General features: G+C 70.2%; 58 protein-coding genes (2 of these 58 only partly in view). 29 read left to right on the plus strand and 29 right to left on the minus strand.

What is annotated here, in order from left to right; translation table 11 throughout:
* Positions 1-926, minus strand: partial view of an o-succinylbenzoate synthase gene (locus tag JHE00_RS13525; RefSeq protein ID WP_200318419.1) — the 5' portion only. The gene continues 40 nt to the left of window position 1, outside the view; the window shows 926 of its 966 coding nt (coding positions 1-926); its start codon is at positions 924-926; its stop codon lies off the left edge, out of view.
* Between the two features lie 85 nt (positions 927-1,011).
* Here JHE00_RS13525 and JHE00_RS13530 point away from each other — a divergent pair, with 85 nt between their 5' ends.
* The gene (locus JHE00_RS13530; RefSeq protein WP_200318420.1) at positions 1,012-1,590 is read left to right on the plus strand and encodes a type 1 glutamine amidotransferase domain-containing protein; all 579 of its coding nucleotides are present in this window, start codon (positions 1,012-1,014) and stop codon (positions 1,588-1,590) included.
* Between the two features lie 18 nt (positions 1,591-1,608).
* Here JHE00_RS13530 and JHE00_RS13535 read toward each other — a convergent pair whose 3' ends face one another.
* On the minus strand, positions 1,609-2,532 hold the full coding sequence (locus JHE00_RS13535) for a DUF72 domain-containing protein (RefSeq protein WP_372440446.1): 924 nt from the start codon (positions 2,530-2,532) through the stop codon (positions 1,609-1,611).
* Positions 2,533-2,586: 54 nt separating this feature from the next.
* The gene (locus JHE00_RS13540) at positions 2,587-3,357 is read right to left on the minus strand and encodes a DUF4253 domain-containing protein (protein WP_200318421.1); all 771 of its coding nucleotides are present in this window, start codon (positions 3,355-3,357) and stop codon (positions 2,587-2,589) included.
* 189 nt (positions 3,358-3,546) lie between these two features.
* Here JHE00_RS13540 and JHE00_RS13545 point away from each other — a divergent pair, with 189 nt between their 5' ends.
* On the plus strand, positions 3,547-4,425 hold the full coding sequence (locus JHE00_RS13545; protein WP_200318422.1) for an SGNH/GDSL hydrolase family protein: 879 nt from the start codon (positions 3,547-3,549) through the stop codon (positions 4,423-4,425).
* Between the two features lie 6 nt (positions 4,426-4,431).
* Here JHE00_RS13545 and JHE00_RS13550 read toward each other — a convergent pair whose 3' ends face one another.
* Complete coding sequence (locus JHE00_RS13550) at positions 4,432-6,078, minus strand: DNA repair helicase XPB (protein WP_200318423.1); 1,647 nt, start codon at positions 6,076-6,078, stop codon at positions 4,432-4,434.
* A gap of 230 nt (positions 6,079-6,308) precedes the next feature.
* Between JHE00_RS13550 and JHE00_RS13555 the strand changes: the two genes are divergently transcribed.
* Positions 6,309-9,065 carry a sensor histidine kinase gene (locus JHE00_RS13555; protein ID WP_200318424.1) on the plus strand — a complete coding sequence of 919 codons (2,757 nt, stop codon included), beginning with the start codon at positions 6,309-6,311 and terminating at the stop codon, positions 9,063-9,065.
* On the opposite strand, the gene JHE00_RS13560 is transcribed toward JHE00_RS13555, so the two are convergent.
* The 5 genes from JHE00_RS13560 to JHE00_RS13580 form a co-directional block, all read right to left on the minus strand.
* On the minus strand, positions 9,066-9,593 hold the full coding sequence (locus tag JHE00_RS13560) for a TetR/AcrR family transcriptional regulator (RefSeq protein ID WP_200318425.1): 528 nt from the start codon (positions 9,591-9,593) through the stop codon (positions 9,066-9,068).
* A gap of 176 nt (positions 9,594-9,769) precedes the next feature.
* A complete protein-coding gene (locus tag JHE00_RS13565) occupies positions 9,770-10,663 on the minus strand; it encodes an ABC transporter ATP-binding protein (protein ID WP_200318426.1) in 894 nt (297 codons plus the stop codon).
* Between the two features lie 39 nt (positions 10,664-10,702).
* The gene (locus tag JHE00_RS13570) at positions 10,703-11,461 is read right to left on the minus strand and encodes an ABC transporter permease (protein ID WP_230424289.1); all 759 of its coding nucleotides are present in this window, start codon (positions 11,459-11,461) and stop codon (positions 10,703-10,705) included.
* Between the two features lie 74 nt (positions 11,462-11,535).
* Entirely contained in the window at positions 11,536-12,306 is a 771-nt protein-coding gene (locus JHE00_RS13575; protein WP_200318427.1) for an ABC transporter permease, read from the minus strand.
* The gene (locus JHE00_RS13580; protein WP_372440448.1) at positions 12,306-13,331 is read right to left on the minus strand and encodes an ABC transporter substrate-binding protein; all 1,026 of its coding nucleotides are present in this window, start codon (positions 13,329-13,331) and stop codon (positions 12,306-12,308) included. Before JHE00_RS13580 ends, JHE00_RS13575 begins: the two co-directional genes overlap by 1 nt.
* A 616-nt stretch (positions 13,332-13,947) precedes the next feature.
* Here JHE00_RS13580 and JHE00_RS13585 point away from each other — a divergent pair.
* The 6 genes from JHE00_RS13585 to JHE00_RS35860 all read left to right on the plus strand — a co-directional run bounded on the left by JHE00_RS13585 (position 13,948) and on the right by JHE00_RS35860 (position 20,079).
* On the plus strand, positions 13,948-17,031 hold the full coding sequence (locus tag JHE00_RS13585; RefSeq protein ID WP_200318428.1) for a sensor histidine kinase: 3,084 nt from the start codon (positions 13,948-13,950) through the stop codon (positions 17,029-17,031).
* A 3-nt stretch (positions 17,032-17,034) separates the two neighbouring features.
* Positions 17,035-17,493, plus strand: a complete 459-nt coding sequence (locus JHE00_RS13590; protein ID WP_200318429.1) for a roadblock/LC7 domain-containing protein — start codon at positions 17,035-17,037, stop codon at positions 17,491-17,493.
* 71 nt (positions 17,494-17,564) lie between these two features.
* Complete coding sequence (locus JHE00_RS13595) at positions 17,565-18,338, plus strand: DUF742 domain-containing protein (RefSeq protein WP_200318430.1); 774 nt, start codon at positions 17,565-17,567, stop codon at positions 18,336-18,338.
* Positions 18,319-18,927: a GTP-binding protein gene (locus JHE00_RS13600; protein ID WP_200318431.1), complete on the plus strand. Its 609-nt coding sequence runs from the start codon at positions 18,319-18,321 to the stop codon at positions 18,925-18,927. Before JHE00_RS13595 ends, JHE00_RS13600 begins: the two co-directional genes overlap by 20 nt.
* 126 nt (positions 18,928-19,053) lie before the next feature.
* Positions 19,054-19,473 carry a roadblock/LC7 domain-containing protein gene (locus JHE00_RS13605; RefSeq protein ID WP_200318432.1) on the plus strand — a complete coding sequence of 140 codons (420 nt, stop codon included), beginning with the start codon at positions 19,054-19,056 and terminating at the stop codon, positions 19,471-19,473.
* A gap of 279 nt (positions 19,474-19,752) precedes the next feature.
* Positions 19,753-20,079 (plus strand): DUF742 domain-containing protein, encoded by a 327-nt coding sequence (locus tag JHE00_RS35860; RefSeq protein WP_307831930.1) that lies wholly within the window; start codon positions 19,753-19,755, stop codon positions 20,077-20,079.
* 11 nt (positions 20,080-20,090) lie between these two features.
* On the opposite strand, the gene JHE00_RS13615 is transcribed toward JHE00_RS35860, so the two are convergent.
* Positions 20,091-22,325 carry a helicase-associated domain-containing protein gene (locus tag JHE00_RS13615; protein ID WP_200318434.1) on the minus strand — a complete coding sequence of 745 codons (2,235 nt, stop codon included), beginning with the start codon at positions 22,323-22,325 and terminating at the stop codon, positions 20,091-20,093.
* 75 nt (positions 22,326-22,400) lie between these two features.
* Between JHE00_RS13615 and JHE00_RS13620 the strand changes: the two genes are divergently transcribed.
* The 4 genes from JHE00_RS13620 to JHE00_RS13635 all read left to right on the plus strand — a co-directional run bounded on the left by JHE00_RS13620 (position 22,401) and on the right by JHE00_RS13635 (position 25,561).
* On the plus strand, positions 22,401-22,592 hold the full coding sequence (locus tag JHE00_RS13620) for a hypothetical protein (protein WP_200318435.1): 192 nt from the start codon (positions 22,401-22,403) through the stop codon (positions 22,590-22,592).
* A 121-nt stretch (positions 22,593-22,713) separates the two neighbouring features.
* The gene (locus JHE00_RS13625; RefSeq protein WP_200318436.1) at positions 22,714-24,114 is read left to right on the plus strand and encodes an NAD-dependent malic enzyme; all 1,401 of its coding nucleotides are present in this window, start codon (positions 22,714-22,716) and stop codon (positions 24,112-24,114) included.
* Positions 24,111-24,590, plus strand: coding sequence for a cyclic pyranopterin monophosphate synthase MoaC (moaC, locus tag JHE00_RS13630; RefSeq protein ID WP_200318437.1), 480 nt, complete (start codon positions 24,111-24,113; stop codon positions 24,588-24,590). The genes JHE00_RS13625 and moaC overlap by 4 nt, the downstream gene beginning before the upstream one ends.
* Positions 24,587-25,561, plus strand: coding sequence for a molybdenum cofactor biosynthesis protein MoaE (locus JHE00_RS13635; protein ID WP_200318438.1), 975 nt, complete (start codon positions 24,587-24,589; stop codon positions 25,559-25,561). Before moaC ends, JHE00_RS13635 begins: the two co-directional genes overlap by 4 nt.
* Positions 25,562-25,749: 188 nt before the next feature.
* On the opposite strand, the gene JHE00_RS13640 is transcribed toward JHE00_RS13635, so the two are convergent.
* From JHE00_RS13640 to moaA, 4 genes are all read right to left on the minus strand, one after another.
* Complete coding sequence (locus JHE00_RS13640) at positions 25,750-26,397, minus strand: LysM peptidoglycan-binding domain-containing protein (protein WP_200318439.1); 648 nt, start codon at positions 26,395-26,397, stop codon at positions 25,750-25,752.
* 418 nt (positions 26,398-26,815) lie between these two features.
* Positions 26,816-27,676, minus strand: coding sequence for a phosphatidylinositol-specific phospholipase C/glycerophosphodiester phosphodiesterase family protein (locus JHE00_RS13645; protein WP_200318440.1), 861 nt, complete (start codon positions 27,674-27,676; stop codon positions 26,816-26,818).
* Between the two features lie 81 nt (positions 27,677-27,757).
* On the minus strand, positions 27,758-28,006 hold the full coding sequence (locus JHE00_RS13650) for a MoaD/ThiS family protein (RefSeq protein ID WP_200319203.1): 249 nt from the start codon (positions 28,004-28,006) through the stop codon (positions 27,758-27,760).
* 61 nt (positions 28,007-28,067) lie between these two features.
* Entirely contained in the window at positions 28,068-29,132 is a 1,065-nt protein-coding gene (moaA, locus tag JHE00_RS13655) for a GTP 3',8-cyclase MoaA (protein ID WP_200318441.1), read from the minus strand.
* 104 nt (positions 29,133-29,236) lie between these two features.
* On the opposite strand from moaA, the gene JHE00_RS13660 reads away from it, so the two are divergent.
* Genes JHE00_RS13660 through JHE00_RS13685 form a run of 6 tightly spaced genes read left to right on the plus strand, consistent with a single transcriptional unit; the run spans position 29,237 to position 33,928 of the window.
* A complete protein-coding gene (locus JHE00_RS13660; RefSeq protein ID WP_200318442.1) occupies positions 29,237-29,641 on the plus strand; it encodes a TOBE domain-containing protein in 405 nt (134 codons plus the stop codon).
* A complete protein-coding gene (gene modA / locus JHE00_RS13665) occupies positions 29,638-30,414 on the plus strand; it encodes a molybdate ABC transporter substrate-binding protein (protein ID WP_200318443.1) in 777 nt (258 codons plus the stop codon). Before JHE00_RS13660 ends, modA begins: the two co-directional genes overlap by 4 nt.
* Before the next feature lie 7 nt (positions 30,415-30,421).
* Positions 30,422-31,195, plus strand: a complete 774-nt coding sequence (locus JHE00_RS13670; RefSeq protein WP_200319213.1) for an ABC transporter permease — start codon at positions 30,422-30,424, stop codon at positions 31,193-31,195.
* Positions 31,192-32,283: a sulfate/molybdate ABC transporter ATP-binding protein gene (locus JHE00_RS13675; protein ID WP_200318444.1), complete on the plus strand. Its 1,092-nt coding sequence runs from the start codon at positions 31,192-31,194 to the stop codon at positions 32,281-32,283. Before JHE00_RS13670 ends, JHE00_RS13675 begins: the two co-directional genes overlap by 4 nt.
* Before the next feature lie 9 nt (positions 32,284-32,292).
* Positions 32,293-33,087 carry an HAD-IIA family hydrolase gene (locus JHE00_RS13680; RefSeq protein WP_200318445.1) on the plus strand — a complete coding sequence of 265 codons (795 nt, stop codon included), beginning with the start codon at positions 32,293-32,295 and terminating at the stop codon, positions 33,085-33,087.
* 37 nt (positions 33,088-33,124) lie between these two features.
* Positions 33,125-33,928 (plus strand): metallophosphoesterase, encoded by an 804-nt coding sequence (locus JHE00_RS13685; protein WP_200318446.1) that lies wholly within the window; start codon positions 33,125-33,127, stop codon positions 33,926-33,928.
* 6 nt (positions 33,929-33,934) lie between these two features.
* Here JHE00_RS13685 and JHE00_RS13690 read toward each other — a convergent pair whose 3' ends face one another.
* The gene (locus JHE00_RS13690) at positions 33,935-34,777 is read right to left on the minus strand and encodes an SDR family oxidoreductase (RefSeq protein WP_200318447.1); all 843 of its coding nucleotides are present in this window, start codon (positions 34,775-34,777) and stop codon (positions 33,935-33,937) included.
* Positions 34,778-34,873: 96 nt separating this feature from the next.
* Here JHE00_RS13690 and JHE00_RS13695 point away from each other — a divergent pair, with 96 nt between their 5' ends.
* Positions 34,874-35,290: a winged helix-turn-helix transcriptional regulator gene (locus tag JHE00_RS13695; protein WP_200318448.1), complete on the plus strand. Its 417-nt coding sequence runs from the start codon at positions 34,874-34,876 to the stop codon at positions 35,288-35,290.
* On the opposite strand, the gene JHE00_RS13700 is transcribed toward JHE00_RS13695, so the two are convergent.
* A complete protein-coding gene (locus JHE00_RS13700) occupies positions 35,249-35,623 on the minus strand; it encodes a YccF domain-containing protein (RefSeq protein ID WP_200318449.1) in 375 nt (124 codons plus the stop codon). The genes JHE00_RS13695 and JHE00_RS13700 overlap by 42 nt on opposite strands.
* A gap of 62 nt (positions 35,624-35,685) precedes the next feature.
* Positions 35,686-36,444 carry a PhzF family phenazine biosynthesis protein gene (locus JHE00_RS13705; RefSeq protein ID WP_200318450.1) on the minus strand — a complete coding sequence of 253 codons (759 nt, stop codon included), beginning with the start codon at positions 36,442-36,444 and terminating at the stop codon, positions 35,686-35,688.
* A 116-nt stretch (positions 36,445-36,560) separates the two neighbouring features.
* On the opposite strand from JHE00_RS13705, the gene JHE00_RS13710 reads away from it, so the two are divergent.
* Positions 36,561-38,219: an AMP-binding protein gene (locus tag JHE00_RS13710; RefSeq protein WP_200318451.1), complete on the plus strand. Its 1,659-nt coding sequence runs from the start codon at positions 36,561-36,563 to the stop codon at positions 38,217-38,219.
* A 46-nt stretch (positions 38,220-38,265) separates the two neighbouring features.
* Here JHE00_RS13710 and JHE00_RS13715 read toward each other — a convergent pair whose 3' ends face one another.
* Positions 38,266-39,228, minus strand: a complete 963-nt coding sequence (locus JHE00_RS13715; protein WP_200318452.1) for a R2-like ligand-binding oxidase — start codon at positions 39,226-39,228, stop codon at positions 38,266-38,268.
* Between the two features lie 16 nt (positions 39,229-39,244).
* Positions 39,245-39,835 (minus strand): TetR/AcrR family transcriptional regulator, encoded by a 591-nt coding sequence (locus JHE00_RS13720; RefSeq protein ID WP_200318453.1) that lies wholly within the window; start codon positions 39,833-39,835, stop codon positions 39,245-39,247.
* Positions 39,836-39,967: 132 nt separating this feature from the next.
* Here JHE00_RS13720 and JHE00_RS13725 point away from each other — a divergent pair, with 132 nt between their 5' ends.
* Positions 39,968-40,567: an HAD family hydrolase gene (locus tag JHE00_RS13725; RefSeq protein ID WP_230424333.1), complete on the plus strand. Its 600-nt coding sequence runs from the start codon at positions 39,968-39,970 to the stop codon at positions 40,565-40,567.
* Here the strand turns inward: JHE00_RS13725 and JHE00_RS13730 are convergent.
* Complete coding sequence (locus JHE00_RS13730; RefSeq protein ID WP_200318454.1) at positions 40,533-40,766, minus strand: hypothetical protein; 234 nt, start codon at positions 40,764-40,766, stop codon at positions 40,533-40,535. The two genes, JHE00_RS13725 and JHE00_RS13730, sit on opposite strands and share 35 nt — an antisense overlap.
* Positions 40,767-40,928: 162 nt before the next feature.
* Here JHE00_RS13730 and JHE00_RS13735 point away from each other — a divergent pair, with 162 nt between their 5' ends.
* Positions 40,929-41,315, plus strand: coding sequence for a cold-shock protein (locus tag JHE00_RS13735; RefSeq protein ID WP_200319217.1), 387 nt, complete (start codon positions 40,929-40,931; stop codon positions 41,313-41,315).
* A gap of 88 nt (positions 41,316-41,403) precedes the next feature.
* Here JHE00_RS13735 and JHE00_RS13740 read toward each other — a convergent pair whose 3' ends face one another.
* The 3 genes from JHE00_RS13740 to JHE00_RS13750 are packed head-to-tail and all read right to left on the minus strand — an operon-like array spanning position 41,404 to position 44,555.
* Positions 41,404-41,901: a DUF2771 family protein gene (locus JHE00_RS13740; RefSeq protein ID WP_200318455.1), complete on the minus strand. Its 498-nt coding sequence runs from the start codon at positions 41,899-41,901 to the stop codon at positions 41,404-41,406.
* A 10-nt stretch (positions 41,902-41,911) separates the two neighbouring features.
* Entirely contained in the window at positions 41,912-43,726 is a 1,815-nt protein-coding gene (locus JHE00_RS13745; protein WP_200318456.1) for an MFS transporter, read from the minus strand.
* A 43-nt stretch (positions 43,727-43,769) separates the two neighbouring features.
* Positions 43,770-44,555, minus strand: a complete 786-nt coding sequence (locus tag JHE00_RS13750) for a glutaminyl-peptide cyclotransferase (RefSeq protein WP_200319219.1) — start codon at positions 44,553-44,555, stop codon at positions 43,770-43,772.
* 64 nt (positions 44,556-44,619) lie between these two features.
* Between JHE00_RS13750 and JHE00_RS13755 the strand changes: the two genes are divergently transcribed.
* Together JHE00_RS13755 and JHE00_RS13760 are read left to right on the plus strand one after the other, a co-directional pair.
* Entirely contained in the window at positions 44,620-45,402 is a 783-nt protein-coding gene (locus JHE00_RS13755; protein WP_200318457.1) for a DUF3027 domain-containing protein, read from the plus strand.
* Positions 45,380-48,202, plus strand: a complete 2,823-nt coding sequence (locus JHE00_RS13760; protein WP_200318458.1) for a sacsin N-terminal ATP-binding-like domain-containing protein — start codon at positions 45,380-45,382, stop codon at positions 48,200-48,202. The genes JHE00_RS13755 and JHE00_RS13760 overlap by 23 nt, the downstream gene beginning before the upstream one ends.
* Positions 48,203-48,209: 7 nt before the next feature.
* On the opposite strand, the gene JHE00_RS13765 is transcribed toward JHE00_RS13760, so the two are convergent.
* On the minus strand, positions 48,210-48,482 hold the full coding sequence (locus JHE00_RS13765) for a DUF2530 domain-containing protein (RefSeq protein WP_307831931.1): 273 nt from the start codon (positions 48,480-48,482) through the stop codon (positions 48,210-48,212).
* Between the two features lie 45 nt (positions 48,483-48,527).
* Here JHE00_RS13765 and JHE00_RS13770 point away from each other — a divergent pair, with 45 nt between their 5' ends.
* Positions 48,528-49,982 (plus strand): NCS2 family permease, encoded by a 1,455-nt coding sequence (locus JHE00_RS13770; RefSeq protein WP_200318459.1) that lies wholly within the window; start codon positions 48,528-48,530, stop codon positions 49,980-49,982.
* Here the strand turns inward: JHE00_RS13770 and JHE00_RS13775 are convergent.
* On the minus strand, positions 49,975-50,676 hold the full coding sequence (locus JHE00_RS13775) for a helix-turn-helix domain-containing protein (RefSeq protein WP_200318460.1): 702 nt from the start codon (positions 50,674-50,676) through the stop codon (positions 49,975-49,977). The genes JHE00_RS13770 and JHE00_RS13775 overlap by 8 nt on opposite strands.
* Before the next feature lie 65 nt (positions 50,677-50,741).
* On the opposite strand from JHE00_RS13775, the gene JHE00_RS13780 reads away from it, so the two are divergent.
* The 3 genes from JHE00_RS13780 to JHE00_RS13790 all read left to right on the plus strand — a co-directional run bounded on the left by JHE00_RS13780 (position 50,742) and on the right by JHE00_RS13790 (position 53,374).
* A complete protein-coding gene (locus JHE00_RS13780; protein ID WP_200318461.1) occupies positions 50,742-51,518 on the plus strand; it encodes an isocitrate lyase/PEP mutase family protein in 777 nt (258 codons plus the stop codon).
* A 61-nt stretch (positions 51,519-51,579) separates the two neighbouring features.
* Positions 51,580-52,014 (plus strand): MarR family winged helix-turn-helix transcriptional regulator, encoded by a 435-nt coding sequence (locus JHE00_RS13785; RefSeq protein WP_200318462.1) that lies wholly within the window; start codon positions 51,580-51,582, stop codon positions 52,012-52,014.
* A 37-nt stretch (positions 52,015-52,051) separates the two neighbouring features.
* Entirely contained in the window at positions 52,052-53,374 is a 1,323-nt protein-coding gene (locus JHE00_RS13790; RefSeq protein WP_200318463.1) for an MFS transporter, read from the plus strand.
* A 175-nt stretch (positions 53,375-53,549) separates the two neighbouring features.
* Here JHE00_RS13790 and JHE00_RS13795 read toward each other — a convergent pair whose 3' ends face one another.
* The 4 genes from JHE00_RS13795 to JHE00_RS13810 all read right to left on the minus strand — a co-directional run.
* Positions 53,550-54,173, minus strand: a complete 624-nt coding sequence (locus JHE00_RS13795) for a superoxide dismutase (RefSeq protein ID WP_200318464.1) — start codon at positions 54,171-54,173, stop codon at positions 53,550-53,552.
* Between the two features lie 154 nt (positions 54,174-54,327).
* The gene (locus JHE00_RS13800; RefSeq protein ID WP_200318465.1) at positions 54,328-54,981 is read right to left on the minus strand and encodes a biliverdin-producing heme oxygenase; all 654 of its coding nucleotides are present in this window, start codon (positions 54,979-54,981) and stop codon (positions 54,328-54,330) included.
* A 66-nt stretch (positions 54,982-55,047) separates the two neighbouring features.
* The gene (locus tag JHE00_RS13805) at positions 55,048-55,659 is read right to left on the minus strand and encodes a TetR/AcrR family transcriptional regulator (RefSeq protein WP_200318466.1); all 612 of its coding nucleotides are present in this window, start codon (positions 55,657-55,659) and stop codon (positions 55,048-55,050) included.
* A 21-nt stretch (positions 55,660-55,680) separates the two neighbouring features.
* Positions 55,681-55,796: the final stretch of a glutamate-cysteine ligase family protein gene (locus tag JHE00_RS13810; protein WP_200318467.1), read on the minus strand. Its footprint extends 1,381 nt past the window's final position; 116 of the gene's 1,497 nt are visible here — the last part of the coding sequence; its start codon lies beyond the right edge, outside the window; the stop codon is at positions 55,681-55,683.

A 55,796-nucleotide genomic window follows, 5' to 3' on the forward strand; every position in this document is an offset into this window, starting at 1 on the left:
CTGGCGAGGCGGGCGAGCCACCGTTGCCGGGTCTCGTCGTCGGCGGCCACGTCGGCGACGAGGTCCGGTTCCGGCGCGCGGGCCGGCACCGGGAGAGAGCCGTCCACAGCGGACAGTGAGCCGGTCGTGACGTCCCCGGTCAGCAGCGACATCGTGCCCAGTCCGCACGCGAACTCGAGCGACGGCAGGGCCCCGGCGAGTGCCAGCTCGGCGGCGAGGCCGACGCTGCTCTCCACCGCGGACGACACCACACACGGCAATCCGCACGCTTCGGCCACGCGCAGCGCACGTCGCACCCCACCCAGCGGCGCCACCTTGAGCACGGCGACGTCGGCCGCCTCCGCGACCGCGATCCGCAGCGGATCCTCGGCCCGCCGGATCGACTCGTCGGCCGCGACGCGCACGTCGACCTTGCGCCGCACCCTGGCCAGCTCGTCGATAGACGGGCACGGCTGCTCGACGTACTCCAGCCCGCCCGCGGCGCGGCCCAGCTCGCCGATGGCCGCGACGGCCATGTCCACGTCCCAGGCGGCGTTGGCGTCAACGCGGATCGCCCCGCCCGGACCCAGCGCCTCGCGCACGGCGGCCACGCGTTCACAATCGTCCACAAGCGACGATCGTGGATCGGCGACCTTCACCTTCGCCGTGCGGCAGCCAGACGCCGCGACGAGTTCATGTGCCCGCTCCGGCGACACCACCGGCACGGTGGCGTTCACCTCGACGCGATCGCGCACCGGCTCGGGCCAGCCCCGCTCGCTCGCCTCGACGGCGGCCGCGAGCCACGGCACGCACTCGGCGTCCGAATAGTCCAGGAACGGGCAGAACTCTCCCCACCCTGCGGGGCCGCGAAGCAACACGCCCTCGCGGACGGTGATGCCCCGGAACCGCGTTCGCAGTGGGATGGCGTAGACGTGCTCGGCTGTCACACCTTCATAGTCTCGTCCTTCCTTCGGGTTTCGGCACGGACGGGGCAGGGGTAGCCCTGAACCAGAGCGACGTGCGAGAGGAGTGATGAACGTGGCCGACACGCTGACCGGCCGGAGGGTCGCCTTCGTGGTGGCCCCGGAAGGTACCGAGCAGGTCGAGCTGACCGAGCCCTGGAAGGCCGTCAAGGACGCAGGCGGACAGCCGGAGTTGATCTCCTACCAGCCGGGAAGCATCCAGGCGTTCCATCACCTGGACAAGGCTGACACCTTCCCCGTCGACAAGATCGTCGGCGAGGCATCGGTGGACGACTACGACGGGCTCGTCCTCCCCGGCGGTGTCGCCAATCCCGACCAGCTCCGCACCAATCCTGACACCGTGCGCTTCATCCGCGAGTTCTTCGTCGAACAGAAGCCGGTCGCGGTGATCTGCCACGGTCCGTGGACGCTCGTCGAGGCCGACGTCGTACGCGGCCGTCGGATCACCTCGTGGCCCAGTCTGCAGACCGATCTGCGCAACGCCGGCGCCGAGTGGGTCGACGAGGAGGTCGTGGTGGACCAGGGCCTCGTCTCGAGCCGCAACCCCGACGACCTGCCCGCCTTCTGCGACAAGCTCGTGGAGGAGATCTCGGAGGGCGCCCACGCGGGCCAGTCCCGCAGTGCCTGAGCGGCGGTCCTCGCGAACCTAACGTCCGCGCCCGCCATTCGAGTCGCCCGGCGACGCCTCGCGCGCACGTGTCTTCCCGGCCAGCGCGATGGCGTCGCCGGGCGCTTTCACTTTCATGTCGTTGTCGAAGTAGACGAAGACGTCCCGTGCCTTCCGGTCGGCCGGCGCCGCGACCGTGTGTTCGGTACGCGGCGTCCTGCCCTCGTGCCAGCTTCTGACCTTGCTCGCCCAGTCGTCCAGCGCGGTGTCGGTGTAGCCGCTGGCGTACAGCTCCTGGTCGCCGTGCAACCGCACGTACACGAAGTCGGACGTGAGGTCCTCCAGGTGCGGCCAGGTGTCCGCGGTGTCGGCCACGACCAGCGCGATGTCGTGCTCCCGCAACAACTCCACGGCCTCGGCATCGGCGAAACTCGGATGCCGTACCTCGAGCGCGTGCCGTAGCGGCCGGTCCCGGGGCACTCGCAGATAAGGGTCGGACTTCAGTTTGTCGTCGTGCCGCCTGCCCAGTTCGGCGGCCTCCGCCGTGCCACGCGGCAGCAGCTCGAAGAAGCTCGCGAGCCTGTGGGGATCGAAACGCAGCCGTGGCGGCAGTTGCCACAGCACCGGGCCCAGCTTGTGTTCCAGCGCCAGAACACCGGAAGCGAAGAAGTTCGCCAGCGCGGACTCCACGTCGCGCAGCTGCTTCATGTGCGTGATGAAACGGCCGCCCTTGACGGAAAAGCAGAAATCGTCCGGCGTCTGCTCGAACCAGCCGCGATAGCGCTCGGGCCGCTGCAGCGAGTAGAAGGAACCGTTGATCTCCACGGAGTTCACTTGCCGGGACAGGTACTCCAGTTCCCGCCGCTGAGCCAGGCCCTTCGGATAGAAGGCCCCGCGCCACGGCGGATACAGCCAGCCCGACGTGCCGATGCGGATCTGCTTGCCCTGGACCGGAATCGCCACCTCCCGGCTTGCGGAGACCTTTCAACCAGCGTGGCACGGCGCCGAGAGCCTCGCTCAGTCCCACCAGAACGACCAGAGTCGGCGGCCGGTGAGCCCGGCGGCGAACTCGCGCAGGCTACCTGGCTGTTCGGTGAAGTTGCCGATACAGAAGGCGCGGTGCTCGGCGGCGACGGTGAGCGCCCTGTCCTTGCTCTTGGGCGGCGCGGCGACGGACAGGTCGATCGTGTCGAAACCGAGCGAGATCAGCACTGCTCCGAACCGGTCCTCCCAGCTGCGCAGTACCGCCGAGATCGCGGCCACCTGGTCGGTCATGGTGGCCATGCCCTGCCAGCCGAGTACCGCGGGAACGTCGGAGGGCCTCGGCGACTCGACGATGCCGAGCCTGTAGTCGCCGCGCGCCGCGAGGATCGAGCCCGTGTTGCCGGCCTCGGCGATCGGATCCGCGCGCCTAGGCGACTTGCGGGCGAGCCCGGGAAAGACACCGTCGTCGAACGGATGCAGGCACGCGCCCTCGCAGCACGGTTCGGCCCACCAGCCCGTGAGCGCCTGCTCCACGTCGACGTCGTCGATCCCGTCGGCCGCAGGCGGGAGCCAGCCCCGGTCGTCGATCCAGTCCTCGCCCGTCAGTTCGAAGCGTGGATCGCGGGGGATGAGCACCGGCCAGCGGCCAGTTCGCGGATACGCCGCCACGCAGGCCAGGTAGAGAGTGGCGTCGGCGATCGGTTCGTCCGACACCCAGAGGTCGTTGTGCATCCGGCCTGCGGGCAAGGTCAGGTCGGGCGTGGGGTGGATCGGTCGGCGTGAGCGGAACTGGACGACGGTCATGGCAACCCCTCCGAACTGGCGGTCTTCAACTTCTTCGAACACTAGTTCGAGGGTCTGACATTTTCGGCGGGAGAGCGCGTGCTCGCGCCGGGTTCACTCGCGTGGGGGAATGACGGATCCGAGTGCGGTCTGGTTACTTGTCAGTAGGCTACTCAAAAGTAGTCGGCCGCTCACCGTCGAGGAGGCCCCATGCGCCGGGTCGTGGCTGCTGTCCTGTCCGCGCTCATCGCCGTACTGCTCGCCACGCCTGTCGTCAACGCCGAAACCACGGTTTCACGGGACTCGCAGGCCGCGTACTCATCCTACGTCGCACTCGGCGACTCCTACACCTCGGGCACGCTCATTCCGAACCAGGTCAACCTCCCCTGCACGCGCTCGGACCGCAACTACCCGTCGCTGGTCACGCAGGCCATCCAGCCCGCCGAGTTCACCGACGCCAGTTGCGGAGGCGCGACCACCGACGACATGACCCGTCCGCAATGGGGTATCGCCAACCGGCCCCAGTTCGACGCGCTGCGACCCGACACCGACCTCGTGACCGTGGGCATCGGCGGCAACGACGTCCCGTTCATCGAGGTGGTCGCCACCTGCGCGGCGTTGAGCGTCACCAACCCGAAGGCCGCGCCCTGTCAGGACCACTACAACGCGTCGGGCACCGACGGCCTCGTGGAGAAGGTGCGCGCGGTCGGGCCCAAGGTCGCCGGGGTGCTCGAAGGGATCAAGCAGCGCTCACCCGAGGCGCACGTCGCGCTGGTCGGCTACCCCAGCCTGCTGCCCGAGTCGGGAGACAGCTGCTGGCCGATCGTGCCGATCGCCGCCGGCGACGCGCCGTACCTGCGCGACATCACCAAGCTGCTCAACCAGGTGCTCGCTGAGCAGGCGGCCGCGCACGGCGTCACCTACGTCGACACCTACACCAGCAGCGTCGGCCACGACATGTGCGCGCCACGGGGCGAGCGGTGGGTCGAGGGCATCCTGCTGGGCTCGCCCGCGGCGCCGGTGCACCCCAACGCCCTCGGTGCCGAGAACCAGGCCGAGCAGGTGCTGGCGACGCTCGGCGCCCAATGAGCCGGGCTACAGCGGACGCAGCAGGTCGTCGGCGTCGATGATCCGGTAGGCGTAGCCCTGCTCAGCCAGGAACCGCTGCCGGTGCGCGGCGTACTCGGTGTCGAGGGTGTCGCGCGAGACCACCGAGTAGAAGTGCGCCTGACGGCCGTCCTCCTTGGGGCGGAGCAACCTGCCGAGCCGCTGGGCCTCCTCCTGACGGGAGCCGAACGTGCCCGACACCTGGATCGCGACGGAGGCCTCGGGGAGATCGATCGAGAAGTTGGCGACCTTGGACACGACGAGCTTGTCGATCTCGCCCTTGCGGAAGGCGTCGAAGAGTGCTTCGCGCTCCTTGTTCTTGGTGGAGCCCTGGATGACGGGCGCGTCGAGTTCGGCGCCGAGCTCCTCCAGCTGATCGAGGTAGGCGCCGATCACCAGCGTCGGCTCACCGGCATGCTTGTCCACAATGGACTTGATGACCCCGATCTTGGTGTGGGCCGTGGACGCGAGCTTGTAGCGCTCGTCGCTGTCCGCGGTGGCGTAGGTCAGACGCTCCGAGTCGGTCAGCGTCACGCGCACCTCGACACAGTCGGCCGGCGCGATCCAGCCCTGCGCCTCGATGTCGCGCCACGGCACGTCGTAGCGCTTCGGCCCGATCAGCGAGAAGACGTCGCCCTCGCGGCCGTCCTCGCGCACGAGCGTCGCCGTGAGCCCCAGCCTGCGGCGGGACTGCAGGTCCGCCGTCATGCGGAACACCGGAGCGGGCAGCAGATGCACCTCGTCGTACACGACCAGGCCCCAGTCCCGGGAGTCGAACAGCTCCAGGTGCCGGTACTCGCCCTTGCTCTTGCGCGTGATCACCTGGTAGGTGGCGATGGTGACCGGCCGAATCTCCTTCTTCTCCCCGGAGTACTCGCCGATCTCCTCCTCCGTGAGCGACGTCCTGGCGATGAGCTCACGCTTCCATTGCCTGCCCGCGACCGTGTTGGTCACCAGGATCAGTGTGGTCGCCTCTGCGCGCGCCATCGCCGCCGCACCCACGAGCGTCTTGCCCGCGCCACACGGCAGCACGACCACGCCGGAACCACCCGCCCAGAACGCCTCCGCGGCCTGGCGCTGGTACTGCCGCAGCGACCAGCCGTCCTCCCGCATCGAGATCGGGTGGGCCTCGCCGTCGACGTAGCCCGCGACGTCCTCAGCGGGCCAGCCGACCTTGAGCAGGACCTGCTTGAGCCTGCCCCGCTCGGACGGGTGCACGACCACGGTGTCGTCGTCGACCCGCGCACCCAGCATCGGGTTGATCTTCTTGTTGCGCAGCACCTCTTCCAGCACCGCCCGGTCGGTCGTCGCCATCACGAGACCGTGCGCGGGGTGGTTCTGGATCTGCAGCCTGCCGAAGCGACCCATCGTGTCGACGACGTCGATCAGCAGCGGCTGAGGCACCGGGAAGCGGGAGTAGGACGTGAGGGCGTCCACCACCTGCTCGGCGTCGTGCCCCGCGGCGCGCGCGTTCCACAGCGCCAGCGGCGTGACCCGGTAGGTGTGGACGTGCTCGGGCGCGCGCTCCAGTTCGGCGAACGGCGCGATCGCGATGCGGGCGTCGTTCGCGCGCTCGTGGTCGACCTCGAGCAGCACGGTCTTGTCCGACTGGACGATCAAGGGGCCATCACTCACGCCCTCCTTTATACGTTCCTCCTCCGACGAAACTCACGGCCCTGTGCGAGCGTGGTCCCTCTCACCTGGCGAGAGAGATTTTCCGGCGTGCTGGTGATCGGGGCGGGCGAACCAATACCATCGCCGGGCGGCCCCTGTCGGGGCTGCGGGCCGTCTGCGGCCGGCGAGAGTGCCGCTACCCTCCAGTGGTTTCTCGGGGACCAGCCCCACAGGTGTGCAAAGGAAGCCAGGTGACCCGTCGCAGCCAGCGTCCCCACCGGGATGACGCGACGGATCCAGGCCGTTCCGGAGGTCGTTGGCGGCTTCGCAACTGGCGGGTGCGCACACGTTTGCTCGCCGTTCTGCTCATTCCCGCGGTGGCCGTCGTCGTGCTGGTCGGCTTGCGCATCTTCGCCGATCTCGACCGCGCCGACGAGTTCGCCGACGGCGCCGAGCGCGTCCGCGTCGACACCACCGTCGCCGACCTCGTGCACGAGCTGCAGCGCGAACGCGCGGTGACCGTGGGTTACATCGCGTCGGGTAGAGAGGGTGACCTCGGAGACCTGCGCGCGCAACGCGAGAGCGTCGACGCCTCGGCGGGGGAGTTCGAGCGCACCCTGAACGCCACGACGCCCGACCTGTCGACCGAGGCCACCGACGGCTTCCGGCAACTGGCGGAGCGGCTCGACGCGCTGACCGACCTCCGCTACGCGGGGGAGAACTCGGAGCAGTCCGCCGACCAGGTGCTGGGTTCCTACAACGAGCTGATCGCCGGTCTGCTCGACATCGGCGACCAGGCCGTGTCCAACACCAGCGACCAGGAGCTGGCGCGCACGCGCCTCGCCGCCAACGCGGTCGCCAGGGTCAAGGACCAGCTGTCGTTGCGCGGGGCGATCGTCTCCGAGGCGCTCGTGCTCGGCGAACTCCCCGACGACCGCATCCGCGCGCTGCTCGGAGCCGAGGCCGAGCTGGCCGCCGCGCGCAAGGACTTCGCGAAGTTCGCCACCCCGGCCCAGCAGCAGGACTACGACGCCACCGTGACCGGCCCCGCCGTCACCTCCGGCGACCAGCTGACCGCCTCGGTGCTCGACCGGGCCGAGGCGGGCGAGGCCTTCACCGACATCGACCCGCAGGCGTGGGCCGGCTCCGCCACGGAGACCGTGGACCTCGTCGAGCAGGTGCAGGACGCCCTGCTGCTGCAGATCCAGCAGCGGTCCGACTCGCTGGCCGCCGACGCGCGCCGGTCCGCGCTCACCGACGGCGGGGTGATCCTCGCCGTCTTGCTGGTGGCGTCGGTGCTGACGATCGTGATCGCGCGGTCGCTGCTGCGGCCGCTGCGGGTGCTGCGCAGCAGTGCGCTCGACGTCGCGCAACACCGGCTGCCAGAGGCGGTCAAGGGCATCCTGGCCGACCCTGACCCGCGTCCCGAGGACGCGCATCGCCGCGCGGTCGAGCCCGTCCCCGTCTACAGCCGGGAGGAGCTCGGGCAGGTCGCGAGGGCCTTCGACGCCGTGCACGGCGAGGCGGTGCGGCTCGCGGGCGAGCAGGCGATGCTGCGGGAGAACGTCAACTCGATGTTCGTCAACCTCTCCCGGCGCAGCCAGGACCTCGTCGAGCGGCAGCTCTCGGTGCTCGACCGCATGGAGGAGCACGAGCAGGACCCCGACATCCTCGGTGGACTGTTCGAACTGGACCACCTGGCCACGCGTATGCGGCGCAACAGCGAGAACCTGCTCGTGCTCGCCGGGCAGGACGCGGGCAGGCCGCTGCCCGGCTCCGTATCGGCCGACGAGATCGTCGGGGCCGCGCTCTCCGAGGTCGAGCACTACCAGCGCATCAACATCGCCGCGACGCCTCGGCTCGCGGTGCTCGGCGAGGCGGTCGGCGACCTCGTGCACGTGATCTCCGAGCTCTTCGAGAACGCGACCGACTACTCCGGCGACGACTCCCCGGTGTCGGTCGTCAGTTCCGTCACCGAGCACGGCGAATGGCGGATCGACATCACCGACCGCGGCGCTGGCATGCCCGAGACCGAGATCCGCAGAGCCAACCAGCGACTCGCCGAGCCGCCGCAGGTCGACGTCGAGGTGTCGCGCCGCATGGGTCTCTACGTGGTGTCGCGGCTGGCGGGACGGCACCAGATCCGGGTGCGGCTCTCGGCCGCCGACATCAGGGGGCTGACCGCGACGGTGATCGTCCCGGTCTCGCTCATCCGGCCCGGCGACGCCGTGGCGCCCCGGCCGCCCGTCGAGCCGGTCGCGCCCGCTCCACCTGAGCCCGAGCCACTCGCTCCCGAGCCCGCGCACGTGCCGCTCTCGATCGACGCGCCGCAGCCCGACCCGGTCGAGCCGGAACCCCTGCCTGCCCCCAGCGGGTTCGCGGTACTGGATCCGGACTCGTTCGAGGAGCAGCGGGTGCGCGGCCAGTTCGAGGAGCCGGCGCGTGCCGCGGCGGAGCCCGTCGAGGAGCCCGAGCCGTTCGGCGCGGAGTACGTGCCCGTGCGTGGCCGGTTCGAGGAGCAGGCGAACACCAGGGCGGAAGCGTTTGCGGAGCCGGAGCCGGAGCCGGAGCCGGAGCCGGAGCCGGAGGGCTGGCCGCTGCCCGAGAACGACTGGCCCCAGGCCGAGCCCTCCGGCTGGCCACAGGCCGAACCCGCGAACCACACCGATCCGTGGCGGGAGCCGCCGTTGCCCGCTCCTCGTCGCGCGGAGGTGCGGTGGCCGCCGACGCCGGAGTGGCCCGTCGAGGACGACGAACCGACGCGCGAGGAGACGACCGAGCCCCAGCCCGTGCTCGCGCTGGACACGCCGACCGACCGGCTGCCCGCCTACCAGGAAGTGCTCACGCAGTGGTTCCAGACGACTGGGGAGCCGCAGGCCGACCAGGTGGAGTGGCCGACGGAGGACGACGAGAGCCCGACGGTGAGCCGTGCGCCCGAAGCGGTGCGGACCAGGATGGCCAGTCTGCAGAACGGGGTCCGGCGAGGGCGGCACGCTCGCGCCGAGTGATCAGTGCGGCCGGAGCCCGTCGAGGATGATGTTGAGCGTGCGGCCCCGCAGCGAGACGTCGGCGGTCCACGTTGTCGCCTGTGTGGCGCCGATGAGCAGCGCGATCACCTCGTCGACGCCGACGTCGGAGCGCACGGCTCCGGCGCGTTGAGCCCGGTCGAGCAGCACGCCCAGTGACCCGCGCACGTCCTGGTCGTCCGTGGCCGACGCCGCGAGAGCCTCGGTGAGCGCCTGGTTCGGCCCCGATGTTCCGGCGAGCAGCTCGAAGAACTCGTGGAACGCGGCGCCGGCGTCGGTGTTGTCCGCCAGCCGGGAGGCTTCCTCCCCGACCCGGCGCAGTCGTTCCGCGTAGACGGCGTCCCGCAGCGCCTCCTTGGTGGGGAAGTGGCGGAACACCGTGCCGACGCCGACGCCCGCCCTGCGTGCGACCTCTTCGGTGGAGGCGGTGCTGCCGTGCTCGACGAAGACCTCGTCGGCGGCGGCGAGCACCCTGGCGCGGTTGCGGAGGGCGTCCGCGCGCGGGCTCATCGCGGCACCTCGTTGACAAGCGGAGTGATCACTCCGTATTCTCTAAGCGGAGTCATGACTCCGATACTAGGGGGAGATCGACGATGATCGGGATCAGGGACAGCAAAAGAGCTCGCGACCGCGTCAGGCGCAGTGCCTGGACGAGCGGTCGCGAGCTCTCCGCGAGGGAACTGATCTCAGTGGCTGGTCTCCTTGGCGGAGCCGGCGTTCTCGGTCGCGGCCTCCTCGGTCGCCGTCCACTCGGCGGCGTCCGCCGTGGCGACGTCCTCGTCGGCCTGCTGCTCCGGTGCGGCCTGCTTGGCGGGAACGGTCTGCAGCAGCCGGGCGACCTCTCCGCGCAGCGCCACGAACTTCGCGGACTCCCTCGTGGCGATCTGGTCCCGGTCGGCGGGCAGGTCCACGGGCAGGTCGGCGACGATCGTGGCAGGCGACTTCGACAGCACCAGCACGCGGTCGCCGAGGTAGACGCTCTCGTCGATATCGTGCGTGACGAGCAGGATGGTGGTCCGCTGCTCGCGCTGGACCCTGCGCAGCAGGTCCTCCAGCTCGAACCGCGTCTGCGCGTCCACCGAGGCGAACGGCTCGTCCATGATCAGCAGGGCAGGCTTGCTCGCCAGCGCACGCGCGATCGAGACCCGCTGCTGCATACCGCCCGACAGCTGCCACGGAAACTTCCTGCCCACGCCAGAAAGGCCCACCGCGTCGAGGGCCTCCTGCGCGCGCTCCGCCCGCTCCTGCTTGCCCAGCTTGCGCCAGCGCAGAGGGAACTCCACATTGCGCGCCACCGTGAGCCACGGGAAGAGCGAGCGGCTGTAGTCCTGGAACACCACCGCGAGGTCGTCGGGAACGCCGTTGACCGCGTCGCCGTGCAGGCTCACCGAACCATCGGTCGGCGGGATCAGCCCGGCGATGCACCGCAGCAGCGTCGACTTCCCGCAGCCGGACGGGCCGACGATGCAGGCGAGCTGACCCGCGTCGACGGAGAACGACAGATCCTTCACGGCCACGTGAGCGCCGTCGCCCGAGCCGTAGCGGTGGTTGAGGCCGGTCACCTCGAGCATGGTCGGCACGTCAGCCTCCTGTGGGTTGCGACGAAACGGAACAGGCGCTCAGCCATCGTTGTTCCGGTTGGGTTGCCAGCGAAGCACGCGGCGCTCAGCGGCGAGCAGCAACGAGTTCAGTCCGAATCCGAGAATTCCCAGCAGCACGATCCATGTCCACATCAGCGGGAACTCGAACGCGCGCTGGGCCGAGATCAGCTCGTGCCCGATTCCGTTCAGCGAACCGATCAGTTCGGACACAACCATCAGGATCAGCGAGATCGACAGGCTCAGCCGCAACCCGGCGAAGATCTTCGGCAGCGCCGCGGGCAGCACCACCATGCCGATCCAGTAGGGAGTTGGCGTGCGGAACGAGCGGGCCGTGTCGACCTTCACCGAGTCCACCGCTCGCACACCGTCGACGGTGTTGAGCAGCACCGGCCAGATGGCACCGAAGATGATGGTCGCCACCTGCATGCCGGGGCCGAGGCCGAAGAGCACCATGAACACCGGGACGAGGGTCGGCGGCGGAATGGCGCGGAAGAACGCGAACAGCGGGCCGACGTAGTCCATGCCCGTGCGCGAACGGCCGAGTGCCGTTCCGAGGCCGACGCCCAGGATCACGGCGATGGCCCAGCCTGCGAGACACCTGCCCAGGCTCGGCAGGATGTGATCGAAGACGACGTCGGAAAGGAAGAGCTGCGAGGCCGGCCCCGAGAACCACAGCTGCAGTGCCGTGGACACGATCTCGGTGGGCGGCGGGAAGAAGACGCTCTCGGCGAGCCGGGTCGCCACCTCCCACACCACGACCGCCCCAATGAACACCAGCCAGGTGCGGGCGAAGCCGGAGAGGCCGGCGACGGCCTGGCTACGGAGGCGCGTGGCGCGCTCGGTCACCTGGGTCACTTCGCAGCCTCCCCCGCGACCTCGTTCCAGCGGAACGCGCGCTTGCCGATCCGCTCGAGGCCGTCATTGATGAGGTATCCGATCAAACCGGCCACCACGGTTCCCGCCAGAACCTCGTCCATATTGGACCCACCGGAACTGGCTTCGAGGATGAAGTTGCCGAGTCCGCTCGCCGCTCCGGCGACGTACTCGGTACTCACCACCAGGATCAGGGCGATGGCCGCGGACATCCGGACTCCGGTGAACACGAACGGCGCCGCGTGGGGAAGCGCGACGGACGTGAGCATGCGACCGCGGCTCGTACCGCAGGCGCGTGCCGTGTCCATCAGCACCGGATCGATCTCGGAGAGGGCGTAGATCGTGTTGAACAGAATCGGCCACACCGCGGCGTACACGGCCAGCGTGATCTTGGCTTCCGGGCCGCCTCCGACGACCAGCAGCACCAACGGAATCAGCGCGACCGAAGGGATCGGACGCAGGAACTCCACGATGACACGGGTCGCGTTGCGGAGCCACGGCACGCTGCCGAGCAGCAGTCCCGCGGGCACCGCGATGGCGACCGAGATCAGCAGTGCGATGGCCCACGCCAGCACCGTGGCGATGACGTCGCGGATGAACGGCTCCTGGCCGAGCAGGCCGACGGTGGTCGCCAGCACCTCGGAAGGCGGTGGCACGAACAGTTCTGGCACCAGGCCGACCCTCACGGCTCCTTCCCAGAGAAGGAAGAAACCGATCAGGCCGACCAGGTTCCGGTACAGGGAACGCACTAACTATCAGTCGCCGGCTGGGCGACCATCTTCGAGACGTCCAGGCGCTCCGGGATACCACCGAACTCGAGGAGCAGGTCCGGGACGCGCTGCAGACGCTGGGTGTCCAGCTTGGACTGGAAGGTCAGGAGGTTCGTCATCGACGCGATCTCCTTGTCCACCTTGGCGAACTCGACCATCAGCGGCTCGATCGTGCTGCGGTCGGCGGCCTCGCGCGTCGCCTTGTCGAGCGCACGCTGGAAGGCGGCGACGGCCTTGGGGTTCTCGTCGGCCCACTGGGCCTGGGAACCGTAGCCCGCCGTCGGGAAGTCCTTCGTCGGGCCGGTCGCGGTGTCGAACACCGGCACGGCGCCGACGGTCTTCGCCGCGGAGGTGATGAACGGCTCGGTCATGAAGGCCGCGTCCACGTCACCACGCTGGAGCGCGGCAGCCATGTCCGGGAAGGGAATCGAAACCCACTGCACGCCGGAGAAGTCGGCGCCGTTGGTCTTCATGACGGACTTGGTGAGCGTGTCACAAATGGTGTTCTCGCTCGTGATGGCAACGCGCTTGCCCTCGAGGGACTTCGCGTCCTTCACGTCCGAGTCCGGCATGGCGACGATCATCGTGCTGTCGGGTCCGGCGGACGACGCGTCGGCCACGAACTTCAGTTCTGCCGCGCCCTTGCTCTGGGCGATGAAGAACGGCGTATAGCTGCCGTAGGCGACGTTCACTTCACCATTGATCAGTTTTGTCAGCGAAGCCTGGCCGCTCGGGGCGTTGACGACCTCGACATCGAGACCCTCGTCTTTGAAATAACCGTTCTGCATAGCGAGGTGGAACGGTGCGAGGTCGATCGTCGGCATGATGGACACCGAGATCTTGGAGGTCTCCAGATCGCCGTTGCCGCCCTCCGACGATTCATCGGATCCGCCCAGCATTCCGCAGCCACCGGTAGCGGCCAGCATCACGAACGCAGTGGCGAAGATGCCGGCTCTGGCGCGGCGTCTGGAGCCTCGTGCCAAGCGCAGGGTGTGTCGAAGCAAGGCCAACTCCTAAGTAGCCAATGAGGTCACTGTTGTTGTGTACCGACAGGGATTGAGATGGTCCAAACCTGAACCGTCCGCGTACGCGGTCACTCTAGAGAACTGACCGAACACATCACAATGGGTGTTCGCTGCCCTGGGTCAAGTGGCGCATGTCACTAAGTTGTTAGAGCCAATGGGTTAGAACTGCTACTTAGCGTGTTCGTCCAGCTCGACGTGAAGAAAATTGAGCCGGATGGCGGTAGGCCTGTTGGTGCTTCTGCCCAGCTCTCGCCTGTAAGGGTTACATGTTCACGAGGTCTTCGCTACTCTCTGCCCCTGCGAACTCGGTACGGACCACCACTTTAGTGAGAGAGTGCCTGTAATGGCTGAGCGGACGGGACGATTCCCGCAGGTCGGGGACACCGCAGGAAGTCGACGGCGAGCTACTGGCCGACCGGCCAGGTAGTCCGGTGAGCGGAACTGGGACAAGGCCCGACACGATGCTTGCGCTGAATCGAATCCCGTCGCCCTTTCCCTGTGGTGCGGTCCCGCCGATGACAGGCCTTTCCACTGGTGGACGACGTCCGTACGAGCCGCGGATGTCCGAGGATCTGCTGGCTCGAGTCTTGGGAGTGTGCTCGTAGTGCTCGACCAGAACGCGGAGGAAGAACGCGCTGCGGCAGGCGCCGGCGCGGCCGCCGCGCCGGATACTCCCCAACCGGCCCCGGATGGTTCCGCAGAGCAGGAACGTGCCCGGCGCGGGTTGCGGAACTGGCGGGTGCGCTCGAAGCTCGCGCTGATCCTGATCATCCCGACGGTGACCGCACTGGTGCTCGGTGGTCTGCGCGGGTGGGACGCGCTCGACCGGGCCGACGAGTTCCAGCAGACGGCCGACCAGGTGGACCTTGCGATCAGCATCACCAGCGTCGTGCACGAGCTGCAGGCCGAACGAGCGCTGGCCGTGGCCACGATCGCCTCCAACGGCGACTCTCAGCGCCGGGGCGCGCTCGACGCCCAGATCCAAGAGGTCGACCGTGCGGTGAACGAGCTGCGAGGTGTCGCAGACGAGGTCGACACCGACGACGCGGCTGCACAGAGTCGATACGACCAGGGCATCCAGCGGCTCGACGCGCTGGCCCCCCTGCGCAACTCGATCAGCTCGTCGCCGTATTCGGATGTTTCCGCGTTGGCCACCTATTCGTCGATTTTGGACGAACTCGTGCGGCTGGGTCGCGAGGTGACCACCGCGGTCACCGACCGGGACCTGCTCCGCGAGGGCACCACGATCCAGGCGGCCAGCGAGGCCAAGGAGTTCATCGCCCGTCAGGACGCCGTGCTGCAGATCGCGGGCCTGCGCAACGGGTTCCCCGCCGACCTGCTCAACGAGGCTCGCTCTGCGTTCGCCGGTGGTGAGGCGGCGGTCGAGACCTTCAACGCGTTCTCCACTCCAGAACAGCGGCAGCTCTTCTCCGACACGGTCAGCGGTCCCGAGGTCGACGGCCGCGAGCGGATCAGGGAGCAGTCGTTCGTCCGCGCCGAACTGGGCGAGCCGTTGTTCATCAACGGCAACGAGCTCTCCGGGAACTCGACCGCGACGCTGGACCGGTACCGCACGGTCGAGTCGCAGTTGCTGGACGAGCTGCGGGCCCACGCGGGCGCCCTCGCCGACTCGGCGACCACGGCCGCGTGGCGTGACTCCGGCATCGTGCTCGCCGCACTGGCCGCGGCGCTGCTCCTGATGCTCGTCATCGCCCGGCTGATGCTGAGGCCGCTGCGTGTGCTGCGCAGCAGCGCGCTCGAGGTGGCCTACGTGCGGCTGCCGGAGACGGTGCGGCGCATCCTCGCCGACCCGAACCCGATCGAGGCGTCCCGCAATGCGATCGCCCCGGTGCCGGTCTACACCCGCGAGGAGATCGGCGAGGTCGCGCGTTCGTTCGACGTCGTGCACGAGCGGGCGATCCGGATGGCGGCCGAGCAGGCGCTCCTGCGCGAGAACGTCAACGGCATCTTCGTGAACCTCTCGCGGCGCAGCCAGCGGCTGGTGGAGCGCCAGCTGGGCGTGATCGACCAGCTGGAGGCCGACGAGCAGGACCCGGACCAGCTCGCGAGTCTGTTCGAGCTCGACCACCTGGCCACCCGGTTGCGGCGCAACGGTGAGAGCCTGCTGGTGCTCTCGGGCGCCGGACTGGCGAAGTCGGTGTCCCGGCCCGTTCCGGCCGCCGACGTCGTGGGTGCCGCGGTGTCGGAGATCGAGCAGTACGCCCGCGTCGAGGTGGGCACGATCCCGGAGGTCGCGGTTCAGGGCCGTGCCATCCACGACCTCGTGCACCTGCTCGCGGAACTGCTCGACAACGCCACGTACTTCTCGGAGCCCGACACCAAGATCAGCGTCAGGGCCGTGGTGACGAGGCGGCACGCGCTGGCGGTCCAGATCACCGACCGCGGTGTCGGCATGACCGAGCAGCAGCTGAACGAGGCCAACGAGCGGCTAGCCGACCCGCCGGACCTGGACGTGTCGGTGACCAGGCGAATGGGTCTGTACGTGGTCGCCCGCCTGGCGAAGCGTCACGGCATCGAGGTCCGGCTGCGCGAGAACGAGGACATCGAGGGCGGTGTGATCGCGCGCGTCGTCGTGCCGACCGAACTGCTCACCAGCCCGCCGCAGGTGGAGGAGCCGGCTCCGGCGCCGCGGATCAGCAGCCAGCGCAACGGTTCGCACGAGGACATCTCGTCGCCGTCGCTGCCGCCGATCACGAGCCTCGCGGACATGGGTGAGACGACTCAGTTCTCCTCCTCGGCGCAGGAGCAGGCGAGCCCGCAGTACACCCAGGACCAGCCGAGCTCGCAGTTCTCGCCCGCGCCGTCGGCGCCGTCGGCGAGCGAGCCTCAGCGCGACGCGAACGGACTGGTCCCTCTCGACCAGCCGATCAGCCTCGACGACCTGGTCGGCGGCGCGAACAAGGCCGCGGGCCCGTTCGTCAGCCCGGCCCGGCCGGAGCCTCGCGCCCCCGAACCGGAGCGGGAGCCCGAGCCGGAGTGGCCCGTCGAGCAGCCGGAGGCGGAGACGGGCAACGGCAGCGGTTCGGGTGAGCCCGACTACACGCTGGCGCTGCCGAAGCGGGAACCGCGCTACGTTCCGGTGACGCCGGAGCAGCCGGCCCACGCCGAAGCGGCAGGGGGTGACGGCAGCGCACTGGAGGACGATGTGCCGACCAGGAGGTTGCCGATCTATCAGTCCGTACTCTCCCGCTGGTTCAGTGAGGAAACAGAGCCGGAGCAGGAGCGATCCGAACCGGAGCAGCAAGTGGAGCCGGACAGCCACGTCGAGGAACCGCCGGCCGAGGTCGAGCAGGAAGAGACCTGGCACAGTGTCTCCGACACCGGCTGGCAGGCGGCTCACGCCCTGCTGGACTCGAAAGACGAGGAGATCACAACCGCTGGGCTGCCCAAGAGAGTGCCCAACGCATACTTGGTGCCGGGCTCGATCCGGTCCGCCGACGAGGGCGACGCGTTCAGGGACACCACGGTGGGCAAGCCTGGGCAGGGAGCGATCGCCAGGTCTGCGGATGCGGCGCGAAACCGCATGATGAGCTTCCAGCGCGGGTTCCAGAGCGGCCGACATGCGCTCAAGGAGCCGGAGGCCGAAGAGACGCAGTTCGATTCTGTGACGTCGAGCGGCTCGGGCGACCGATCCACCGACAACGGGGCGAAGGAGTAAGAGTTGACACGGGCTGGTGCAGCGCAGCCGGGGGCGCCGAAGCAGGGCGGCTCCGGCCAGAAGGGGAGCTTCGCTTGGCTCATCACGGACTTCGTGCACCGTGTGCCGGGCGCGGCCCACGCGGTCGTGGTCTCCGCGGACGGTCTGCTGCTCGCGTCGTCGCGGGGGCTGCCGAAGGACCGGGCCGACCAGCTCGCCGCCGTCGCCTCGGGGCTGACGAGCCTCGCGCGTGGTGCCGCGCAGGTGTTCGAGGGTGGCGCGGTCGCGCAGACCGTGGTCGAGATGGCCAACGGCTTCCTGTTCCTCATGTCGGTGTCCGACGGTTCGTGCCTCGCGGTGCTGGGCTCGCCGGACAGTGACATCGGACTGGTGGTGTACGAGATGACCTTGCTGGTCGACCGGGTCGGCCAGCAGATGACGCCGGAGCTCCGGGCCCAGCTTCAGGGTTCGGTGCGGCGGTGAGCCGGTGCACAGAGAGCGCGCGGCGACGACGTATCCGACAGGCAACGTGAGAGAGCGCTGAGGAGATCGCCGTGGATTCCGGGCACGCGCGAGGTGACCGTCGACTCGACAGAGGCAAGCCGTCCGGCCGTTGGGCGGACGACTCGGACAGCGACGTCCCCTATCGCGATCAGGACGAGTGGCATGACCGCGATTGGCGCTCGTCGCGTTTCGACGGTCCGGTGACCGGAAGGTCGGATGACTCGGGGGAATGGCTGAGCCCCCTCGACACCGGCTCGCAGGGGCCTGCCGACTTCAGCGTGACCGACTACCGGCAGCGGCTGATGAGCGGTCCGGGGTCCGAGCTCTACGGCATGGGCGGCGGTGGCCTGGGCCAGCCCGACGAGTCGGCGGCGTTCTCGGCGTTCGCTGAGCGGTCGCTCGACGGCGGTCCGTCCTCACAGGACCTGGTGCCTTCGCCGGTGCCGAGGCAGGCGAGCCTCGAACCGGAGCAGCCCGCCGAGACGACTTCCGGCCTGGTGAGGCCATACTTCAGGACCAGGGGCAGGACCAAGCCCGACTACGACCTCGCGATCGAGGCGCTGGTCTCCACCAGCGACCGCGGCCGCAAGCTCGACCGCGTTCGTGTGCCGGAACACCGCTCCATCTGCGGGCTTTGCCTGGACACGAGGTCGGTGGCGGAGGTGGCCGCGCACCTGCGGCTCCCGCTCGGCGTCGTGCGAGTCCTGGTTGGTGACGTTGCCGGTCTCGGACTGGTGCTCGTGCACTCCGCGACCGCCATGGTCGGGGACCGACCCAGTATCGAGTTCATGGAAAGGGTTCTCAGTGGCCTTCGGAGAATTTGACTCCGACGCGAGCGCGCCCGCTGCGGCGGGCCCGACCTCGTCGGCCAAGATCGTGGTGGCCGGTGGCTTCGGCGTCGGCAAGACCACCCTGGTCGGTGCGGTGTCCGAGATCGCTCCGCTGACGACGGAAGCGGCGATGACCGAGGCGAGCGTCGCGGTCGACGACCTCTCCTCCACGCCGAACAAGATGACCACGACGGTCGCGATGGACTTCGGCCGGATCTCGCTCGACTCGGACCTGGTGCTCTACGTCTTCGGTACGCCGGGGCAGCACCGGTTCTGGTTCATGTGGGACGACCTCGCTCTCGGTGCGATCGGCGCGGTGGTGCTCGTGGACACGCGGCGGCTGGCCGACGCGTTCCCGTCCATCGACTTCTTCGAGAACCGGAAGCTGCCTTACGTCGTGGCGATCAACTGCTTCGACCGGTTGCTCCACCACCAGATCGAGGACGTGCGGCACGCGCTGACGATCTCGCCTTCGGTGCCGATCATGGCCTGCGACTGCAGGGACCGGGACTCGGCGAAGCAGGTGTTGATCTCCGTGGTCCAGCACGCGATCGCGCACGACAGCGCTCTGCAGGCCGGGTAGATGCTCCCCGCGGTCGTGCCGCCGCCTGTGTGAACGGCACACGCGTACGGGGGACTTGTCCCCGGTGGGTTTGACCTGGCTAATAGTCTGACCGCTTAGACGCGCGTGCGCAGGCGAGGAGGGGCAGTGACGGCTTCGGCCCAGCAGGGCAGCTTCGGCTGGCTCATCACCGACTTCGTGCGCAGGGTTCCGGGAGCCGCGCACGCGGTGGTCGTCTCGGCGGACGGGTTGCAGCTGGCCGCGTCGGAAGGCCTGCCGAGAGATAGGGCAGACCAGCTGTCCGCGGTGGCGTCGGGCCTGGTCTCGCTGACCATGGGCGCGGCGCGCTGCTTCGAAGCCGGCGCGGTGAACCAGACGGTGGTCGAGATGGAACGGGGCTACCTGTTCCTGATGTCGATCAGCGACGGCTCCTGCCTGGCGGTGCTCGCCGCGCCGACCGCCGACATCGGCACGGTCGCCTACGAGATGACGCTGCTCGTCGACCGGGTCGGCGAGCAGCTCACGCCCGAACTGCGGGCGCAGCTCCAGGGCGGGGTGCGTGGGTAGCGCGTGAACGACTGGGACGCTTTGAACCAGGGAACCGGCCGCGAGGGTTTCGACTCGCCCGGCCGGTTCGATCTCACGGGCCTGCGGAAGCTGAGCCGCAGGGAGGCCGTTCGCCGCGAGCCCGCCCGACGGGAGCCTGCTAGGCGGGAGCCCGCCCTGCGCGAGCCTGCCCGGCGGGAAGCCGCTCGCCGGGAGCCGCCGCGTCGGGAGCAACCCCGTCGTGAGCCCGCTCGCCGGGAGTCCGCGCGCGGGCCCGCCCGGTTCGAGCACCGCTCGCTCGTGCGCCCGTACGCGCGCACAGGCGGCCGCACCCACCCCGGGCAGGACCTGCAACTCGAGTCTCTGGTGCAGACCAGCGAGGGCGGCAGGCGTTATCTGGGGGCCGGCACGACCGTGCAGCGGTTCATCTGCGACTTGTGCGTCGACGTGCGGTCGGTGGCCGAGGTCGCCGCGTACGCGAGGTTGCCGCTGAACGTGGTGAAGGTGATCGTGGACGATCTCGCCGCGGCAGGCGCGGTGGAGATCCAGCAGCGGGGCATGCTGCTGACCGACCGCAGCTCGCAGGACTTCATGACCCGAATCCTCGACGGACTCCGCGCGCTCTGACCGCGGCCTGCTCAGTCCTCGACGAGGGCGGCCGACGTGATCCGGTGCAGCGGGTAGCGCTCGTTCTCCGAGCTCTCCAGGATTCCGCCGCCGACGCGCACCGGAGTCACGACCCGCTGGCTCGCCGTGCCGTGGGAGTCGACGAAGCCGATCCACACCTCTCGCTGCTCGCGGGTGGCCTGTGCCAGTAGCGCCAGGGTCGCCGAGGTGTCCGATCCGCCGCCCGCGGGCAGCCGCACCGTGGCGCCGCGCCGAGTGGTCGCGGCCCGGTCGCCCGCGCGGATGTGCGTCAGCACCGCGCTCAGCTGTTCGGAGCTGATCGGACTCGGCTGTGGCGGCGTGCTCCGCGTGCCGCGGCCGCGCGCGGGAATCCTGCGTCCACTCGGGCGCAGGTCGAGGATCCGGCCCGCCGCGTCCTCGGCCGCTGGTGCGAACCCGGCCGCACGCAGGCCGTCGAGCATCAACGCCAGCGGATGCGGGCTCACCAGTACCGTCGGGGCGATCTTGCGCAGCTCGTACTCGCGGGCGACCTCGTGGCCGAGCACTTCCGCGAGCAGCACCTCGTCGTCGCAGCGCAGGAAGGCCGCGGCCGCCCCGCCGCGCAGCCTGCCGTGCCTGCGGGCGACGTCGTCGATCAGGTATGTCAGTGACTGCGGGACCGGAGTCGCCGAGCGAGTGCGGAACAGCTCCTGCAGCTCGTCGGCCGTCCGTCCACTGTCGAGTGCCCTGCGCACCGAGCCCTCGGTGACGCGATACACCGTCGCGTGTCCCGCCGACTCCACGTCGGCCACGGCGTTGATCGCCGTGGCCAGGTCGGGTTCGAGCGGACCGGGCGCGACCACGGTGAGATCGGCCTGCACCAGCACGTGGTCGACGGGCCGGGGCAGTGCGTCCGCCATCGCGCTCGCCGCACCGTGCGGATCGTCCTCGAGCAGCGCGCCCGCCGCCGACGTCAGCGCGCCCAGTGCCACGACGCCCAGCGCCGAACCCTCGGCCATCGTCCAGCGCACCAGCTCGTCGCGCAGGCGCCCGCCCCGCCGGGGAGCCCGCCACGACAACGCGGCCACGAGCTCGTCGACGCCCTTCACACCCGCGCCGGCGGGCAGCTCGGCGAGGACGCCCAGCACCCGGCGTCGCGCGCTCGGTGCCACCGGGCGGCGCAGCTCCTCCGACAGTGGCGCCAGCGCCTTGTCCTTCGCGTCCCGCGAGCCCGCGAGACCGGGCAGCCTCGGCAGGTCCAGCCACGCCTGCGCGATGGTGAGCCAGCGCAAGGCGGGTGGTGAGGCCAGCCACGAGTCGGCGAGCGTGGTCGGTACCCATTCCGGTGTGGAGTCGTCGCTGGCCGCGACCAGTCCCGAGCCGAGCGCTAGCTCGGCCAGCAGCGTGGCGCGGGTGTCGTCGACGTCGAGCTCCTTGCCGATGCGGCGCAGCTCACGCACCCCGAGCCCACCGGACTTGAGCACCGGCGACGGCTGCGCCGACCACAGGTGCAGTAACGACTCCAGGTGGCGCAGGAACTCCATCGACTCGCCCGCCGCCGCCTGATCCACAGTGGATTGCTGATGCGGGTTCAGCGGGAGCTCGGGCTCGGTGAGCGCGTCTTCCGGATACACGAGCCCGCCGCGCAGTGCGAGCCCCACCTCACGCGGCAGCTCCACGGTCTGGTCGTCACGCCGGATCAGCAGCCCGCGCGCGAGCAGGCGCTGCACGGGCGTCTCCGCCTCGGCCAGCGTGACGTCGGTGGCTGCGTCGCGGGTGCGTCCGATCGGCGGCCCGACGGAGAGCTTGGTGACCAGCGCGCGCTCGTCGTCGCCGATCTCGGAGAGCAGCCCGTCCAGGTCGGGCACCGAACCGGCGGGAGCGCCCAGGCCGGCTGGGAACGGTCCGAACACCTCCCTGGCGGCGGGTGCGACGGAGAGCGCGTCGTCGTCGCCCCACACGAGGGCGAGCCCGCGAAGCTGGTCGAGCATTGTCTCGAGGTCACCGCGCAGCAGTGAGCCAAGGTGAGCGCGGCTCACGGGTTCGGCGTCGGCTCCGGCGGCCACGAGCGACTCCAGCACCGCGAGGGTGGCCGTGTCGAGGTGTTCGCAGGCGCGCGCGATCGACCCCGCCGTTCCGGCGCGCGTCGCGAGCACGCCCGAGTCGGCGGGGGGCGGCGTCGCGAGATCGCGCCGGGCGCGCAGGAGGTCTGCCACCGTGTCGTCGGACACCGAGCGCAGCCAGTCCGCGAGAGAGATGGCGGCCATCGCGGCCCACAATATCTCCTGCATCCGGGCATCGGGCACACTGAGGGCACCGTTGGTCGAGTTGTGGAGGACGACGTGGCGAAGGCCGACAGCCGGAAGAGCAAGCGGATCGACCCGAGCTGGCCCGAGGCGCCGGATGGTGAGCACCCCGTTTCAGAGCTGGCCGCAGACCGGCAGGGCGCCCTCTCCCCGTACGGCGAGGTGACGTTCCCGCTCGAGGCGGTGCCCTACGAGCACCCCGAGACCGAGATCAACCGGAGCGCCTGAGGTCGTCCGCGACCTCGCCGTTTGTTACTCGCGGGTCACCGGTCCTGGCCGCTGGTGGCGCCCGTCACGGGGCTAGTGTTTCCTCCCGTACCCAGCTGAATTTCTCTACGGGGGTTGCGCGATGCCCGTTCCCGGTCCTGGCTATTCGATCACCGTGCGCCTCGAGGCGCCGCCGTCCGCGAGTGCCGCCGGCGATCTGACCACCGCGGTCGGCCAGGCGGGAGGCGTGCTCACGGCGTTCGACGTGGTCGAGTCGCACTCCGACGCCATCGTCGTCGACATCACGGCGAACGTCTCGTCGGCCGACCACGCCGAGGACCTCACGAAGGCGCTCAACGCGCTGCCGGGTGTCCAGGTGCGCAAGGTCTCCGACCGCACGTTCCTCATGCACCTCGGTGGCAAGCTCGAGGTCAGCCCCAAGGTCGCGCTCCGCAACCGTGACGATCTGTCCCGCGCCTACACGCCGGGTGTCGCCAGGGTGTGCCAGGCCATCGCCGCGAACCCCGAGGACGCGCGCAGGCTGACGATCAAGCGCAACACGGTCGCCGTGGTCACCGACGGCTCCGCCGTGCTCGGCCTCGGCAACATCGGGCCGTCGGCCGCGCTGCCCGTGATGGAGGGCAAAGCGGCGCTGTTCAAGAAGTTCGCGGGCGTCGACGCCTGGCCGGTGTGCCTGGACACCCAGGACACCGAGGAGATCATCCGGATCGTGCGGGCGCTCGCGCCCGTGTACGCGGGCATCAACCTCGAGGACATCGCCGCGCCCCGCTGCTTCGAGATCGAGGCGCGCCTGCGTGAGCAGCTCGACATCCCCGTCTTCCACGACGACCAGCACGGCACCGCGATCGTCGTGGTCGCCGCGCTGCGCAACGCGCTGCGGGTGGTCGGCAAGCCGATCGAGAAGTGCAAGATCGTGGTCAGCGGCGTCGGCGCGGCGGGCTCCGCGATCATCCGCCTGCTGCTGCGCAAGGCTCCCGCCGACATCGTCGCGGCCGACATCGACGGCATCGTGCACAGCGGCAGGGGCAACCTGGACGACAACCTGAGCTGGGTCGCGAAGAACACCAACAAGGACAACGCCACCGGCACGCTGCACGACGCGCTCGTCGACGCCGACGTGTTCATCGGTGTCTCGGCACCCAACCTCTTCGGCGCCGAGCAGGTGGCGACCATGGCCGACAACGCCGTGGTGTTCGCCCTGGCCAACCCCGACCCCGAGATCGACCCGCTCGAGGCGCAGAAGCACGCGGCGGTCGTGGCCACGGGCCGCAGCGACTACCCGAACCAGATCAACAACGTGCTCGCGTTCCCCGGCGTCTTCCGCGGGCTGCTCGACGCGCAGGCTCACCACATCGACGACGAGATGCTCCTGGCGGCGGCCGACGCCATCGCCGACGTGGTGGACGACCGCCTCAACGCGTCGTTCATCGTCCCGAGCGTGTTCGACGCGGCCGTGGCGCCCGCCGTTGCCGAGGCCGTGAGGGCGGCGGCGAGGAAGGAAGAAGTAGCCTCGACGTCGTGAGTGAACTGAGCCACGTCGATGAGGCGGGCGCGGCCCGCATGGTCGACGTCTCCGGCAAAGCCGTCACCGCGCGCACGGCGGTCGCCAGCGGGCAGGTCCGCACCACGGCAGAGGTGATCGGTCTCCTCTCCGAGGGCGGACTGCCCAAGGGCGACGCGCTCGCCACAGCCCGCATCGCGGGCGTCATGGGCGCCAAGCGCACGTCCGAGCTCATTCCGCTGTGCCACCCGATCGCGCTGACGAAGGTGGACGTGAGCTTCGAGCTCGGCGCCGACAGCGTTCGCATCGAGGCGCTGGCTCGCACGAGCGACCGCACCGGTGTGGAGATGGAGGCATTGACGGCCGTCGCCGTCGCCGGCCTCACCCTGCACGACATGATCAAGGCGGTCGATCCGGCCGCCACCCTCGACGGGGTACGGGTGGAGACCAAGGACGGCGGCAAGACCGGGAGCTGGCGCCGGGAGGAGAACCGATGACACGCACGGCGAGGGTGATTGTCGCGTCGAACCGGGCCGCGACCGGGGTCTACGCGGACCAGACGGGCCCGATCATCGCCAAGTGGCTCTCCGAGCGGTCGTACGAGGTGCCCGAGCCGTTCGTCGTCGAGGACGGCGAGCCGGTGGCGCAGGCGCTGCGCGACTGCCTCGCCGACGGCGTCGACGTGGTGATCACCACCGGCGGCACGGGCATCACGCCCACCGACCGGACGCCGGAGGCGACGGCGCCGCTGCTCGACTTCGAACTGCCTGGCCTCGCCGACGCCGTGCGGGCCGCTGGGCAGGACAAGGTGCCCACCGCGGTCCTGTCGCGGGGACTCGCCGGGGTCGCGGGAGGCACGCTCGTGGTGAACCTGCCGGGTTCGCGCGGCGGCGTCAACGACGGGCTCGACGTGCTCGACGCGGTGCTGGACCACGCGGTGGACCAGGTGGGCGGCGGCGACCACCCCAGGCACGGGAGCGGCCACGTGGACGGCCACGTCCAGCAGGCGCCCGCACAGATTCTGGACGCCGACGCCGACGCACCGGCCCGCGTGGCGCTTGCGCAGGTGACCGAGACGGAGCTGTCCGTCGAGGAGCACGCCCAGCTCGTCCGGGACGCGGCCGCGGGTGCCGTGGTGACCTTCGGCGGCGTGGTGCGCGACCACGACGGCGGCCGTTCGGTGACCTCGCTCTTCTACGAGGGCCACCCGACGGCGGGCGACGTGCTCGCGCGGGTCGTCGCCGAGGTGGCGGGCCGCCGGCCCGGACTGCGGGCCGTCGCGGTGAGCCACCGGCTCGGCGCGCTGGAGATCGGAGACGTGGCGCTCGCGTGCGCGGTCGCCGCCGACCACCGGGCAGAGGCCTTCGCCGCCTGCGCGGAGCTGGTGGACGAGGTCAAGGCCCGCCTGCCGGTCTGGAAGTACCAGAAGTTCACCGACGGTACCGACGAGTGGGTGAACTCGCCGTAGCGCTCGCCGCTACCGCCGAGGCGGTCCCTGGTCAGGGACACCTCGCGCCTGCCTGATCCCGAACGCACGAGAGCCCCACCATCCGGGGGACACGGTGGGGCTCTGTGTGCTGGGTCCGGGCACCTTCGGGTAGGCACCCGGACCCAGCATCCGCGCCGATTCGGGCGGACAGTGATCCTGCTAGCGGATCACTTGGTGGCGATCTTCTGGCCGACCACGATGTAGTCGGGGTTCGAGATGAAGTCCTGGTTGAGGTCGGCCAGCTTGGCGTAGCCGCCCTCGACGTTCTTCTTCTCGGCGATCTTGGTCAGGGTGTCGCCGGCGACGATGGTGTAGTCGCCGTCGGGGTTGGACTTGGCGACACCTGCGACGGGAGCGGGAGCCGGGGCCGGAGCGGGAGCCGACTCCTCGGCCGGGGCGCTCTCGTACGACGTGCTCGTCTCAGCGGAGCCCGCCGTGTTGCTGCCCTGGTAGCTGCCGCTCGAGCCGGCCTGAGCGCCACACACCGGCCACGCGCCGATGCCCTGGCCCTCCAGGACCCGCTCCGCCACCGCGATCTGCTGGTCGCGGGAAGCGTTGTGGGCCGAGCCGGTGCCGCCGTACGCCTGCCACGTGCTCGGGGCGAACTGCAGACCGCCGGAGTAGCCGTTGCCGGTGTTGATGCTCCAGTCGCCACCGCTCTCGCACTGCGCGATGGCGTCCCAGTTGACGCTGTCGGCCTGCGCGGGGGTCGCAGCGATCGCCAGCGGCGCGCCGACAGCCAGGCCCGCGACAGCGACGCGAGCGAAGGTGCGGGACGCAGCGGAGGTCTTCCGGTGCTTGCCTCGATAAGCCATTTTTGACTCGGTCTCGCTTCAGCGCCTCCGTGCAACGAGGCAGGCCGCATGGGCCTGGCCGACTCTCCGTGCCGGCTCACTTCGCCGTCTGGCTCCGTTCCCTCTCGTCCCAGTCCGGAAGTCTCTTTCGCTCGGGGTTTGTGGTCCGGGACTCCCGCCGGACTGGGTGCGGCGCTACGGGAGTCCCGGTCGTGCTTGTGGTCGGTCGGGGCCAACCGAGTAGCGACGGTACGTAACGACACGCGTGATCGGAAATTATGAGAGGCGTGACCTAGGTCACAGTAACAACAAGCAACCTCGAGCGATTCCGGCGTTATCGCTGGTCAGGTTGCCGTTACCTGGCCGTTTCCATCTCGAGATATTTCACCGTAAGTGAGGTCTGTGTCACGTGGATTGCGCGCGAATGCTCCGTTTGTGACTACCACTTGGTGCGCAGGAACCGGGCCAAACCAGACAGGTCGTCGGTGTTGACGTGATCCACTCCGGCGTCCACCAGAGCCTTCCACAGCGCGGTCCGCGCAGGCCCCTCGGTGTCGGGCGTCGCCCAGAACCGGACCCGCTGACCGGCGCCGTGTGCTTTGTTCACCAGGCTCTCGAGCAGCTCCCGCTCGGCGGCGGGGAACTTGCCCTCGCCTGCCCACGTGAACAGCTTCGTCCAGTTCTCGGAGACCAGCGGCGTCAGGCGCGCGTCCGAGCCGGGGCCGAGGTCCGTCGGGTCGGCGATGCGGCCGTCGTAGAAGGCGAGCCGGTGGCGCTGGGCGCTCATCGTCGCCCTGGGCCGGTTGCCCGACACCACGACCGTCACCGGGCCGCGCCGGACCCTCGCGCGCGCGTACGCGGAAAAGAGGGGTGTGTAGCGCTGGTGACGCAGGAGCCGGTCCAGTGCGGCGTAAGTGCTCTCGCCCTCGGTCTTGATGTCGACGAGCAGCTGGAAGTCCGCTCTGCGCCCGTAGACGTGGCCGTGGTTGTCCAGCACTCGCCTGCGCAGCGGCTCCAGGTACAGCGATTCCAGCGTGCGAGACGGTGTCAGGTCCTCGGGGTCGTGCCCGACGAGCAACCGGCCTTCCACCAGGTGGATGTCGGCCTCGACGCTCGTGAAGCCCTCGGCGAGCGCGTCGAACAGCGGGCGCGGGTGCTCGTAGTCGTTGTGCGCGTGAGCCTGGGCCAGCGGGCGGACACGAGGCCGTGGCCGGGCCTGAGCGACCGTGGGGGCACCGAGCAGGCCCGCGGTGGCCAGAGAGGCGGTCAGGACGCTGAACGAGCGGCGCGAGAGCGGCATGGCGGCCAGCCTGTGCCGTCGCGGCTGCCGGGGAGTGAACGAACCGGCACCAGCCGGTCAAGAACGGGCGAAGTCCGAGCCTCAGCCGCCCGCGAACGGCGGCAGGACGTCCAGTTCGGCGCCGTCGGGCAGCTCCCGGGTGACGTCGCGGACGGCGATGCCGTCGAGCAGGAAGCTCGCGGCGTCGAGGATCCGCGGCAACTCGGCCGGATGCAGCTTGCGAAGCTCGTCGACGGCCTCGCTCACCGAGGCGCCCGCCCGCAGTCGGAGCACTTCCTCCTCGACGCCGCTGGCGGCCTTGGCCGAGGCGAAGTAGCGCACCAGCACCATCGTTGCGTGCCGGTGCCCTTCAGCGTCGGCGACCTGTTCCTGCGACACCGATCCCACTGCGTCAGCCTCCGATGGCGCTCATCGGCCGGATCGGCTGGGCGAAACCGGCCTCGTTGATCTCGTGACCTGCGAGCTTGCCCCACATCGTCGCGCGCCAGACGTCGGCGATCTGCTCGTCGCTCGCCTCGCCGCGCAGCAGGGCCCGCAGATCGGTCTCCTCGGTGCTGAACAGGCAGGAGCGGATCGCGCCGTCGGCGGTGAGCCGGGTGCGCTCGCACGCGGCACAGAACGGCCTGCTCACCGATGGGATCACGCCGACCTCGGCCGGCCCGCCGTCGACGAGCCAGCGCTCGGCGGGGGCTCCGCCTCGCTCGGCCGGGCTCGGCGTGAGCGTGAACTCGGCGCCGAGCAGCTCGAGGATCTCGTCGGCCGTGATCATCTCCTTGCGGTTCCAGCCGTGCTGGGCGTCGAGCGGCATCTGCTCGATGAACCGGAGGTGGTAGCCGTTGTCCAGCGCGAAGCGCAGCAGCGAGGTCGCCTCGTGCTCGTTGATCCCGCGCATCAGCACCGTGTTGATCTTCACGGGCTCGAGGCCCGCGTCGCGCGCCGCGGCCAGCGCGTCGAGCACATGCTTGAGCCGGTCGCGCCGGGTGATCCGCTCGAACGTCTCGGCGTCGACGGAGTCGAGCGAGACGTTGATGCGGTCGAGGCCCGCTTCGGCGAACGCGGCGGCGCGCTTGGCGAAGCCGATGCCGTTGGTGGTCATGGACAACCGCGGCGCGGGGTCGAGGTCCTTGATCCTCGCGACGAGGTGCTCGAGTCGCGGCCGCAGCAGTGGTTCGCCGCCGGTCAGCCGGATGTCGGTGACGCCGAGCGGCCCGACGGCGATGCCCATGAGCCGCACCAGCTCGTCGTCGGTGAGCAGCTGCCCGCCCGGCATCCACTCCAGGCCCTCCGCGGGCATGCAGTACGTGCACCGGAGATTGCACTTGTCGGTCAGCGACACCCGGAGGTCGGTCGCGACCCGGCCGAACGTGTCGATCAGGGCGGGATCGTCCGGGCGCGGTGCACCGGACGTCGGGCGTGCGCCGGGCACCCGTGGGGTGCCGAGATCCACTGCTGTCATCCACACCAGCGTAATGCCGGAATCGGGGCGGTTGTGAGCTTGCTTGCATACCGAATCGGCAGCGCCATAGCTATTTGCGCACCTGCGGCGATAATGTCTGCGTCATGCCGCAATTTCGGTTCTCAGAAGCGGCTCGGCTGCTCGGTGTCAGCGACGACACAGTGCGCCGTTGGGTCAAGGCAGGCCAGTTGACGGCAGGCGAGGACTCCGCGGGGCGCAAGGTCATCGACGGTGCCGAGCTCGCCGGGTTCGCCAGGGCACAGGCCGCCGAGTCCCCCGATCCGACCGAGGTGGGCCGCTCGGCCCGCAATCGCTTCGTCGGACTGGTCACCGATGTCGTCGCCGACACGGTGATGGCCAAGGTCGAGATCCAGTGCGGGGCCCATCGCGTCGTGTCGCTCATGAGCTCGGAAGCCGTCGAGGAGCTGGGCCTTCGACCCGGTGCGCTCGCGGTCGCGGTCGTCAAGGCCACGCAGGTGATCGTCGAAACTCCAGGAGGTAACCGGTGAGGTTGGTACTCGCGGGCGTGCTCAGCGTCGTGTTGGTCGTGTCCGCGTGCGGCGGGTCCGATGGTTCGTCGGACGAGGGTTCCGGTGGTGGAGACGGGAACCGGACGCTCAACGTCTTCGCGGCCGCGTCGCTCACCGAGGCGTTCGGGGAGCTGGAGAAGCAGTTCGAGGCCGAGCACGACGGCGTGGACGTGCGGCTGAACCTCGCCGGCTCGTCACAGCTCGCCAGTCAGATCAACGAGGGCGCTCCCGCCGACGTGTTCGCCTCGGCCAACGAGAAGAACATGGACAAGGTCGTGGAGGCCGGCGGCGTCGAGGGGCAGCCGGAGACGTTCGCCACCAACAAGCTGACGATCGCCGTCCCGCCGGGAAACCCCAAGGGGATCACGAGCTTCGCCGACCTCGCGGGCGACGACCTCACCGTGGTGGTGTGCGCGTCGCAGGTGCCGTGCGGATCCGCCACCGAAGAGGTCGAGCAGGCCACCGGTGTGACGCTGTCGCCCGCGAGCGAGGAGCAGGACGTCAAGGCCGTGCTCACCAAGGTGGAGCTGGGCGAGGCCGACGCGGGTCTGGTCTACGTCACCGACGTGACCTCGGCGGGCGACAAGGTGGAGTCGGTGGAGTTCCCCGAGGCTGAGCAGGCCATCAACGACTACCCGATCGCCGTGCTCGCCGAGGCCGGCCAGTCCGAGCTGGCCCAGCAGTTCTACGACCTGGTGCTGGGCCGGTCCGGCCAGGAGGAACTGAGCAAGGTTGGTTTTGGCACGCCGTAACCGTTCGATCCCGTGGGTGCTGTGGATCCCGGCGGGGCTGGCACTCGCGCTCGTGGTGCTGCCGGTCGTGGGCCTGCTCGCCCGCACGGACTACGCCCGGCTGCCCGAGCTGCTCACGTCGAGCGCGTCGCTGAACGCGTTGCAGCTCTCGCTGGTCACCGCCGTGCTGTCCACAGTGTTCTGTGTGCTGCTCGGGGTGCCGCTGGCCGTGGTGCTGGCGCGTTCGCGCAGCCGCGGCGTGCGGGTGCTGCGCGCGGTGGTGCTGCTGCCGTTGGTGCTGCCTCCGGTGGTGGGTGGGCTCGCGTTGCTGTTCCTGCTGGGGCGCAACGGCTTTCTCGGCTACCTGCTCGACGTCACGGCCGGGATCCGCATCCCGTTCACGACCGCGGCCGTGGTGATCGCGCAGACGTTCGTCGCCATGCCTTTTCTCGTGGTGAGCCTCGAGGGTGCGCTGCGGGGCGCCGGTGACCGCTACGAGCTGGTCGCTTCCACCCTCGGGGCCCGCCCGTGGACGGTGTTTCGCCGGGTGACCGTTCCGTTGCTGCTGCCGGCGCTCGGGTCTGGTGCGGTGCTCAGTTTCGCGAGGGCGCTCGGCGAGTTCGGCGCCACGATCACGTTCGCGGGCAGTCTGGAAGGCGTGACGAGGACGCTGCCGCTGGAGGTCTACAACCAGGCCGAGGCCGACGTGGACAGCGCCGTCGCACTGGCGCTGCTGCTGATCGTGGTCGCGGTGCTGGTGATCGCGGTGGCGCGGCCTCGCGCCGTGGAGGGCAGGCCATGACGCTGCACGCGGAGCTGGAACTGACGCGGGGCTCGTTCTCCCTGTCGGCGGAGTTCGACGTGCCCCCTGGCACCGTGCTCGCGGTGCTCGGGCCCAACGGTTCCGGCAAGTCGACGCTGCTGGGCTGCCTCGCCGGACTGTTCGTGCCGGACGACGGGGTGGTGACGCTGGGCGAGCGCACGCTCACGCGCACCCCACGCCTGCTCGTCCAGCCGCACGATCGCGGTGTCGGACTGCTGGCGCAGGACGCGCTGCTGTTCCCGCATCTGTCCGTGGTGGACAACGTGGCGTTCGCGCCGCGCTCCCGGGGTGCCTCGCGGGTGGCCTCGCGGGAGGCGGCGCGGCACTGGTTGTCCGAAGTGGATGCGGCCGAGCTGGCCGACCGCAAGCCTGCTCAGCTCTCCGGTGGGCAGGCGCAGCGGGTCGCGATCGCCCGCGCGCTGGCAGGGGAGCCGGACCTGTTGCTGCTCGACGAGCCGCTCGCGGCGCTGGACGTGGACGCCGCGCCCGCCATCAGAGGGCTGCTGCGCAGGGTGCTCCGTGCGGCCGGCAACCAGCGGGCGACGGTGCTGGTGACCCATGATCCGCTCGACGCGCTGGCGCTGGCCGACCACGTGCTGGTGCTCAGCCGCGGCCGGGTCGTGGAACGCGGCCTGACCCGGGACGTGCTCTCCGCGCCGAGGACCCCGTTCACGGCCCGCATCGCCGGGCTCAACCTCGTCGTCGGCGTCGCCGAGGAACAGGGTCTGCGCACGGCAGGCGGGTTCATCAGTGGTATCCCCGCCCCCGACGTCGCGGCGGGGGAGCCCGCCGTCGCGGTGTTCTCGCCGGGATCGGTGGCGGTCTACCCCGAGGGCGAGCACTCGGCGGGCAGTCCGCGCAACACCGTCGCCGCGGTGGTGGGTGCCCTGGAACCACACGGCGCGGTGGTGCGGTTGCGCACCGTCGACGGAGACGGCTGGGCTGAGGGGCTCGCGGCCGATCTCACCCCTGCGGCGGTGGCGGAACTGGCGCTCGAACCGGGCACACCGGTCAGATTGGCCGTCAAGGCGGCCGCCGTGGCGATCCATCCGGCGTTCGGCCCATAGGCTGAGGGCATGAGCGATCAGCGGTGGAGCTACCTGACCGACATGGACGGCGTGCTGGTGCACGAGGAGCACCTCATCCCGGGAGCCGACGAGTTCCTCGCCGAGCTGCGAAACGGCGGCGCCTCGTTCCTCGTGCTGACCAACAACTCCATCTACACCCCGCGCGACCTGCGGGCGAGACTGCTGCACTCGGGCCTCGACGTGCCGGAGGAGGCGATCTGGACCTCGGCGCTGGCCACGGCCAAATTCCTGCAGGCGCAGCGTCCCAACGGTTCGGCGTACGTCATCGGCGAGGCCGGGCTCACCACCGCGCTGCACGAGGTGGGCTACGTGCTCACCGACAACGACCCGGACTACGTGGTGCTCGGCGAGACCCGCACCTACAGCTTCACCGCGATCACCAGGGCCATCCGGCTGATCGAGCGGGGCGCGCGCTTCATCGCGACCAACCCGGACCCCACCGGGCCGAGCCGCGAGGGCATCCTGCCCGCCACGGGTTCGATCGCCGCGCTCATCGAACGCGCGACCGGCCGCTCTCCCTACTACGTGGGCAAGCCGAACCCGTTGATGATGCGGTCGGCTCTGCGGGCGCTGGGCGCGCACTCCGAGCACACGCTGATGATCGGCGACCGGATGGACACGGACGTGCACTCCGGAATCGAGGCCGGACTGCAGACCGTTCTGGTGCTCTCGGGCATCTCCACCAGGGAGTCGGCGGAGCGCTACCCGTTCCGGCCGACGCTCGTGGTGGACTCGATCGCCGACCTCGTCGGGCGTACCGAGGACCCGTTCGGGGCGGCCTGATCATCAGGGCTTCCCGCCAGGGCTTATCGTCGGAAATGTGACGGACCATCCCACGTTCGTCGTCGGTGATGTCCACGGTTACCGCGACGAGCTCGCAGACGCACTGCGCGACCACGAGCTCGTCGACGACTCCGACGACTGGGCGGGCGGCACGGCACACCTGTGGTTCCTCGGCGACTTCGTCGACAGGGGACCCGACGGTGTGGCCGCGATCGAGCTCGTCAGGAAGCTGCAGGAACAGGCCGCCGAGGCGGGCGGGCTGGTGGAGACGCTGCTCGGCAACCACGAGATCCTGCTGCTCGGCATGTACCACTTCGGCGACACGGCCGTGCCGTCCGACTTCGGCCCGCGCAGCTTCGCGCGCAGCTGGGAGATCAACGGCGGCCAGCTCTCCGACCAGGACGACCTCACCGAGGAGCTCGTCACCTGGCTCAGCGAGCGGCCGCTGGTCACCGTGACCGCCGATCACCTGCTGATGCACTCCGACACGCTTGAGTACCTGGAGTGGGGCGAGACCGCCGAGGAGATCAACGAGGCGGTCCGCGAGGTGCTGACGGGCACCGATCGCGCGCAGTGGTGGGACGTCTGGCGACGGATGACCACGCGCTATGCCTTCCGCGGCCCGCACGGCCAGGACGCGGCCGAGACGTTGCTCGAGCAGCTCGGTGGCGAGCGCATCGTGCACGGGCACAGCGTCATCGCCGACCAGCTCGGCATCCACCCCGCGCAGATCGAGGCGCCGTTCCTGTACGCGGGCGGCAAGGCGCTCGGTATCGACGGCGGCCTGTTCGTCGGAGGGCCGTGCCTCGTCGTGGAGCTCCCGTGGGAGCCCCACGACTGACGGCGCTCAGGCCAGGATCGCCCTGACGCCCTCGGCGAGCGGCGTGGTGGGCCTGCCGAGGAGTCGCGACAGCTCGCCCGTGGTTTCGGCGAGCAGGCCGTCGCGGGTGTTGGCGTCGAGTGCGACGACGAACCCGGCCATCGCCTCGGGCACCCCGGCCGCGAGCAGGGCCGACTGGTGCTCCTCGGGAGCCACGTCGGTGTAGGTGACGTCCTTGCCGGTCACCGTCGCGATGGCGGCCGCGAGGTCGGCGTAGGTGAACGCGACGTCGCCGCCGAGCTCGTAGACGCGGTTCTCGTGGCCCTCGCCGGTGAGTACGGCCGCGGCGCCGGCGGCGTAGTCGGCGCGGGTGGTGCCCGCGACCAGGCCCTCGCCCGCGCTGCCGAGGTAGACCCCGGTCTGGGCGGCCTGGCGGATGGCCCGCTCGAAGTTCTCGATGTACCAGTTGTTGCGCAAGATCGTGTACGGCAGCCCGGAAGCGCGGACGACCTCCTCGGTCGCCTTGTGCTCCGGCGCGAGGATCAGCGGGCTGGTGTCGGCCTTGGGCGCGCTGGTGTAGGCGAGCAGCGAGACGCCCGCCTGCGTGGCCGCCTCCACCACTGCGGTGTGCTGCGGCACCCGGCTGCCGACCTCGTTGCCCGAGATCAGCAGCACCTTGTCGGCGCCGTCGAGCGCCGTCTTCAGCGTCTCGGGGCGGTCGTAGTCGGCTTCGCGCACCTCGACTCCGAGGTCGGCGACCTTCTCGGGGCTGCGGGCGCCCGCCACGATCTGGTCGGCGGGGACGTGCTGCTTGAGGTTCTCGATCACCAGACGGCCGAGCTGGCCACCTGCTCCGGTCACGACGATCACGTGGGGTTCACTCCTCGAACTCGTTGCTTGCTCACCTTTCAGTGTGTACTAACTTTTGGAAAGTGCAACCCAAAAGTTAGTGCTATCTTGGGTGGCATGGACGAGATCGACCGGCTGGTGCCCGATGTGTTCGCGCGCGCGTGCGCCTCGCGCGGCGTGCTGGAGCACGTGGCCAGCCGCTGGGGCGGCCTCGCGCTCGCCGCGTTGCACGAGGGTCCGTTGCGGTTCAACGCGCTGCGCCGCCGCGTCGACGGCGTGAGCGAGAAGATGCTCGCCCAGACCCTGCAGCGGTTGGAACGCGACGGGTTCGTGCACCGTGACGCGCAGCCGAGCATCCCGCCGAGGGTGGAGTACAGCCTCACTCCGCTCGGCGTGAAGACGGCGGCGAAGCTGGTGGAGCTGATCGAGCTCGTCGAGTCGAGCCTGCCCGAGGTGTTCGGCGCGCAGGCCGCCTACGACACGGCTAGGGACTCAGCGAGTGGAAACGATCTCGCGGCCCAGCGGCACCAGTGACACCGGGATCATCTTGAGGTTCCCGATCCCGAGCGGGATCCCGATGATCGTGATGCACAGCAGGATGCCCGTGATCAGGTGCCCGAGCGCGAGCCACCAACCGGCGAAGATGATCCAGATGACGTTGCCGATCAGCGAGAACGTGCCCGCTTCCCTGCGGTCGACGAGCGTGCGGCCGAACGGCCAGAGTGCGTAGTTGGCCATGCGGAACGAGGCGAGCCCGAACGGGATCGTGATGATCAGGATGCAGCAGATGATGCCTGCCACCAGATAGCCGACGGCCATCCAGAAGCCCGCGAGCACCAGCCAGATCACGTTCAGCAACAACGTCATACCGCCATTGTTCCTGAGTTCGGCTCGTCGGCGCCCGGCTGTCGTTCAACGATCTTGATGCGTCACACCAGCAGTTCGCCCTCGACCACCGTGACGGCGGAGCCGGAGAGGCGGACACGGTCGCCGTCCAGGGCGGTGTGGACGACGCCGCCGCGCGCCGACGCCTGCTCGCCGGTGAGCTCGGTGCGGCCCAGCCTCGCCGACCAGTACGGCGCGAGCGTGCAGTGGGCCGAGCCCGTGACCGGGTCCTCCGGCACCCCGACGGCGGGGCCGAACACCCGGCTCACGAAGTCGGCGCCGGGGTGGTCGCCCGGCGCGGTGACGATCACGCAGCGCGCGTCCAGAGCGGCGAGCACGCCGAGATCCGGCCGCACCGTGCGGACCTCGCTCGCGTCGCCGAGCACCACGAGGATGTCGGACACACCCCTGGCGACGTGCTCGGCGACGACTCCAGGCAGTCCGGCTGAGACGTCGACGTCAGCCGGTTGTGGTGGGTCGGCGGGAAACTCCATCGCGACGCGGCCGTTCTCCGCCGTGCAGCGCAGCTCGCCCGAGCGCGTGGTGAAGACCTGCTCGCCGCCGAGCACGTGCGCGGTGGCGAGCGTGGCGTGCCCGCAGAGGTCGACCTCGGTGGTGGGGGTGAACCAGCGCAGCGACTTCGGCTGCCCGCTCGGCACCACGAACGCCGTCTCGGAGTGCTTGAGCTCGGCGGCCACCCGCTGCATCCACGCCTCGTCGGCTGGGGCGTCGAGCAGCACGACCCCGGCCGGGTTGCCCGCGAAGGCGGTGTCGGTGAACGCGTCGACGAGATACATCCGCATCCGACCGACAGTAGCCGGATCCGCTCGCCTGCCCATCCATGTGCAGGTGGCCCGGACCGTTCGGCGTTCCTAGACTTACCGCCAAGCCGTCATCGTCGACGCGGAGGAGAGGCATCATGCCGCACGCGCCCGCAGTTCCCAGCTACTCGTCGGGGATCTCCGACGTCCCGCTGCTCGGCGACACCATCGGCGACAATCTCGACCGCACCGTCGCCGCGTTCGGTGATCGCGACGCGCTCGTCGACAGGGCCAAGGGCGCGCGGTGGACCTACCGGGAACTGGCCGCCGAGGTCGACGCGCTCGCACTCGGCCTGCTGGCCAAGGGAATCCGCAAGGGCGACCGGGTGGGCATCTGGGCGCCGAACTGTGCCGAGTGGACCTTCACCCAGTACGCGACGGCGAAGATCGGCGCGATCCTGGTCAACATCAACCCCGCGTACCGCTCGCACGAGCTGGAGTACGTGCTCAACCAGGCGGGCATCCGGCTGCTCGTGGCTGCCGAGAAGTTCAAGACCTCCGACTACGCGAGCATGATCACCGAGGTGCGGCCGCGCTGCGAGGCGCTCACCGACGTGGTGCTGCTCGGCGGCGCCGACTGGACCTCGCTGCTGGAGACCGGCCGCAGCGCCGACCGCGCCCCGCTCGCCGACGCGCAGAGCGCGCTCAGCGCCGACGACCCGATCAACATCCAGTACACGTCGGGCACCACGGGGTTCCCGAAGGGCGCGACGCTGAGCCACCACAACATCCTCAACAACGGCTTCTTCGTCGGCGAGCTCTGCAACTACACCGAAGCCGACCGCATCTGCATCCCGGTGCCCTTCTACCACTGCTTCGGGATGGTGATGGGCAATCTCGCCGCCACCAGCCACGGCGCCTGCATGGTGATCCCGGCACCGGCGTTCGAGCCGAAGGCGACGCTGGAGGCCGTGCAGCAGGAGCGGTGCACCTCGCTCTACGGCGTGCCGACCATGTTCATCGCCGAGCTGGCCGAGCCGTCCTTCGACTCCTACGACCTCGCCAGCCTGCGCACCGGCATCATGGCGGGCTCGCCGTGCCCGGTCGAGGTGATGAAGCAGGTCATCGAGCGCATGGGCATGGCGGAGGTGTCGATCTGTTACGGCATGACCGAGACCTCGCCGGTGTCGACCCAGACGAGGGCCGACGACTCCGTGGAGCGCAGGGTGTCCACCGTCGGCAGGGTCGGGCCGCACCTCGAGGTCAAGGTCGTGGACCCGGCGACGGGCCTCACCGCGCCCCGCGGCGAGCCGGGCGAGCTCTGCACGCGCGGGTACTCGGTGATGCTCGGGTACTGGGAGCAGGCCGACAAGACGGCCGAGGCCATCGACGCCGCGCGGTGGATGCACACCGGCGATCTCGCGGTGATGGACGACGAGGGCTACGTCAACATCACCGGCCGCATCAAGGACATGGTGATCCGCGGTGGCGAGAACGTCTACCCGCGCGAGATCGAGGAGTTCCTCTACACCCACCCCGACATCCTCGACGCGCAGGTGATCGGCGTTCCCGACGCGAAGTACGGCGAGGAGCTGATGGCGTGGGTGCGCATGCGCGAGGGCGCCGAGCCGCTGACCGAGCAGAGCCTGCGGGACTTCTGCTCCGGCAAGCTCGCGCACTACAAGGTGCCGCGCTACGTGCACGTGGTGGAGGAGTTCCCCATGACGGTGACCGGCAAGGTGCGCAAGGTCGAGATGCGCGCGAAGTCGGTGGACCTGCTCGGCCTCGGCGACCTGGCCAAGACCAGGCACGCGTAGTGCGCGCGATCCCCGGCCGTCACGGCGGCCGGGGATCCGCGGCGGCTCAGCCAGCGTCGGCGAGGGCCCGCTCGTCCTCCTTGCCGAAGGTCTCCTCCAGCTGCTCGGGCGAGTAGTCGAGGTCGATGGCGGCCACGTCGGCTCCCCTCGCCGACTCGATCGCGCCGAGCCTGCGCTGCGCTCGGTCGGAGGCGTACTGCAGGTACTCGTCGTTGTCGATGCCGAACGGCGGCTCGTCGAACTGGGTGTTGACCCACTCGATCATGCCGAGCGCGTGGGGCAGCAGTTCGCCCATGCGCTGTTGCACGACCTCCCACAGGGAGTCGTCGGCCGCGATGTGCCTGCGGCACGTGAAGGTGCCCCACGCCATGTGCCTGCGCTCGTCGTCGCCGATACGGCGCACGAGTTCCTGCATGCCGGGCAGGATGCCGCGGCCGGTGCAGACCTTCTGCCACGCGTAGTAGCCGGTGAGCGCGAGGCAGCCCTCGATCACGTGGTTGTAGGTGACACTGGCGCGGATCTGGTTGGCAGGGCTGGGATCGGCGGACAGCACGTGCAGCGACTCTGGCAGCTCCTCGTAGAAGAGCTTGCGGTAGTGCGGGTTCTCGGCGACGTAGGGATGCAGGTCGTCGGTCAGGCCTACGGCGTCCATCCACCGCCGGAAGACCTCGGTGTGCTTGGCCTCCTCGAAGCAGAACTGCGTCAGGTACATCTCGTCGGCGAGCCTGCCCTCGGCGGCCATCGCCCGCATGAACGGCTGGATGTCCTCGGTCACGGCTTCCTCGCCCGCGATGAACTGCGCGCAGAGGAACGTCGACGAACGGCGCTCCTCGTCGTTGAGCGACTCCCAGTCGGCCCGGTCGGCGCTGAAGTCGATGTCGGCCGGGTTCCAGAACTTCTTGTTGCCCTTGACGAACAGGCGCAGCGGGAACGAGTCCCAGTTGAGCCCACCCCTGCGCAGTGACTGGAACCCTTCCCGGTGGGGATGCGGTGCGATGGTGCCGGTCATGGTGCTTCCTTTCGTTTCACTCCCTTGTGGACGAACGGATCAGTGCCCCGATCACCGTGGCGACGCCGTCGGCCGCCTCGTGGGGCGAGTGCGACGGCAGCACCAGGTAGCTCAGCGTCAGCCGGGTCATGGTGTCGGCGACGAACGCCGCGTCGGTCAGCCCCGGCACGCGCTCGTGCAGGTACGACTCGGCCACCTCGTTGGCGGCCCGCAGGATCGGCCCGCCCCGCGTGGTCAGGTACGGCAGCAGGTCCTCGCCCTGTTCTGTGCCGAGCGCGGCGGCGACGAGCCGGTTGTGCCGCGCGTGCTCGATGGTGAACGTCGTGGCCTCGCGGATCCCGGTCAGTAGGTCGTCGGCGGAACAGAGCCGCTGCTGGACGCCGTCGACGAACTCGGCCATCGTGCGCAACGCCACGGCCTGTACGAGCGCGGCCTTGCCGCCGAACTCGTTGTAGACCGTCTGCCTGCTGACTCCGACCTCGGCGGCGACGTCGGCCATCCGCAGGCGCGCGTACCCGCGCTCCGGCAGCAGGTCGGTGGCGGCGTCGAGCAGTTGCTCCCGCAGCGAGGCCTTGGTGCGCTCGGTGTAGGGCGTGATCTGGGACACGCAAATCAGCTTGACACAAGTTGGTTTTGTGTCAAGAAGCTCGACATCCACTGATCAGGTGTCAACATTGCGCGAGCGGCTACGGTGGTCGGCGTGGTGACACGAGTGGGGTGCGTCGGCTTCGACCTGGACATGACGTTGATCGACCCGAGGCCGGGCATGGTCGCGGCCATGGGTCAGCTCGCCGGTGAGACGGGCTACCCGCTGGACGGGGAGTACTTCGCGGCGAACCTCGGCCCGCCGCTCGACCACGTGCTGCGGGAGTTCGGGACACCGGAGGAGCGCATTCCGGAGCTCGTCGCGCGGTTCAGGGCGATCTACCCGGAGGTCGTCGTGCCGAGCACCGTCGCGCTCCCGGGCGCCACCGCGGCGCTCGAGGCCGTGCACCGGCTCGGCGGCACGACTCTCGTTGTCACCGGCAAGTACGAGCCCAACGCGGCGTTGCACGTGAAGGCGCTGGAGTTCGGCGTGGACTCTCTCGTCGGCGACCTGTGGGCGGCCGGCAAGGCATCGGCGCTGCTCGAGCACGGCGCGATCGCCTACGTGGGCGACTACACCGGTGACATGGTGGGCGCCAAGGCGGCCGGCGCGCTCGCCGTGGGCGTGGTCACCGGGCCGTGCAGCAGGCAGCAGTTGCTCGACGCGGGAGCCGACGTGGTGTTCGACTCGCTCGCCGAGTTCCCCGACTGGCTCACCGCTACCGCTGACGGTGCTCGCGAACCAGGGCGATGAGTCCCAGAAGGAGGCCGAGCGGTGTGACGACGCCCGCGGCGGCCGAGAGCCACACCGGCAGGTCCTCGAGGCCGGAGGCGAACATGACGAACACGGCCACGACCGCGACCATGCCGATGGCGAACAGGCCGATACCTGCCCGCATCAGCCAGGACTTGCGGGCAGCGGGCACGGCGGTCTCGCGGACGGCGGTCTCCATACCGACATCTTAAGGCGAACTATGTCCTTCTCCGTACGGTGTGTGGCGAGATAGGCTTGACCGATACGCGTCCTGGGTACGCACCTGGGGCGCGTTCGTCGTGCGGGGCCGGCCGAAGTCGGTAGGGCCCTGGCAGTTTCAGCGAAGGAACGGGTGAGGGCAGTGCCGACCGGCAAGGTCAAGTGGTACGACGCGGACAAGGGGTTCGGCTTCGTCACGCAGGATGGCGGAGAGGACGTCTACATCCGGAAGGCCGCGCTACCGCAGGGGGTAGAGGCACTCAAGGCAGGCCAGCGACTTGAGTTCGGCGTCGCCGACGGCAGGCGCGGCCCCCAGGCGCTCTCCGTCCGGCTCCTCGACCCGCCGCCCTCGGTCGCCGAGGCGCGCAGGCGCCCCGCCGAGGAGCTGCACGGACTCGTCGAGGACATGATCAAGCTGCTCGAGACGCGGGTGCAGCCCGATCTGCGCCGCGGCCGCTACCCGGATCGCAAGAACACCAAGCGGATCGCCGAGGTGATGCGCGCCGTCGCGCGCGACCTCGACCCGTAAACCCGCACCCGGTGCCGCACTGCGGTGAAGGGCACCTTTACTGCGTTGAACGCAGTAAAGGTGCCCTTCACCGCACTTGAGCCTGGAATCAGGTCGCTTCGTTTTGTAGCGACCAGACGCCCCTGGCCACCAGTTGTGGCTGGCCGTTCTCGTCGACGACCGGGTTGCCCTGCGGGTCGGCCGCGTAGGCCGCGCCGAGCTGCTGGATCTCCACGACCATGATCTGGTCGGACGGCGACTCGGGCTCCACCGTGTAGGCGTGTCGCTTGCCGTCGGTGAACGTGACGGGCTGCTGCAGGCGCAGTTCGCCGGACTCGGTGCGGTACTGGACGATCAGTGTCCACGGCGTGCTGGCGACCTCCTCGGGCACGGAGATCTGCACCGGCATGCCCTTGCGCACTGCGAGCGTCGCGCTCTCGCCGCCCTGCTCGCAGTCGCGCAGCAGCGCGTCGCAGTACTGGTCCAACGGCTCGGCGACCACCGTGTTGCCGTCGGCGTAGAAGGTGATCTCCGGGTTGGGCACGCCCGAACAACCGGCGAGCACCGCCGCCGCGGCGCCGAGAACCGCTACTACCGCACGTCGCATGAACCGAACATTACGGTCCCTGCCGCGCGCCCGCGGGATCGGGGCGCAGTGGCCGGTCGCCGCCGAAACCGGGGATGAGCGAGCTGCCCTTGCGCACCAGGTAGGTCTGCAGGCAGCCGATCGCGAGCAGCACCGACACCACGAGGAAGCCGATCCAGTACGTCGGCGGCAGCAGCAGACCCACCGCGCCACCGAACACCCAGGCCAGCTGCAGCACCGTCTCCGAGCGGCCGAACGCGGACGCGCGCGACTCCTCGGGCAGGTCGTCCTGGATCACGGCGTCGAGGGTGTTCTTGGCGAGCGCGCTCGCCGTGGCACCGACGAGACCGACCACGGCCGCCGTGGCGAGCCCGGCCAGTATCGCGGCGAGCACCGTGGACGCCAGCGTCGCCGCCACGCAGCCGAGCACCACCTGATCCGGCTTGCCGAACTGCATGCGCGAGCCGAGCGCGTTGCCGAGGAACCCACCAATGCCCGCAGCGGCACCGATGACGCCGAGCAGCAGCAGCTGCATGAACGGGCTGTAGCCGCCCTCTTCTGTCTGTGCCTTCACGGCGAACGCGGCGAACATCATCAGAAAGCCGGTGAGCAGCCGGATCGTGCCGTTGCCCCACAGCCCGACCACGATGTGTCTGCCCATGGGCTGGCGTTTGCGCTTCTGCGGCATGCGCTGGCTCAGCGAGGCGGGCACCTCGCCCTCGGTGACCTCGACCCACGACGGGATCCGCATGGCCTGCACGGCGCCGACCACGCAGATGGCGGCCGTGAACCACAGCGCGCCCGCCGACCCGATGACCGAGTTGATCCCCGCGGCCACGGCGCCGAACGCGCCGCCCGCCGCCAGACCGAACACGGCGAGCCTGGCGTTGGTCTTCGACAGCGTGATCTCCGTCGGCAGCACGCGTGGTGTCACCGCGGCCTTGAGCACCATGAACGACTTCGAGAGCACCATCTTGCCGAGCGCGGCCGGATAGAGCACCCACGAGTCGAAGTTGAGCGCCATCAGCACGCACATCAGCGCCTGGCCCGCCGAGGCGACGCACATCGCGAGCCTGCGTCCCCGCTGGATTTTGTCGAGCGCGGGGCCGATCACGGGAGCCACGAGCGCGAACGGCGCGATGGTGATGAGCAGGTACAGCGCGACCTTGCCCCGGCTCTCGCCGCTGCTGGCCGCGAAGAACAGCGTGTTGGCCAGCGCGACGGCCATCGCGGCGTCGCTGGCGTAGTTGAGCATCACCGAGTACGTCAGCGACGTCAGCCCGGACTTCTCGGCGCCGTCGGCCTTGGTGGCCCTGCGGAAGGCGTCGACGGCCTGCCCGCTGAGCTGCCGGCTGCGCAGTGCGGCGACGCGCGTGACGGTGAGCTTCTTCGGTAGCCGGGGGTTGCCCTCGGCGCTCTCGAAGCCGTGCACGGTGCGGGTGCGGTCGGGGTCCTCGTCCGGTCCCTGGTCCGAATCGCCTGCCTCGCGCGGCTGGCCCGGCGCGTAGCCGCCCGTGTCGTAGCGCTCGTAGTCCCTCTGCGGAGGGGGCGGCTGCTGCTGGTTCCAGGGCCGCGGTGGAGGCGGCGGGTACTGCCGCGCGCCGCGGTGCGGGCCGGGCGGCTGGTGCGCCGCCGCGGGCGGGACGTGTCGAGTCTGCGCGCCCTGTGGGTCCTGCACCGGCATGGCGCCGGTCGGCGCTTCGTCAGCCGTCGGCGGCGGTGCCGGCTCCGGGCGATGGGCCCTGGTGGGCCGTGCGGGCGGGGTGACGCGGGTGCGTTCCTCGGGCGGCTGGTTCGCCCCGGGTTCGGGCGTCCACTTCCGCTTGCCCTTCCTGCTGGAACGCATGTGCCCAATCCTGCCGTACTCGGGGTGACCTGCGCTCGCGCGATCAGGTCACCGGGACGAGATTCACCCTGAACATCTTCGGCCACAGCTTCCCAGTGATCAGGAACTGGTCGGTCCCCGGATAGGCGGCGATGCCGTTGAGCACGTCGGCGCCGGCCTGCTCGTCGGTGTCGAGCAGGCCCGAGGCGTCGATGCGGGCGGTGACGGCGCCCGTGTCCGGGTCGATCCGCACGATGTCGTCGCTGTGCCAGATGTTGGCGTAGACCTCCTCGCCGACGCACTCGAGTTCGTTGAGCTCCTCCACCGGGGTGCCGTCCTCGGTGACCTGCACAGAGCCGGTCTCGGCGAAGGTGGCGGGGTCGCGGAAGGTCAGCGTCGACGAGCCGTCGCTCATCACCAGCCTGCCGGGTTCGGCCTGGTGGCACAGGCCCCAGCCCTCGCCGGAGTACTGGACGCGGCGTTGTTCGGTGAGCGTGTGCCGGTCGCGCTCGACGGCGACTCCGTCGCGCCAGGTCAGCTGCCACACCTTCTCGCCGACCACGGTGATGCCCTCGCCGAACAGCGGCTCGGGCAGCGCGACCGTGCGCGTCGGCTGCTCGCCCGCGGGTCCCGCGCGCAGTGTCGAGCGGCCGACCAGCCCGGTGCCCTCGTACAGGGTCTCGCCCGCGAACTCGAGGCCCTGGGTGAACGCCTCGGGATCGTGTGGCAGTTCCTCGACGACCTCCACCTGGAGGCGCTCGACGGACGAGGATTCGGGGTCCTGGTTCTCGGCCGCGGCCCCGCACGCCCCGACGGTGACGAGGGCGGCGCTGACGGTGACGACGCTCATGGCTCGCTTCACGTCACCAGCCTGACACGAACGCGCTCGGTTACGTGCTGCACAATTGGTGCTTATGACACTGCTGCTCACCCTCGACGACGGCGCCACCAGGCAGAAGCTGGTCGAAGCGGTCGAGCTGGCGCGCGAGGCCGCCGTGCTCGACGCGGGAGCGGACACTGTCGGCAGTCACGTCGGCGTCGAGCACGAGGACGCCGTGTCTGCGACGCATCTGTTCGAATCCACGCTCGACGGCTACCGGGGCTGGCGCTGGTCGGTGACCGTCGCGACGGCCGGTGACGACGAGCCCGTGACCATCAGCGAGGTCGTGCTGCGTCCGGGACCGGACGCGCTCGTGGCTCCCCGCTGGGTGCCGTGGGAGCGCCGCGTGCGGCCGGGCGACCTCGGGGTCGGCGACATCTTCCCGACCGACGCGGACGACCTGCGCCTGGCGCCCGCCTATCTCGACACCGACGACCCGGAGGTCACCGAGACCGCGCACGAGCTCGGGCTCGGCCGGGTGCGCGTGCTGTCGCGCTACGGCAGGGAGGAGTCGGCGACCCGCTGGCATCGCGGCGAGTTCGGGCCGCGCTCCGACATGGCCCGCAGCGCTCCCGCGACGTGCGGCTCGTGCGGCTTCTACCTCCAGCTCGGTGGCTCGCTGCGCGCCGCGTTCGGCGTGTGCGGCAACGAGATCGCGCCCGCCGACGGCCACGTGGTGCACGCCGAGTACGGCTGTGGCGCGCACTCGGAGGTCGAGGTCGAGGTGACGTCCTCGGTGCCGGTGGCCGAGCTGGTCTACGACGACTCGCTGCTCGACATGGAACCGGCGGCCGGTGACCAGTCCGCCGAGGCCTGATCCCTTCGAGACCGAGGCGCTGCGTTCCGCGGTTCTGCGCGCCTGGCGGGACTCGCCGACCCGGTTCACCGAGGACACCAACGCCGAGCACGACCTGAGGGTCGGCGGCTATCGCGACCGGCTGTTCGTCGAGCTCGCGCAGAACGCCGCCGACGCGGCCGCGGCCACGGGCACACCCGGGCGGGTGCGGGTTTCCGTTGTGGACGGTGAGCTGCGTGTCGCCAACACCGGGGCGCAGCTGGACGCCGACGGCGTCGCGGCGCTGGCGTCGTTGCGGGCCTCGCGCAAGCGTGCGGGCGCGGTGGGCCGGTTCGGGGTCGGGTTCGCGGCGGTGCTCGCGGTCTCCCCGGCGCCGAGGGTGGTCTCGCGCGACGGCGGCGTGGCGTTCTCGGAGGAACGAACCAGGAGCGAGTCCGGGCGCGACGGCGAGGTGCCGGTCCTGCGGCTGCCGTGGCCGGTTCCCGCCGACGAGCCGGGCATTCCGGACGGCTACGACACCGAGGTGCGGCTGCCGCTGCGCGACGGCGTGGAACCGGGTGAGCTGCTGGCGCGGATCTCGGCCGAGGTCGCTGATCTGTTGCTGGCGCTGCCGTGGCTCGCCGAGATCGCGGTCGAGGCCGCCACGTGGACCCGCGCGGCCGACGGCGACGTGGTCGCGCTGACCGCGCCGGACGGCACGCGAACGCGCTGGCTCACCACCGCCGGTCCCGGCTGTGTCTGGGCGGTGCCGGTGGATGCCGAGTACGCGCCGCTGCCGGTGGAGCAGGACGTGCTGCACACCCCGACCCCCACCGACGAACGGTTGTCGCTGCCCGCGCGCCTGCTCGCCTCTGTGCCGGTGGAGCCCTCGCGACGCCGAGTGCTCGCCGGAGCCGCCACTCGCGACGCGCTCGCCGCCGCGGCGAGCGCGTACCCGGGGCTCGTGCGGTCGCTGCCGCCCCGGCACCGCGGCGCACTGGTGCCGCGAGCGGGCTTTCCGCTGTCCGAAGTGGACACGACGCTGCGCGAGCTCGTCACGCGGCGGCTCGCCGAGGACCCCTGGCTGCCCGCAGCGTCAGGGCCGGAGCTGCCCGGCGAGCGGGCGAGGGTGCTCGGTGTCGACTCACCGGAGCTGACCGAGCTGCTCGCCGATGTCGTGCCCGGCCTGCTCGCAGCGCCGCTGTGCGGAGCTGGCCCCGCGCGCGTGCTCGCCGCCGTGGGCGTGTCGACGGTGGGCGTCGCCGAGCTGGTGGAGGCCGTCACCGGTATCGACAGGGCTCCGTCGTGGTGGCTCGCGCTCTACGAGGCGCTGTTCGCGGCGGTGGAGCGGCGCGAGATCGCCACCACCGAACTCGGGGCGCTGCCCGTGCCGCTGGCCGACGGCCGCACCGTCCCCGGCCCGAGGGGCGCGCTGCTCGTGGCCGATCCCGAGCCACTCGGCGAGGCCGACGTCGTCGGCCTGCACGTGGTGCACCCCGGCGCCGCGCATCCGTTGCTCGAACGGCTCGGCGCCACCCGCGCGGGCCCCGCCGACCTGCTCGCCGCGCCCGCGCTGCGCGACGCGGTGGAACGCAGCGTCGACGACGCACTGTCCGGAGTGGACATCCTGCCGCTCGTGGAGACCGTGCTGCGCCTGGCGGGCGACTCGGGCGTCGAAGGCTTCGGGGCGCTCGCGCTGCCCGCACGTGAGGGCTGGCGGCGAGCCGACGAGCTGGTGCTGCCGAACGCGGAGCTGCTCGCCGTGCTCGACAGCGAGGCGCTCGGCGAACAGGGCCCGCTCGACGTGCTCGACGACGACTTCGCCCGGCGCTGGCCCGCCGAGGTGCTGACCGGCATCGGCGTGCTGGAGACGTTCGTGGTCGTCGACGACGAGGAACCCGCCGAACCCGACCACGACCTGCCCGGCGAGGACGAGTGGTGGGACTCCGTGCCGGAACCGCCCTCGCGCGTGCTCGCCGTGCGCGACCTGGACCTGGTCGCCGACGACGAGTGGCCCGCCGCGCTGCGGCTGCTCGCGGCGCGGCCGCAGACGTGGCGGGCACTGAGCGAACCCGCCGGTCACACGCGGTGGTGGCTGGCCGGATCGGCGCTGCTCGCGGGCCGCGCGCCCGCCGAGTGGCGGTTGCCTGAGGCCGAGCACCTCGCCGGGCTGTACGAGCCGGTGCCCGACCTCGGGTTACCGACCCGGCTGCTCGAGGCGTGCGGAGTGCGGCGCGACCTCACCCCGGCGGGCTCCGACGACGCCGAGGACCTGTGCGAGCGCCTGGCCGATCCGGAACGGAGCGTGCCACCGGGGCTCGTGCTGAGGGCGCACGCGGCGCTCGCGACGTTGTCACCCGAGGACGTCGAGCCTCCCGTGCGGGTGCGCACGCTCGACGGTTCCGTCACCGACGCTGCCGACGCGGTGGTGCTGGACGCGCCGTGGCTGGCCGCGGCGTGGCCGGCGGACCGGCTCGTCGCGCTGCCCGGGTTCGACGCCGCTCCAGCGCTGGCCGAGCTCTTCGACCTGCCGCTGGCGGGCGACGAGACGACGGCCGAGGTGAGCGGCGAGGGCGAGTACGCGGCGTGGCGGGACCTGGCCGCGATCGGCGAGGTGGCCGAACTGCTCGGCATCGACGTGCCGGACGGCGGTGTCATCGTGCACGAGAAGCTGCTGGTCGGAGACGTCCCGGTGCCGTGGTGGTTCGACGGAACCCTGCACGCGGCCGACACCTCGGCTGGCCTCGCGAGGGCGTTCGCGTGGGCCGTCGACGCCTGGGCCGAGCGCCGCGCGATCGAGGCGTTGCTCGACGATCCCGACCCGAGGACGTTGCTGGGCTAGAGCCGGGCTAGAGGTCGCGCTGCGCGCCGCGCGACCCGCGTCGCGACGCCGCCGACTGCCAGGCGACGATGGCGCCACCGAGGCAGCCGAGCCCCGCACCGGCCACCGCCGTCCACACCCAGCCGCTGTCGGCGCCCGCGATCAACAGGACCACGAACGCGATGATCCAGATGGCCGTGCCTATGATGACCGGCGCCCACAGGCCCACCAGGGCCTTCGGCAGCTCCGGCGGCGGGCGAAACTGACCCGTAACACCCGGGGGATTGCTGGCTTCGTCCACGTAGGACAGGCTACCGCTGCCGGTACGACTGGAGGCAAGGCGACAATGACAGAGACGAGCACCGAGAAGCGCTCGGCGTCACGGCTCGACCAGTTCTTCAAGATCAGCGAGCGCGGCTCGACGATGAGCAGGGAGCTGCGCGGCGGGCTGGTCACGTTCGTGACGATGGCCTACATCATCGTGCTCAACCCGTTGATCCTCGGCAGCTTCACCGACGAGGGTCCTGGCGCGAAGACCGACTCCACCGGCGCGATCCTCAGCGTGCCGCAGGTCGCGGCCGTCACGGCGCTCGTCGCGGGCGTGCTCACGATCCTCATGGGTGTGGTCGCCAACTACCCGTTCGCAATGGCGGCGGGGCTCGGCATCAACGCGCTCGTGGCGTTCACCCTCGCCCCGCAGATGACCTGGGCCGCCGCGATGGGGCTCGTGCTGGTCAACGGTCTCGTGGTGCTTCTGCTCGTGGTCACCGGCGTGCGCAGCATGGTGTTCAAGGCGGTGCCACAGCCGCTCAAGGTCGGCATCGCCGTGGGCATCGGCCTGTTCATCGCGCTCATCGGCCTCGTCGACGCGGGGTTCGTGACGCCTGGCTCCGGCACCCCGGTGCAGCTCGGGATCAACGGCTCCATCGCGTCGTGGCCCACCGCCGTGTTCGTGGTGACGCTGGTGGTCATGGCGATACTGGTCGCCCGCAACGTCAAGGGCGCGATCCTGCTCGGCGTGCTGTTCGGCACCGTGCTCGCGATCGTGGTCGAGGCGATCGTCAACGCGGGCCCGTCCGGCGGCGAGATCGCCACCGGCTGGAACCTCGGCTATCCCGCCCTGCCCGACAACGTCTTCGGCATCCCCGACCTCTCGCTCGTCGGCGAGGTGAACTTCGAAGCCTGGGCGCAGATCCCCGCGATCACGGCGGCACTGCTCGTGTTCAGCCTGGTGCTCACCGACTTCTTCGACACCATCGGCACCATGACCGGACTCGGCCGCGAGGCCGGGCTCGCCGACAAGGACGGCCAGCTGCCCAACACCGGCAAGGCGCTGTTCATCGACTCGCTCGGTGCCGTCGCCGGCGGAGCGGCGTCGTCCAGCTCCAACACCGTCTACGTGGAGTCCGCCGCCGGGATCGCCGAGGGCGCCCGCACCGGACTCGCCAACGTGATCACCGGTCTGCTGTTCCTCGCCGCGATGTTCTTCACGCCGCTCTACGAGGTGGTGCCGATCGAGGCGGCCGCGCCCGCGTTGGTGGTGGTCGGCGCGCTGATGATCCGGCAGATCACCGAGATCGACTTCCGCGACTTCACCGTCGCGCTGCCCGCGTTCCTGACGATCGTGGTCATGCCGTTCACGTACTCGATCGCCAACGGCATCGGCGCCGGATTCGTCAGCTACGTCGTGCTGCAGGCCGCCACCGGCAGGGCGCGCGGCGTGCACCCGCTGATGTGGATCGTGTCGGTCGCGTTCGTCGTCTACTTCGCGATCGGCCCGATCCAGGCCGTCTTCAGCTGAGGCTCGCCGGGTCCAGGTCCAGCAGCAGGCGCAGTGCGTCGGTGCCCTCCGGGGTGACGGTCACCGCGCGCTGCGTCCCGATGCGCTTGACCCAGCCTCGCGCCAGCAGGCGTTCGCAGAGCCGCGCGCCCGCGAGGCCGGCCAGGTGGGAACGGCGTTCGGTCCAGTCGAGGCACTCCTTCGCGAGCGGCCTGCGGCCCCGCAGGTCCTCCGGCGCCACGGCGAGCGGGCCGGTCAGCCACTCGACACCGGCGGTGGTCAGCGCGAACCCCGCCGTGCGGTCGAGCAGTCCCCGGTCGGTGAGGGCGTCGGTGAGCGCGACCCCGAGCCTGCCCGCGAGGTGGTCGTAGCACGTGCGGCCGCGCGCGAGCGCCTCCGCGGCCCGCGACGTGCGCAGCGTCGCCGGGCGCTGCCCTCGCGGTTCGAGGTGCGCGACGAGACCCTCGATCAGCTCGGCCTCCCTGGGGCCTGCCAGCTGGACGTAGCGGTGCCTGCCCTGCCTGCGCTCCACCAGCAGCCCGCCGCCGATCAACCTGCCCAGGTGTTCGCTCGCTGTCGACGCGGCCACCGTCGCGTGCGCCGCCAGTTCGCTCGCCGTCCACGCGCGCCCGTCGAGCAGCGCCAGGCAGAACCGCGCGCGGGTGTCGTCGGCGAGCAGAGCGGCCAGCGCGGCGAGGTCGGAAGAGCGGGACATGCCCCGATTCTTGCCCTTCGACGCTTCGGTCGCCGCCGAAGCGTCGCGGACCTACCGTGACCGAGATGAGCACGTTCGCCGAGTTCCGCGACCTGCACCACCAGGCCGAACCGCTGCTGCTGCCTAACGCCTGGGACCACGGCAGTGCCGCGGCGCTCGCGGCCGCGGGGTTTCCCGCTGTCGGCACCACGAGCCTCGGCGTCGCCGCCGCGCACGGCATCCCCGACGGTGAGGGCCGCACGCGGGAGCAGACCGTGGCGCTCGCGCGGCTGCTCGCGCCCGTGCCGTGCCTGGTGACCGTCGACGTCGAGGGCGGCTTCAGCGACGATCCGGCCGAGGTGGCCGAGCTCGCCGCGGTGCTCGTCGCCGCGGGTGCCGTGGGCATCAACCTCGAGGACGGGCGTGCGGGCGACCGGCTCGCCGACCCCGGTGCGCAGGCGGAGACGATCGCGGCGATCAAGGAGCGAGTGCCGGAGCTGTTCGTCAACGCGAGGGTGGACACGTACTGGCTCGGGCTCGACTCGGCCGATCCCGGGCCGACGCTGGCCCGCGCCGGCCGCTACCAGGACGCGGGAGCCGACGGGATCTTCGTGCCCGGCGCCCTGCCGGACCTGCCCGCACTGGTCGACGGCATCGGACTTCCGCTCAACGTGCTCTACGTCGCGGGCGGCCCGAGCGTGCTCGAACTGGGGCGGCTGGGTGTGCGGCGGGTCAGCACCGGGTCGCTGCTCTACCGCGCCGCGCTGGGCTCCGCGGTGGCCGCCGCCACGGCTGTGCGCGACGGTTCGGAGCCGGCCGGGCCGGTGCCGGGCTACGCGGAAGTGCAGCGGCTGATCGGGTGAAGGCGGTTGTCCCGCTCACCATCGTGGCTGGTCCTGGCCGGTCGTAAGGTATGCTAAGGAAGTGTCAGACCCTGCTCACGACCGGTCGCTGGCTAGTCACCTGCGGCTCTCGGTGGTGCGTCTCAACCGCAGGCTCCGGGCACAGCGAACCAGCGAGGACCTCTCGCTGACCCAGATCTCCGCGCTGTCCACTTTGCACAAGTGTGGAGCGATGACCCCGGGTCAGCTCGCCGCAAAGGAAGGCGTGCAGCCCCCGTCGATGACGAGGGTGATCGCGGCGCTCGAGATGGTGGCCTACGTCGTGCGGAGTCCGCATCCGACCGATGGCCGCCAGGCGATCGTCACGATCACCGACAAGGGGCTCGCGTACGTGCACGCGACGATCTCGGTGCGTGAGGCCTGGCTTGATGGAAAATTGGCGGAACTGAGCGGCGAGGAGCGCGAGGTGCTCTCCAGAGCCGCCGAGATCATCGACAGGATGGCAGGCCAGGGCTGACGGCCCCCGTCCTCGACGCGGGAGGCGACAACACGGCGTGAGCATCACGGGTAGCGCAGCTCAGACACCAGGTTCCCCAGCCGTTGCCCCATCAGCCGTAGCCGACCCACCGGACCGAGCACGACACGGCATGTTCGCGTCCCTGCGCGTGCCCAACTACCGGCTGTTCTTCTCCGGCCAGGTCATCTCCAACATCGGCACCTGGGTGCAGCGCATCGCCCAGGACTGGCTGGTGTTCAGCCTCAGCGGCAACAATCCCGTCGCACTCGGCATCGCCGTCGCGCTGCAGTTCACCCCCACGTTGCTGCTGTCGCTGTGGGCGGGCGTGCTCGCCGATCGCGTCGACAAGCGCAAGCTGCTGATCACGATCCAGTCGGGCACTCTCATACAGGCCGTGGTGCTCGGTGTGCTCGACGTGAGCGGGGTCGTGCTGCTGTGGCACGTCTATGTGCTGTGCTTCGCGTTCGGCTGCCTCTCGGCGATCGAGGTACCCACGCGGCAGTCGTTCGTCGCCGAGATGGTGGGCAAGGGCCAGGTTGCCAATGCCGTGGCGCTGAACTCGTCCATCTTCAACATGGCCAGGATCATCGGCCCCGCCATCGCCGGGTTCGCGATCGTGGCGATCGGCACCGGCTGGCTGTTCATCGCCAACGCCGGCAGCACGCTGGCCGTCATCGCCGCGCTGGCACTGATGAAGCCCGACCGGCTGTTCCGCGGCCCCGCCGTCGTGCGCGGCAAGGGGCAGTTGCGCGAGGGCCTTCGCTACGTGCGCGGCCGCTCGGACCTGATGGCGCTGATGGCGCTGGTGTTCTTCATCAGCACCTTCGGCATCACGTTTTTCATCTCGCTGGCAGTGGTGGCGGGCAACGTGTTCGGCACAGAGGCCGACGGCTACGGCTTGCTCTCGACGATGCTCGCCGTCGGCACGTTCACGGGCGCGCTGGCCTCGGCCAGGCGGGGGAGCAGGCGCGCTCCGAGCCTGCGGGTGCTGCTGCTCTCGGCATTCGCGCTGGGCGCGATCGAGTTCTGTACCGCCTTCATGCCCACGTACCTGGCGTTCGGCATCGCGCTCGTGCCGCTGGGATTCGCGACGATCACGTTCCTCAACACGGCCAACGCGCTCGTGCAGACCTCGGTCAGCCCGCAGATGCGCGGCCGGGTGATGGGCCTCTACGTGCTGGTGTTGATGGGCGGCAACCCGGTGGGCGGGCCGCTCACCGGCTGGCTGGCCGAGACGTTCGGCGGACGCTCGCCGTTCTACCTGGGCGGGGCTGTCGCGATGCTCGCGGTGGTGGTGGCCGGGGTCGTCCTCTACCGTGCGCGGCAGACCCCCTTGCGCGACGCGCTGAGGTTAGGCTAACCTCATACATGTCCGCTTCGTGGTGGGAGCGGCAGTCAGTTCGGGAACGGACGGGGCCCCGCACCGGCAACTCCGGTGCGGGGCCTCGTTCCTGTTCGGGGCCTTTTACCGGGCACGAAAAAGCCCCAAGGGCGCTGGGCCCCCGGGGCTTTCGTGCTCGATGCCGAGACTGGCGTCAGGGCAGGAGCAGGCCATTGCGGCCGGCCTTGGCGTCCTCGAAACGCTTGCCGATCTCGGCCCAGTCGAAGACGTTCCACAGAGCGTTGACGTAATCCGGCTTCACGTTCTTGTACTGCAGGTAGAACGCGTGCTCCCAGACGTCGACCAGCAGGATCGGCGTGGTCGGCAGGATCAGGTTGTTGTGGTGGTCGCGCAGCTGCTGGGTGATCAGCGTCTTGCCGATCGGGTCCCAGGACAGCGCGCCCCAGCCGTTGCCCTGAATCGTGGTGCAGACCGCGGTGAACTGCGCCTTGAACTTGTCGAAGGAGCCGAACGCCTCGTCGATCGCGGCGGCCAGCTCGCCGGTCGGCTTGTCTCCACCGTTCGGCGACAGGATCTTCCACCACACGACGTGGTTGGCGTGGCCGGCGAGGTTGAACGCCAGCGTCGTCTCGAGGCCGACGATCGAGCCGAAGTCGTTCGCGTCCCTCGCCGCGGCGAGCTTCTCCAGGGTCTGGTTCGCGCCGTTCACGTACGTCTGGTGGTGCTTGCTGTGGTGCAGCTCGTTGATCTCACCCGAGATGTGCGGCTCGAGGGCGCCGTAGTCGTAGTCGAGATCGGGGAGCTCGTACGTGGGCATTAGCCCTCCTTATTCCATACTTTCGACTCAAGTCCTTCGGTAGCAAACCTAGTAGCCGAGCGGATCGCTGGCGAACCGGGCCGCTACGAGTCGACCTTGCTACGTCGAGCTAACTAGAGGTCAAGGAGGGTGTTACGACGGCCACACCGGCGGTTCACGCCGCCCGGTGTTCCTCGACGCTGCCGGCGAGGTCCGCGAGCACGGCGATGTTGAGCTCGAACGCCGTCAGGGTCTCGTCGACCACGCGCTGCCGCTCCTCGGCACCCCACGGCGCCTCGTCCAACCGCGCGCGGTAGCGCTTGCGAAACGCCGACGGGCTGCCCAGCCGCTCGAAGTCGTAGAACAGCGCGCCGGCGCCCGTGACGCCGTAGGTGCGCTTGAGCAGCGAGCCGACCACCTGGCCGCCTGCCAGGTCGCCCAGGTAGCGGGTGTAGTGGTGGGCGACGTAGCCGCCGGGCCAGTCGAACGCGACCTCGCGCAGCCGCTGGACGTAGGTCTGGGTGGCGGGCACCGGCTCGATCTCGGACTCCCAGTGCGGGCCCGCGAGGAACTCAAGGTCGGCCACCAGCGCGGGGGTGCGGCGCAGCTCGTCGATCACGAACGGCGTGCCCACCGGGTCGTCGGCCATCGCGTCGGATGCGGCTTCGAGGGTCGAGTAGATGAAGTAGTACTGCGCCGCGAGCTTGGTGTAGCCGGCGAGGCTCAGCGCCCCGTCCAGCAGGGCTGTCATGTAGGTGGAGCCGTGTGCGCGGTCGTGCACCTGCTTGGTCGACTCGCGCAGCGTCTGCGAGAACGCCGTCACCGTCATCACGCCCTCCCTGTTCTGACACCTTGTCAGAAAGAGCGTAGGCGAATCTTCATAGTTAGGCTACCCTTATTTCGGGTAATCGCCCGTTTTTACTCCGACCGCGCGCAGGACGAACCGGACAGCCGACGCGATCGTGTCCTCGAGCTTGTCCGGCGGTACGTCCACGACCTGCCGCGCGCCGAGCGCAGCGGTGATCATGGGAACGACGATCGCCGGGTCCTCCTCGGCGATCCGCCCCGCACGGGTAGCCTCGGCGAGGATGTCGCGCAGCTGGTCGGTGATCGGATCGGCGTGCGCCGCGATCCTGCGGTACGACGACGGCGCGAGCGCCGAGGCGAGCGTGCTGCCCGGCGGCAGGTGGTGCTCGGCCAGCGAGCGCAGCTGCAGGCGCACGAACGTCGCGAGCCTGGCCACCGGGTCCGGCTCGGCCTCCACGGCCTCGCGCAGCCGCTCCACGTAGAGCGCGGCCTCGCGCTCCACGAACGCGACGAGCAGGTGCTCCTTGTCGGGGAAGTGGTTGTAGATCGCCGTGCGCCCGACCCCGGCCTCCGCCGCGACGCCAGCCAGCGTGATGGCGTCGAACCCGCGCTCGTAGAGCTGGTTGCGCAGCGCGTCGAACACCCTCGCGCGCACCTGCTCGCGATGCTCGTGCAGCGAACCACCGATGATCTTGGGCACCCGCGCACCTCCCGTGAGGAGTCAGGTTACCGGCCACGCGTGGACGGGCTCGCCCGCTTTCACCAGCTCCAGGTACTGCGCCAGCATCCCCGCCAGCGCCGAGTCGCGGTCCATGCCCCTGCGCTGGGCGTTCGCCA

This window comes from Prauserella cavernicola (assembly GCF_016595675.1).
Lineage (GTDB): Bacteria > Actinomycetota > Actinomycetes > Mycobacteriales > Pseudonocardiaceae > Prauserella_A > Prauserella_A cavernicola.

What these genes read in the sequence shown, in the direction of transcription:
- JHE00_RS13645 (WP_200318440.1), bottom strand. Translation starts at nt 27,676, where the DNA reads ATGCCGCTCTCGCGCCGCTCGTTCAGCGTCCTGACCGCCTCTCTGGCC.
- JHE00_RS13700 (WP_200318449.1), bottom strand. Translation starts at nt 35,623, where the DNA reads ATGACGTTGTTGCTGAACGTGATCTGGCTGGTGCTCGCGGGCTTCTGG.
- JHE00_RS13560 (WP_200318425.1), bottom strand. Translation starts at nt 9,593, where the DNA reads ATGAGCCCGCGCGCGGACGCCCTCCGCAACCGCGCCAGGGTGCTCGCC.
- JHE00_RS13745 (WP_200318456.1), bottom strand. Translation starts at nt 43,726, where the DNA reads ATGCGTTCCAGCAGGAAGGGCAAGCGGAAGTGGACGCCCGAACCCGGG.
- JHE00_RS13695 (WP_200318448.1), top strand. Translation starts at nt 34,874, where the DNA reads ATGGACGAGATCGACCGGCTGGTGCCCGATGTGTTCGCGCGCGCGTGC.
- JHE00_RS13705 (WP_200318450.1), bottom strand. Translation starts at nt 36,444, where the DNA reads ATGCGGATGTATCTCGTCGACGCGTTCACCGACACCGCCTTCGCGGGC.
- JHE00_RS13770 (WP_200318459.1), top strand. Translation starts at nt 48,528, where the DNA reads ATGACAGAGACGAGCACCGAGAAGCGCTCGGCGTCACGGCTCGACCAG.
- JHE00_RS13680 (WP_200318445.1), top strand. Translation starts at nt 32,293, where the DNA reads ATGAGCGATCAGCGGTGGAGCTACCTGACCGACATGGACGGCGTGCTG.
- JHE00_RS13650 (WP_200319203.1), bottom strand. Translation starts at nt 28,006, where the DNA reads ATGGTGCTGGTGCGCTACTTCGCCTCGGCCAAGGCCGCCAGCGGCGTC.
- JHE00_RS13725 (WP_230424333.1), top strand. Translation starts at nt 39,968, where the DNA reads ATGACGTTGATCGACCCGAGGCCGGGCATGGTCGCGGCCATGGGTCAG.
- JHE00_RS13625 (WP_200318436.1), top strand. Translation starts at nt 22,714, where the DNA reads ATGCCCGTTCCCGGTCCTGGCTATTCGATCACCGTGCGCCTCGAGGCG.
- JHE00_RS13530 (WP_200318420.1), top strand. Translation starts at nt 1,012, where the DNA reads ATGAACGTGGCCGACACGCTGACCGGCCGGAGGGTCGCCTTCGTGGTG.
- JHE00_RS13780 (WP_200318461.1), top strand. Translation starts at nt 50,742, where the DNA reads ATGAGCACGTTCGCCGAGTTCCGCGACCTGCACCACCAGGCCGAACCG.
- moaA (WP_200318441.1), bottom strand. Translation starts at nt 29,132, where the DNA reads ATGACAGCAGTGGATCTCGGCACCCCACGGGTGCCCGGCGCACGCCCG.
- JHE00_RS13660 (WP_200318442.1), top strand. Translation starts at nt 29,237, where the DNA reads ATGCCGCAATTTCGGTTCTCAGAAGCGGCTCGGCTGCTCGGTGTCAGC.
- JHE00_RS13675 (WP_200318444.1), top strand. Translation starts at nt 31,192, where the DNA reads ATGACGCTGCACGCGGAGCTGGAACTGACGCGGGGCTCGTTCTCCCTG.
- JHE00_RS13710 (WP_200318451.1), top strand. Translation starts at nt 36,561, where the DNA reads ATGCCGCACGCGCCCGCAGTTCCCAGCTACTCGTCGGGGATCTCCGAC.
- JHE00_RS13615 (WP_200318434.1), bottom strand. Translation starts at nt 22,325, where the DNA reads ATGGCCGCCATCTCTCTCGCGGACTGGCTGCGCTCGGTGTCCGACGAC.
- JHE00_RS13545 (WP_200318422.1), top strand. Translation starts at nt 3,547, where the DNA reads ATGCGCCGGGTCGTGGCTGCTGTCCTGTCCGCGCTCATCGCCGTACTG.
- JHE00_RS13540 (WP_200318421.1), bottom strand. Translation starts at nt 3,357, where the DNA reads ATGACCGTCGTCCAGTTCCGCTCACGCCGACCGATCCACCCCACGCCC.
- JHE00_RS13715 (WP_200318452.1), bottom strand. Translation starts at nt 39,228, where the DNA reads ATGACCGGCACCATCGCACCGCATCCCCACCGGGAAGGGTTCCAGTCA.
- JHE00_RS13640 (WP_200318439.1), bottom strand. Translation starts at nt 26,397, where the DNA reads ATGGCTTATCGAGGCAAGCACCGGAAGACCTCCGCTGCGTCCCGCACC.
- JHE00_RS13740 (WP_200318455.1), bottom strand. Translation starts at nt 41,901, where the DNA reads ATGCGACGTGCGGTAGTAGCGGTTCTCGGCGCCGCGGCGGCGGTGCTC.
- JHE00_RS13730 (WP_200318454.1), bottom strand. Translation starts at nt 40,766, where the DNA reads ATGGAGACCGCCGTCCGCGAGACCGCCGTGCCCGCTGCCCGCAAGTCC.
- JHE00_RS13795 (WP_200318464.1), bottom strand. Translation starts at nt 54,173, where the DNA reads ATGCCCACGTACGAGCTCCCCGATCTCGACTACGACTACGGCGCCCTC.
- JHE00_RS13755 (WP_200318457.1), top strand. Translation starts at nt 44,620, where the DNA reads ATGACACTGCTGCTCACCCTCGACGACGGCGCCACCAGGCAGAAGCTG.
- JHE00_RS13800 (WP_200318465.1), bottom strand. Translation starts at nt 54,981, where the DNA reads ATGACGGTGACGGCGTTCTCGCAGACGCTGCGCGAGTCGACCAAGCAG.
- JHE00_RS13775 (WP_200318460.1), bottom strand. Translation starts at nt 50,676, where the DNA reads ATGTCCCGCTCTTCCGACCTCGCCGCGCTGGCCGCTCTGCTCGCCGAC.
- JHE00_RS13635 (WP_200318438.1), top strand. Translation starts at nt 24,587, where the DNA reads ATGACACGCACGGCGAGGGTGATTGTCGCGTCGAACCGGGCCGCGACC.
- JHE00_RS13750 (WP_200319219.1), bottom strand. Translation starts at nt 44,555, where the DNA reads ATGAGCGTCGTCACCGTCAGCGCCGCCCTCGTCACCGTCGGGGCGTGC.